Genomic DNA, 51,276 nt, shown 5'->3' on the forward strand with positions numbered 1-51,276 from the left:
GTGACCCAGTCCGCGGCGGCCAGCTTCGACGACGGGGCCAGGGCCCGGTTCGCGACCATGGAGAACAGCACCCGCTCCGTCACCGGCATGTCCCGGCGTCGGCCCCGTTTGGGCTGCCCGACCTGCCCGACGATCTTGTCGATCTGCAGCCGCCGCCACAGATGATCGAGGACGTAGGTGCCGCCGAACGGGACCGACGAGACGAACTCCAGGTCACCCGCCGCGGTCGACGCCAGGGCCTCGCCCGGTTCCAGCAGCCGCGATAGAGACGCGACCAGGCGCTTCACCGCGTCCCGGTCGAGGTCGTCCTCACGGCCGAACGAGAACAGCACCTTCGGGACCGCCCGGCCCTTCACCGGATCCCACTCGTTGTGAGCCAGGTGCAGGTACCGGACCGTGCCGGACTTGTTCTCCCGCTTCGTCGTCTTCACATACACGACTCCAGAACATACGGAGCAAGACCAGTTCAGCGCAGGTGAATCCGGAAAATCGCGTCTCTAGGCGAATCCGGCCGTGTCACCAGACTCCAGCCTGCTGACCTGCACCTTCACCTCGACAGGGACTCCAGAACCCCTGAATTGCGCGGAACGCAGGGTGCGGGGTGACGCCGAGGTGGGGCAGAACACGTGGTCGAAGCAATGGAGGTCGGGCAGGCTGCCCGGCGGTCTTCCCCGGCGACCGGCAGGCAGGTGCCGGTCAGCAGCCAGCCCGCCTCGGTGAGCTCAGGGGTTCCCTCTGCGGGTCTACACGAAAGCGCCGACAGTCTGGACGACTTCGACCTCGGCAGCAACGCCGACCAAGGCCATGTCGAGGTACATACCTGCTGTTCGCTGAACAGGTGCTCCTGCTGAGCCGCCTGCTGCCGCTGTCTGACTTCAGGCTGTAATCCGGGATGGGGGCGGATGCGTACCGTGAGTACGAGTCCGCCCCTGCCCCTGTCCGAAGGGCGCGTTCCTTGTCCTCAACGCTTTACCGACCGCGCGAGTCCTTCCCCGACGCGCCGAGTGCGCGGGCGCGGGCGCGGGAGGTCTCGCTCGAGCCGGCTGACTGGGTCTCCAAGGCCACACCCCGAATGGAGCCGGTCACCACGGCGGAGCAGTACGCGTACGCCCTCTCCGCTTTCGACACCGCCCGCATCTATGGGAATCAGGCAGAGCCCGGCGTCGGCCCCTGCTTGGACGAACTGCGGGCGCCGCACCGTTGTCCCGTTCGACAACGAAGAGCCGGAAGGGCGTCGAGTCCGCCCGCCCGTTCCGCGACGAGATCAAGACCGCATCTAGGCCCTAATCGCCGAGATCGACGCGAAGCAGGAGTCAGGACGTCCGTGACGGACACCGGCATACGCGAGGACCTGGTCCCGCTGGATACACCGCTGCCCTCTACACAGCCCGCGCCGAGCTCAAGTTGCTCGTCTTCGGCGGCGCGATCTTCGTCGGTGACTCGCTGACCACGACCACCGAAGTCGAGAACTCCCGGCTACCTCGGCGCCCGCCTCCAACCGTTCGCACCCGAAACCGCGCTCCGGATCCTGCTGGGCACCCTCGCTACCGGCGTCGGCGCGCCATGCCTCTGGGGGACCGCATCACAGCGTGAGCGACGGCGGCCCCGCGGTCGAGCCACTCATCAGAACACCTGGGCCGTTTCAGTTCGGGCAGTTTCCGTCCGTGCGCACCAGCCCCTCACGTCTTGGTGCCGGTGCGATCAGGCTCCTCGAAGCTGTGGTCGAATCCGGTAGGCAGTCCCGGCCGGAGGCCTTCTGGACGCCGAACGAAGAGCCTGCGGACGGGGGCCGACCGACCCCATTGAAACCCCGCGTCCCCAACACGTCCCCACGATCATGAAAATGAGGTCGAGGAGATGTTGCCGGCTCGTCGACTCAAGCTCCGCTCGTCAGCATTGTCGCAGGTCAGCGCGACGCCTGCCCGGCGAGAAAGCAGGATCCTCACCCCGCTCCAAACTCGCGAGCAGCGGATTCAGTCCGTTCAGGCAAAGTTGACGATCCGACAGGACAAAATGAAGGTTTCCGCAGGTCAGAAGCCTGCACAGGTGAGGCGGGTGGGACTCGAACCCACGGCCGACGGATTATGAGTCCGCTGCCCTGGTATACGCCGAAACTCGCCCCTTCCAGGCTTCCCGGTCTCCGACATGCAGCCAGCCGGCCAAGAAGCTGCTGACAGACCTCATACGGGATTCAGCAGGCGTGCCAAGCCCGGGCGGAACAGCTCCCAGCCCGCCCCTTGCCCCATTCGGTGCGGCCGGACTTTGCACCCGCAGTCCCACCAGGGCACCTAACCGAGGAAGCTCAATCGCACCTGACGGTTGGGGTTGTCCCTGTTCGTGTCCACCAGGCATACCGACTGCCAGGTCCCCAGTTCCAGTCTGCCGGCCAGGACCGGCAGGGTCGCGTGGGGTGGGACGAAGGCGGGGAGGACGTGGTCGCGGCCGTGGCCGGGGGTGCCGTGGCGGTGCTGCCAGCGGTCGTCGGCGGGCAGGAGCGTGTGCAGGGCGGCGAGGAGGTCGTCGTCGCTGCCGGAGCCCGTCTCGATGACCGCGATGCCGGCCGTGGCGTGCGGGACGAAGACGTTGAGGAGGCCGTCGCGGCCGGCGGCCACTTCTCGGAGGAACGCCTCGCAGTCTCCGGTGAGGTCGACGACTCGCTCCCGGGAGCCGGACGCCACGTGCAGAACTCGGGTGGTGAACGCATCTGACATGCCTCCATCCTGGCCCATACGCCGCGTTCCACGCCCGACCGGCTGCCCGCAGCGTGATATCGGTGGTCCGATCCGCGAGACGCCCGTTGACCGTGGGCATGCAGTCTGGCTACGTTCAGCCGCATGTTGCGTTCAGCCCTGCTCACCACGCGCGGTCACATCGACCTGCTGCGGGTGGCCTCTGCCGCGTGTTGTCGCGGCTGCTGACGCCCTTTCGGCCTCTCGCCTCACCTTTCGCACCACCCTTCACTCCTGCCTTCGCCCGCCCTACCCGCGCGCCCGGTCGTACCTGAACCGACCGTGACGCGGCGGTGCCGAGGTGCGCCTGCCCGTCCCCAACGGCCGCCGTTCCTCTCCGTGGAGCCCTTATGAGCATCAGTCACGCCCCACCTGAATCCTCCGAGGCGGATATTTCTCCTATATCCACCCAGTCTCACTTCCAGGCCCAGGGCCACGTCGAGGTTGAAATCCAGACGGACCTTGACCTTGTTCCCCTCGTCCCCCGTTCCTCCCGCCGTGCCCGCGTTCCCCGTTGGCTGCGCAGGACCACCGGCCCGGTCCTGCTTCTCCTCCTGTGGCAACTCCTCAGCGCCACAGGCGTGTTGACCTCCGACGTCCTCGCCTCACCCGGCCGCATCGCCCAGGTCGCCGGTGATCTCGTGTCCGACGGCTCCCTGTCCTCGGCCATGGGCACCTCGCTCCAGCGCGTGGCCGCGGGACTGCTCCTGGGCACCGTCATCGGCACCGGACTCGCCCTGGTGTCGGGGCTGTTCCGGATCGGCGAAGATCTCGTCGACGCCCCGGTGCAGATGTTGCGGACCGTGCCGTTCGTCGGTCTCATCCCGCTGTTCATCATCTGGTTCGGCATCGGCGAGGCCCCGAAGATCGCCATCATCACGCTCGGGGTGACCTTCCCGCTCTACCTCAACGTCTATGCCGGGATCCGGGGCGTGGACGCGCAGTTGATCGAGGCCGGGGAGTCGCTCGGGCTGTCGCGCCGGGGCCTGGTGCGGCATGTGATCCTGCCGGGCGCGCTGCCCGGCGCGATGACCGGCCTGCGCTACTCCCTCGGTATCGCCTGGCTCGCGCTGGTCTTCGCCGAGCAGATCAACGCCGACTCCGGCATCGGCTTTCTGATGGTGCAGGCGCGGGACTTCCTGCGCACTGACGTGATCGTGGTCTGCCTCATCGTCTACGCCTTCCTCGGCCTGCTCGCCGACTTCATCGTCCGTTCCCTCGAAAGGCTGCTGCTGCAATGGCGACCGACGTTCACCGGCCGGTGAGCCCCCAGGCGGAGCGGAGGTCCCACACGTCCTCGACATCCCCGTCGTCCCTGACATCCCCGGTATCCTTGAAGACCGCGCCCGGTACCTCCCCGGCGGCCCGCTCAGCCCGCGCACCGCTGGCGACCCGCACGCCGCCGACCACCCCCGCACCGCTCGCGGTTCGCGTCGAGGGGCTGACCCGCTCCTTCGACGGCCGTGCCGTCATCGACGACCTCCGACTCGACATCCGGCCGGGCGAGTTCGTGGCCCTGTTGGGCCGCAGTGGCTGTGGCAAGTCCACTCTGCTGCGCATCCTCGCCGGGCTCGACCGCGACATCGAGGGCACGGTGCTGGTGCCGCGCCGCAAGGCCGTCGCCTTCCAGTCGCCGCGGCTGATGCCGTGGAAGAAGGTGTGGCGCAACGTGCTCCTGGGGCTGCCGGGCCTGCCCGAACGCCACGTCGCCGACAAGGCCCTGGCGGAGGTGGGGCTCGGGAACCGCTCCGACGCCTGGCCGAAGACCCTCTCCGGCGGCGAGGCCCAGCGCGCCTCCCTGGCTCGGGCCCTGGTGCGCGAACCCGATCTGCTGCTGCTCGACGAGCCGTTCGGCGCACTCGACGCGCTCACCCGCATCAAGGCCCAGCAACTGGTGGGCGAGTTGTGGCAGCGCCGCGGCTGCGCCGTGCTGCTCGTCACGCACGACGTCGAGGAGGCGGTGCTGCTCGCCGACCGCGTCCTGGTGATGGACGACGGGGTCATCGCGCACGAGCAGGAGATCGGCCTCGACCGCCCCCGCGACATCGCCGACCCCCGGTTCGCGGAACTGCGCGCCGGCCTGCTGCGCCGCCTCGGCGTGGACCCCACGGCCCCCGAAGCCGCCTGAAACCCCCTCAGCACCACCCACTCCCTCTCCCCTCTCCTCCCCCGCTGCTCTCCCTCGTCCCTCACGATCCCTCCCGCCCCTCACCTGGCACTTCCCTCAGAACGGACTCCCATGCGACGACGCCTCGCCCCCGCCGCCCTGCTTCTCCCGCTCGCCCTCCTGCTCACCGCCTGCGGCGGGAGCTCGTCCGCCAGCACGGGCATCGGCGGCGGCGCCGACACCGACGGCAAGGGCTCTCTCACACTCAACGTCGGAGACCAGAAGGGTGGTTCCGAAGCCATCCTGCGAGCTTCCGGAGAACTGAAGAACCTCGACTACAAGATCAAGTGGTCCACGTTCACCTCCGGACCGCCGCTACTGGAGGCAGTCAACGCCGGGGCTGTCGACATCGGCGGCGTCGGCAACACCCCGCCGGTCTTCGCGGCCGGCGCCGGCTCGAAGATCACGGTCGTGTCCGCCTTCCACGGCACGTCCAAGGGCGACGCCGTCCTCGTACCGAACGACTCCAAGCTGACGAAGCCCGAGCAGCTCAAGGGCAAGTCCGTCGCCGTGGCGCAGGGCTCCTCCGCGCACTACCAACTGGTGGCCTCCCTCAAGGCGGCTGGCCTGAGTCTGAACGACGTGAAGGTCAAGTACCTCCAGCCGGCCGACGCGCTCGCCGCGTTCACCTCCGGCAAGGTCGACGCATGGGCGGTGTGGGACCCGTACACCTCGCAGGTGCTCCAGGCGAAGCAGGGCCGGGTGCTGACCACCGGCGAGGGCGTCACCAACGGGCTCACCTTCCAGGTGGCCGCGCCCGCCGCGCTGAAGGACACGAAGAAGGCCGCCGCCGTCAAGGACTACCTGGACCGGCTGCGGCGCGCCACGACCTGGGTGTTCGGCCATCAGGAGGAGTGGGCCAAGGTGTGGGCGAAGGCCACCGGGCTGCCGTACGAGGTGGCGCTGGCCGCGGTGAAGCAGACCTACGCCTCCCGGATCTCGGTCGCGGTCGACAAGCCGCTGATCGCCTCCGAGCAGCGGATCGCCGACACGTTCACCGGTCTGAAGCTCATCCCCGGCAAGGTGGACTTCGCCGCCTTCGTCGACCCGCGCTACAACGGCGACCTGCCGCCCTCCACCACTCCCGCGCGCGTGTCCTCGTCATCACAGTGATCACAGCCAGCAGGACAGCCAGCACGACAGCCACCCGGGAAGATCCGCGCCCTTCCTTCCGTTGGTAGAGGCGTGAAGAACTTGCGTGAGGTCGAGGTGGTCGTCATAGGCGCCGGTCAGGCAGGTCTGGCCGGCGCCTACCACCTGCGGCGCACCGGTTTCGAGCCGGAGCGCGACTTCGTGGTGCTCGACCACGCTCCCGCTCCGGGCGGCGCCTGGCAGTTCCGGTGGCCGTCGCTGACGTACGGCAAGGTGCACGGGATGCACGCGCTGCCGGGCATGGAGCTGACGGGCGCGGATCCCGCGCGGCCTTCGTCCGAGGTCGTCGCCGAGTACTTCGACGCCTACGAGCGCAGGTTCGACCTGCGCGTACGGCGGCCGGTCGACGTGACGGCCGTACGGGAGGGGGCCGGCGGGCGGCTGCTCGTCGAGACGTCGGACGGTACGTGGTCGGCGCGGGCCGTGATCAATGCCACCGGTACCTGGGACCGGCCGTTCTGGCCGCGTTATCCCGGCCAGGAGACCTTCCGTGGGCGGCAGTTGCACACCGCGCGGTACCCGGGCCCCGAGGCGTTCGCCGGGCTGCGGGTGGTCGTGGTGGGCGGCGGTGCGTCCGGCACGCAGCACCTGCTGGAGATCGCGCCGTACGCGGCCGGCACCACGTGGGTGACGCGGCGGCCTCCCGTCTTCCGCGAGGGGCCCTTCGACGAGGGCGTGGGCCGCGCGGCGGTCGCGCTCGTGGAGGAACGGGTGCGGCAGGGTCTGCCGCCGAAGAGCGTCGTGTCCGTGACGGGGCTGAGCCTCAACGACGCGATCCGGCAGGGGCTGGCCGACGGGGTGCTGCACCGGCTGCCCATGTTCGACCGGATCACTCCGGACGGCGTGGAGTGGGCCGACGGGCGGCGGGTCGACGCCGACGTCATCCTCTGGGCGACCGGTTTCCGGGCCGCCATCGACCATCTCGCGCCGCTGCGGCTGCGGGAGCCGGGCGGCGGGATCCGGATCGAGGGCACGCGCGCGGTCGCCGATCCGCGCATCCACCTCGTCGGCTACGGGCCGTCGGCCAGCACCATCGGCGCCAACCGGGCCGCACGCGCGGCCGTACGGGACATCAAGCGGCTGCTCACGGAAGAGCCGGTCGCCGCCTGACGCCCCGCCAGGTCACTTCGCCGCCGCCGACGTGCTCTTCGGGGTCTTACGGTCCTTCTGGTTCCGGTTGAACTCGGCGACGTTGCGCTGGTGCTCCGCGTAGCTCGCCGTGAAGCGGGTGTCACCGGGCTTGACGGTGACGAAGTACAGCCAGTCGCCCGGGGCGGGGCTGATCACGGCGCGCATCGCCTCCTCGCCGGGGTTGTCGATCGGCGTCGGCGGCAGGCCCATGCGCTGGTAGGAGTTGTAGGGGCTCTGGATGCGGGTGTCGTCCTGCGTCGTCCTCAGGGTGGAACGGTTCATCGCGTAGTTGATGGTGGAGTCCATCTGCAACGGCATTCCGCGCTCCAGGCGGTTGAACACGACCCGGGCCACCTTGCCCATGTCCGCCTTGGTGGTGGCCTCGGCCTGGACGAGGCTGGCGACGGTGACCGCCTGATAGACGTTCATGGCGTTGCGCTGGGCGCCGGCCGCGATGGGCGCCCCGTTGAACCTCTTGTTCGCCGTGTCGACCATGTACGACAGCAGCGTCTGCGGCGTCGCCTTCTTGTGCAGCGGATACGTCGCCGGGAAGAGGTAGCCCTCCGGGTTGCCGTCGGCGTCGTTCGGCAGCTTCAGACCGGCCTTCGGCAATGTCTTGGCGGTGGTGCCGGGCGGCAGGGCGAGCGCCTTGTCGACGGCCTCGTAGATCTGGCTCGCGCGCCAGCCCTCCGGGATGACCAGGGCCGTCGGCTTCGACTCCTCCTTCTTCGGGCTATCCAGGCGCTCCACGCTCAGCAGCGGCACCGCCACGGCGGTGCCAGCCACGACGGCTCCGGTCGCGATGAGGACGAGACGGCCCCGGCGCGTCAGTCGAATCGTGCTCCGTGGCGGAGTGTTCATCTGCATGCGGGCACGGTAACCCTCACATCGTCACAAACCCGGCATAACCTGCCATACTTTCATCTTGTCGGCTCCAGGCGTGCGTCTCGTCGCACCAGGGCCGCGTACCGCCCGTTGCGCTTCAACAGCTCGTCGTGCGTGCCCCGTTCGGCCACCTGGCCGGAGTCGAGGACCACGATCTGGTCGGCACCCCGAATGGTGGACAGCCGATGGGCGATGGTGAGGGTGGTGCGGTTGGCCGAGAGCGCGTCGATGGCCTCCTGGACGGCCTGTTCCGTACGGGTGTCCAGGGCGCTGGTCGCCTCGTCGAGGATCAGCACCGGTGGGTCGCGCAGGATGGTGCGGGCGATGGCCAGCCGCTGCTTCTCACCGCCGGAGAACCGGTGGCCGCGCTCGCCGACGACCGTGTCGTAGCCGTCGGGCAGGCCGGCTATGTGGTCGTGGATCTGTGCCGCCCGTGCCGCCGCATGCAGTTCCTCGTCGGTGGCGTCCGGTTTGGCGAAGCGCAGGTTGTCGGCGACCGTGGCGTGGAAGAGGTACGTCTCCTGCGAGACGACGCCGACCGCGCGGGCCAGGGTGTCGAAGTCGAGGTCGCGGACGTCGACGCCGTCGAGGGTGACCCGGCCGCCCGTCACGTCGTACAGGCGCGGCACCAGGTAGCCCAGCGTGGATTTGCCAGCGCCGGTCGGGCCGACCACCGCGAGACTGGCACCGGCGGGGACGGTGATGTCGATGCCGTCGAGGACGGGCCCGCCCTTGCCGTCGTACCGGAAGGCCACCCCCTCGAAGCGGACCTCGCCCTTGATCTCGTCGAGGTGGACCGGGTCGGTGCGCTCGGTGATGTCGATGGGGAGGTCGAGGTACTCGAAGATGCGCTGGAAGAGCGCGAGGGAGGACTGTATCTGCACGCCGGTCGACAGGAGGCCGACGGCGGGGCGGAACAGGCCCTGTTGGAGCGAGACGAAGGCGACGATCGTGCCGAGGGAGACGTCGGGGCCGCCGAACTGGAGGGCCATGCCCGCGGCCCAGTAGATGACGGCCGGCATGGCGGACATGACGATCCCGATCACGGACATCCGCCAGCGGCCGGCCATGTTCGACCGCACCTCGAGGTCGACCAGTTGCTCGGACTCCTCGGCGAAGGACCGGGTGAGGGACTCGGAGCGGCCCATGGTGCGGCCGAGCAGGATGCCGCTGACCGACAGCGACTCGGTGACGGTGGCGGCCATCTCGGCCATCTGCTTCTGACGCTGGGTGGTGATTTTCTTGCGTTCGTTGCCCACGCGGCGGCTGATCCACACGAAGACCGGCAGCAGGAGCAGCGAGACGACGGTCAGCCGCCAGTCGAGGGCGACCATCGCGATGATCGTGGCCACGACGCTGGTGAAGTTGGAGACCAGGGAGGTGGCGGTGGAGGTGACGGTGGCCTGCATGCCGCCGATGTCATTGGCGATGCGGGACTGCACCTCGCCGGTACGCGTGCGCGTGAAGAAGGCGAGGGACATGCGCTGGAGGCGGCCGTAGACAGCCGTGCGCAGGTCGTGCATGACGCGCTGGCCGACCGTGGTGGAGATCAGCGTCTGCAGGACGCCGAAGACGCCGCCGAGGACGGCGCTGAGGATCATGCCGAGGGCGAGGAGGCTCAGCAGGCCGGTGCGCCCCTGGGGGATCGCGACGTCCAGCGTCTCCTTCAGCAGGAACGGGGTGGCCACCGTGACCAGCGACGAGGCGGCGACCAGTAGGCCGACGACCGCGAGCCGGGCACGGTAGGGCTTGAAGAGGGTGAGGATGCGGCGCACCTGCCGGGGCTGGTCGGTCGAGGTGCCGGACGAAGGGGTCCATTCGATGTGGTCTCGGGGCATGGCTCCTACGGAGGGTGTGACAGTGCGGACAGACGGAGCATAGCTCATTGTTACCTATACTCACAATGAACGGCGTCCTGATATTGTTCCCACATGACCACCCCAGATTCCGACGGCCTGCTCGCCGAGCAACTGCTGCGGCTCACCCGGCGGGTGCTCCGCATCCAGAAGCGTCATCTGGAGCAGCGCGGGCTGGGCGTCACCCCAGCACAGGCCCGGCTGCTGCGCACGCTGGCGCATTGCGACTCACCGCCGCGCATGGCCGACCTCGCCGAGCGGCTGGAAGTGGTGCCCCGGGCCGTGACGACCCTGGTCGACGGCCTGGAGGCGAGCGGCAAGGTGCGCCGGATGCCCGACCCCACCAACCGGCGGGTGATCCGGATCGAGCTCACGGAGGACGGCGGCAAGGCCCTGCGGGAGCTGCGCGGCGCGCGGCTGTCCGCCGCGCGGGAGATCCTGGACCCGCTGACGGACCTGGAGCGCGGGGTGCTCAGCGAGTTGCTGAACGCACTGGTGGACGGGACCCCGGAGCGGGAGCAGGGGCAGGGGCAGCAGCGGGAGCGGAAGCCAGGGCATGGGGACAGGCATGGGCATGCGCACGGGCGGGAGCCGGGGGCGGAGCACGGGCGGGTCTGCTGAACGACGTAAAAAACGGGCCGTGGCCGCCCCTCCGTACTGCTGGAGGGGCGGCCACGGCCCGTTGCGTTGTCGCCGTCCGTCAACTCGACTCGGGGGCGGTCTCCTTGGTGAGCTGAGCGGGAACCGCCACCCGGCCCCCGGCGGCTTCCGCGCTCTCGGTACCTTCCGGCTGCCCGGCGCCCTCCGACTTCGCGGACGCTTCCGGCTCGGCGGGATCCTCGGTCGCGGCGACGTCCTCGCCGTTCAGGACCTTCTTGGCCCGCTCCAGGTCCAGCGCGCCCTCCCAGCGGGAGACGGCGAAGACCGCGACACAGTTGCCGAGGAGGTTGGTGACGACGCGCATCGAGTCCATGATGCGGTCCACGCCCAGCAGCAGGGCGACTGCGCCGGCGGGGATGGCCCCCAGCGAGGAGGCCGTCGCGGACAGGGCGAGGAAGGCCGAGCCGGGGATGCCGGCCATGCCCTTGCTGGTGAGCATGAGTACCAGGATCACGGTGATCTGCTGGCCCAGGCTGAGGTCCACGCCGACCGCCTGGGCGATGAACAGGGTGCCGATGGACAGGTACAGCGAGGCGCCGTCCAGGTTGAAGGAGTACCCCGTCGGCAGCACCAGGCCCACGGCGTCGTCGCGGGCGCCGGCCTTGCGCAGCTTCTGCATGACGCGCGGCATGACGGCCTCGGTGGAGGCGGTGCCGAGCGCGAGCAGCATCTCCTCGCGGATGTAGCGCAGGAACTTCCACAGGCTCAGCCCGGTGACCAGCTTCAGGGCGACGGCGAGCAGCGCGACGAACAGGGCCGCGGCCGCGTAGCACAGGATGATCAGCTTGCCGTAGGTCTCGATCACGCCGAGCCCGTAGTTGCCGATCAGGACGGCCATCGCGCCGAACACCGCGATCGGCGCCAGCCGCATGACGAAGCCGACGATCGCGAAGATGATCTCCTGGGCCTGCTCGATGGCGGGCAGTACCTTCGGCACCTTCGTGTGGCCGAGGTGCAGCAGCGCAGCGCCCACCAGGCAGGCCAGGATGAGCACCTGGAGCAGGGAGTTCTCCGCGAAGGCGCCGACGAAACTGGTGGGCAGCGCGTTCACGATGAACTCGGTCGTCGAGGGCAGCGAACCGCCGCCCGTCTTCGCGTCGACCGCCGAGGCGTCGAGCGTGGCCGGGTCGACGTTCATCCCCGAGCCGGGGTGGACGAGGTTGGCGGCGACGAGCCCGATGAGCAGGGCGAGCGTGCTCGCGATCTCGAACCAGATCAGCGCCTTGAGCCCGATCCGGCCGAAGGCCTTCAGATCGCCGGCCTTGGCGATGCCAACGACGACCACGCAGAACACCAGGGGCGAGATGATCGTCTTGATGAGCCGGGTGAACCCGTCACCGAGCGGCTTGAGATCCGTGGCCACGTCGGGCCACAGCTTTCCGACGAGTATGCCGAGGACGAGCGCGCAGGCGACCTGCGCGAACAGTGAGGTACGCAGTATGCGTGCGACGCGTCGCGGCAGGGACGGGGCGGACGGCGGCACGGGCACTCCTTGGGGACGGGTGGGACACAGAGGTCAAGGACGGGGACTTCTGCGATACGGAAAGCGGCTTCCGTGGCGATCACTTTGGAGGTGCCGTTGATCGCACACAAGACCGTCGCGTTTCCGCCAGGTAAATCCCGTCACGAGTGACGTATCGCACGCAACCCCGTCTCAGCAGCCGTCGCGGTCCTGGGTCAGCACCCCCTGAACGGTGGTCAGCCGGCGGTCGTGGCAGCCGTCCGGGCCGACCAGTCGGTAGCGCTCGCTTGTCGTGGCGACGGCGTGGCGCTGGTCGCGGGGCACGTTGACGGTGAAGGTCGCGTCGCCCGTGTAGGTGTCGTCGAGCCGCGACCACCCCGTGCGCCGGCCGCCCCGTACCGTCACGGCGTCGGCCCGGTCGCCGAGGGTCAGCACGGTGCGCAGCCGGTCGTACGCGCCGAGGGTGGTGGTGCCGTTCATCGAGTACGCCCGGTGGGTGCGCGTCGTACGGGCCGGTCCGCGGCCGTCGACGGTGACCGACTCGTCGTCCGTCCAGGCGGCGTCGAGGCCGTCGACGGTCTCGCCGTCGGTCCAGCGGTGCGCGGAGGTGGTCGCGAGGGTGCGGGTGACGGTGGTCCGCACGCGTCCGTGCGAGGTGTCGAGGTAGCCGGCGACGGTCAGACGGTGCCCGCCCTCGGTGTCGACGCGGTGCTCCGTGCCGGGCGTGTAGACGGTGGAGTCGGTGAGCCCTCCCGCCTCGTGCGTGACGAGTCCCCCGCCGACGACGGCCTTCCCCGGGTCCTGCCAGACGAGCACGTTGACCGGCGTGCTCCAGCCGCTCTGCCCTGCGGGGACACCGACGACGGACACCTCGACGCGGTGCGGCCGGCCGTCGTTGAGGATCGCGGCGAAGGGGGTCAGGTCGTATTCGATCGGCTTGATGTCGAAAGCGCGGGGGCCCGGAATCACGTACCAGAGAAAGGGGTTGGACCAGCCGCCGGTCCAGACGGTCGGGAAGGGAGTGGCGATTCCGGCCACCTGTCCGTCCACCTTGAGCTGCACCTCCCGGTAGGGGCCGTCGTCGGCGTGGCAGGAGTAGGGGGCCGCGGCGGGCACGGTCAGGTACCAGTACTCCTCGCATCCACCGCCGGAACCGGTGGCGTACACCTCGGCGACGACGCGTTCGCTGTTGCGGGGCGTGGTGAGGGTGGTGCCAGCGGGGCCGTCGGCCAGGGTGAGGACGCGGTCGGGGGCGGCGGCCGGTTTCCCGTCGTGGGACTCGTAGAAGGTGAGGGTCACCTTGACGTCGATCACGCCCGTGTAGGTGTCGTCGACGACGTTGCCGATGAGCATCTCCACGTCCTGGGCCTCGCGGAACGTGTCGCTGTAGCGGGTGACGTCCTTCTCCACGGACCACTCGATCCCGTCGGGCGACGGCTCGGGCGTCGAGGTACGGAAGACCTCCACCCCGCCGACGTGCAGATACCCGAGCCGGTCGAACTGCCGCCCCGCGACCTTGCCGTCGAGCCGCAGCACCACCTTGCTCCAGCGGTCGCCACAGCCGTCCGGCGGGGTGTACGAACCCCGATACGGCGTGAAGTCGCGGAACCGCGCCTCGGCGAGGGTGACCTGGCAGGACGTACCGTCGGGCCGGGTCACGGGCGGGGCGGCGGTGAGGGGGTCGTGCCAGTCGCTGCCGAACTCGGCGGGGACATCGCCCGACGCGGAGGCGGCGGACGTCGCGGAGGCAGCGGAGGCAGTGGATGTCTCGGACATCGCGGAAGCGGCGGACGTGGAGGCGGCCGCCTGTGCCGTGCCGCCCCAGAGGACGGTGCTCGCCAGGAGGGTCGCTCCGGTGAGCATGGACATGATGATCCGACTTCTCATGGCCGGTGTTCTACGGCGAGTCGCCCCTTCCCCGCAATGAGGCCTCCGGACTCCTGACGCCTGGCACCTCCGCCGGAAGGGCTAGCCCTTCAGCGCGACCCTGTCTCCCATGAGCACCACGGGATGCTGATCCGGGTCGAGCGTGCGCAGCAGGTATTCCATCGCCGTCTTGGACAGGCTGACGCAGGCCGACGTACCGCTGCCGTGGTCCATGTGCAGCCAGATCCCGCCACCCTTCTCCTCGCCCTCGGGTTGGGTCGGATCGTCGGGCGGCGTGCCCTTGACGCGGTTGTAGTCGATGGCGATGACGTAGTCGAAGTCGTGCCAGTGCGACCGATCCCACCAGTGCGGCGCCCCGAAATCCTCGGACTGCGTGTACGGCAGCCTGGCGCCGGGGTCGTCCAGGACGCCGCCCGCGGCGGTGAGCGTGAACACGCCGACCGGGCTGCGGTTGTCGCCGAGGTGGTGGTCGGCGGTCCAGCCCTTCTTGCCGTTGTGCCCCGGCCAGCTTTGGACCGGCTCCCAGGTCGGGCCACGCTTGGCGTAGAAGACGACGGTGGCGTCCGCCGAGTCCTTTCCTTCGCCGTACACCGCCACGACCTGGCGCGATTCAGCGGGAATCCGCCCTTGCAACCGCTTCCCGACGCCCGGGAGATCGGTCGCCGCGGCCGTACTCATCGACGGGACGACGCCGCCTTCTGCACCCGCCCCCGCCGAACCGCCCCGCCCGTGTTCCGCGCCCGAACCACCGCACGCGGCCAGGGCCGCGAGCAGAAGACCACAGGTCACCGTCGCGGCCCCGACGCGCCGCACCTCGCCATGTCGCATCGGGCCATGCTCGCATCACTTTCCGGTCGTTTGCGGCAGGTTCCGGACATCCGGGCCGCGTCGGACGGCTGCCGGATCCGTTCGCCGCAACGGAAAACAGGTTGATTTCCACCACGCTGCGACGCGAACCTTGCACGGTTTGTTGCCGCTCCCCGCGGCCGTTCCCGCGCGTCAACTCCCTTGCCTCCCCCACCCCGTCTTCCCCTCCCTCCGCCCTTTCCGCCTATCCCCCTCCCCTGACTCGAGCCACTGGGACGTCATGCAGATCCAAGACCTTCCGTACCCCGACCCGGGTGTGCCGGACGCCCGCTCGGGCCCCCGCTTCCTGTGGTGGCTCGGCCGCAATCAGTTGGGCGGCCAGCTCAAGTCCCTGGCCTGGGGGCTGCTGCACTTCGTCGCCGTCTCGGCGCAGCCGTTCTGCGTCGGGTTCGCCGTCGAGGCCGTCGTAAACCGCTCCGGTACCCGGCTCGCCCTCGCCGGCGGGCTGATGGCCCTGTTCGGTGCCGCCACCGCGATCGGCGACACCTTCCTGCACCGGGCCGCCGTCACCAACTGGATCACCGCCGCCGCCCGGGTCCAGCAACTGCTGGCCCGCAAGGCCTCGCAGCTCGGCTCCGCGCTGACCCGGCGGGTCGCGGCCGGTGAGGTGGTGGCCGTGTCCACGGGCGACGTCGAGAAGATCGGCTGGTTCGTGGAGGCCGTGTCCCGCTTCACCGCCGCGGCCGCCACGGTCGTGCTGGTCTGCGTCGGCCTGGTCGTCTACCAGCCGGCCCTCGGCGTGGTCGTCGCCGTCGGCCTGCCCGTCGTCGCGCTCGCGGCGCTGCCCCTGCTGCCCGCGGCGACACGACGGGCCGACGTCCAGCGCGAGAAGGCCGGACGCGCCACCGAGCTCGCCTCGGACACCGTGGCCGGCCTGCGGGTGCTGCGCGGGATCGGCGGCGAGGAACTGTTCCTCGACCGCTACCGCAGCGCCTCCCAGGAGGTCCGGCACGCCGCCGTGCGCAGCGCGCGCATGTGGTCCCTGATCAGCGCCATCCAGGTGCTGCTGCCCGGCCTGCTGCTGATCGCGGTCGTCTGCTACGGCGTCCGCCTGGCCCGCGAGGGCCGCATCACCGTCGGCGAACTGGTCACGGTCTACAGCTCCGTCATGGTCCTGGCCTATCCCCTCAGGCACTTCGAGGAGATCGCGATGGCCTACTCCTTCTCGCGTCCGTCGGCCAAACGGGCCGCACGCGTGCTGTCCCTGGAACGGGTCACCGACATCGGCGGATCACGGACGGCCGACACACCCTCGGGCGACCTGTACGACCCCGCCACCGGCCTGCTCGCCCCGGCCGCCCGGCTCACCGCCGTGGTGTGCGGCGACCCGGACGCGGCCGGACAACTGGCGGAACGGCTGGGCGGACACCCCCCGGAAGACGGTCCGTCGGTGCTGCTCGGCGGCGTCCCGCTGGACGAACTGCCGCTGGACCGCGCGCGCACGGCCGTCCTCGTCCAGGACAAGGACCCGGTGCTGCTGTCCGGCAGGCTGCGCGACCTGCTCGACGTGCCCGCCTCGGGCAAGGTCGACGCCGGTGCGGCGCTCGCCGCCGCCCAGTGCGGGGACGTCCTCGAAGCGCTCGTACAGGGCTCGTTGGACGCCGACGACCCGCTGGACGCACGTATCACCGAACGCGGCCGGTCCCTCTCCGGTGGCCAGCGGCAACGGCTCGCGCTGGCCCGCTCCCTGTACACGGACCCCGAGGTGCTCGTCCTGGACGAGCCCACCTCGGCCGTCGACTCGCACACCGAGGCACGGATCGCCGAAGGACTGCGCGAACTGCGCGCGGGGCGCACGACGGTCGTGTTCACCTCGTCCCCGCTGCTGCTGGACCGGGCCGACCGGGTCGTGCTCGTGCACGAGGGCGAGGCCGTCACGGTCGGCCTGCACCGCGAACTGCTGCACACCGAGCCCCGGTACCGGGCCGTGGTCACCAGGGAGACCGACGAAGAGGCCACCCTGAACGGCGTGTTGAAGCACTTGGACGACGGCGAACTCGAAGTCGACGGCCTCAAAGCCAACGGACTCGAAACCGCCGAACTAACCAACGAAGTAACCGACGAACTGACCGACGGACTGACCGACGGTCTAGAAGACATCGACCGCGAAGAGATCATCGAGGAGACCGCATGATCGGCGTGGCGCCGCCCGCGTTCGACCCGGCGGCACCGACGACGGCGAACACCCTGCCCGTCGGCGCCCCCGCGACCGTACGCGCCTACGTGGCCGAACTCCTGCGCCGGCACCGCCGCGCCTTCCTGCTGCTCCTGTTCGTCAACACGGTCGCCACGGTCGCCTCGATGGTGGGTCCTTGGCTGCTCGGCGATCTCGTGGAGCGGCTGTCGGACGGAGCGCGCGAGCTCCATCTCGGCTTCACCGCCTCGCTGTTCGTGCTCGCCCTGGTCGTCCATGCCGCCTTCACACGGCAGGTACGGCTGCGCGGCGCGATGCTCGGCGAACGGATGTTGGCCGACCTGCGCGAGGACTTCCTCGTACGGTCGGTCCGGCTGCCGCCGGGCGTGCTGGAGCGGGCCGGGACGGGCGACCTGCTGTCCCGGATCACGACGGACATCGACCGGCTGGCCAACGCGATGCGGGAGGCCGTGCCCCAGCTCACGATCGGCGTGATGTGGGCGCTGCTGCTGCTCGGCGGGCTCGTCGTCACGGCACCGCCGCTGGCGCCTGCCGTACTGCTCGCGGTGCCGCTCCTGGTGGTCGGGTGCCGCTGGTACTTCAAACGGGCGCCCGTCGGCTACCGCTCGGAGGCCGCCGGGTACGCCGCCGTGGCCGCCGCCCTCGCCGAGACCGTGGACGCCGGCCGCACCGTCGAGGCCCACCGGCTGGGCGATCGTCGCGTCGCGCTCTCGGAGCAGCGCATCCAGCAGTGGACCGCGTGGGAGCGGTACACGCTGTGGCTGCGGTCGGTGCTCTTCCCCGTCATCAACCTCGTGCACGTCACGGTGCTCGGCTCGGTCCTCATGCTCGGCGGTGTGTTCGTCCTTCAGGGCTGGATAGGGGTCGGTCAACTGACGACGGGCGCGCTCCTGGCGCAGATGCTCGTCGACCCGGTCAATCTCATCCTCCGCTGGTACGACGAACTTCAAGTTGCTCAGGTGTCGCTGGCCCGCCTCGTCGGAGTGCGCGACATCGAGCCGGACGGCGGGGACTCCGGGCTTGCGCCGGACGGCCGCGACGTGCTCGCCGACCGGGTGCACTTCGGCTACCGCGAGGGCGTCGACGTGCTGCGCAAGGTGTCCCTGGAGGTCTCCCCCGGGACCCGGCTGGCCCTGGTCGGCCCTTCGGGCGCGGGCAAGTCCACGCTGGGGCGGCTGCTCGCCGGGATCTACGCGCCGCGCGACGGCCGGATCACCCTCGGCGGTGCCGAGCTGTCGCGGATGACCGCCGAACGGGTCCGTTCCCACGTGGCGCTCGTCAACCAGGAGCATCACGTCTTCGTCGGCTCCCTGCGCGACAACCTCCGGCTCGCCCGGACGGGTGCGGCGGACGCCGAGCTGTGGGCGGCGCTGGGCGCGGTCGACGCGGACGGCTGGGCCCGGGCGCTGGACGACGGCCTCGACACCGATGTCGGCTCCGGCGGCGCTGCGCTCACCCCGGCGCAGGCCCAGCAGATCGCGCTGGCCCGCCTGGTGCTGGCCGACCCCCACACGCTGGTCCTGGACGAGGCGACCTCGCTGCTCGACCCGCGTGCCGCCCGCCATCTGGAGCGGTCCCTCGCCCGCGTCCTGGACGGCCGCACCGTCGTCGCCATCGCCCACCGCCTGCACACCGCCCACGACGCCGACGTCATCGCCGTCGTCGAGAACGGCCGCATCAGCGAGCTGGGCAGCCATGCCGAGCTGGTCGCGGCGGACGGAGCGTACGCGGCACTCTGGCGGTCGTGGCACGGGTGAGGAGGCCTCGTGCCAGTGCCGGAGGTCGGCGCCGGCACGAGGGCTGGGGGCCTCGGTGCGAGTCCGGAACCGGGGCCGGAGCCGAGGCCGGGGCCGGAGCCGGAGCCGGAGCCGGAGCCGGGGCCGGGGCCGGGGCCGGAGCCGGAGCCGGAGCCGGGTGTCGCGGCCGGTACTGGTGCCGGTAGGGCGGCCGGCACCGGAGGTGGTGGTGCTGGCCCTGGTGACGGCACCCTCTGCGGAGCCTCCGGGAGGAGAGCAAGCATCCGTGTCCGGGGCGGCACGCAGGGGCATGTGGGCAGCCCCAGGTCGCGGGCCCGACGCTCGGGCCGAGGCGACCCGGGCCCGCCCCGGTGCGTGCTTTGGCGTTGCGCGGTCCCGAAGCGGGGTGGAACGCTGGATAGCGGCACCCGCGCGCGACGCACTCGGAAACCCTCCCGAACACGCCGCGCCCGGCCGGTGCTCCGTACGGCGGTATCCCACCGCCGACTGCGGAGAGTACGGGCCCGTCACCCCCTGGAGGTACCCGTGAACAGCGCCGACGGATGGGGAGACGACGTCTACCAGCCCGACGCGTCCGACATCCAGGAGGACGCGGGACTGCTCGACGTGGAGGACACCCTGGAGAACGACGGCGTCGGGGACCCCCTCGACCGCGGCTGGTCGCCTCCGGACCGCCCCTGGGCCGTGGAACACACCGGTGTGACCGCCGCGGAGCGCCGACAGGGGGAGAGCCTGGACCAGCGGCTTGCGGAAGAGCTCCCGGACCTCGACGTGCCCGACGGCGACGGCCTCGGCGACTGCGACGGCACCGACGGGGAACTCCTCGACAACGAGGTCGGCGCCGCCCGCTCCGGCCGGCTCGTGGCACCGGACGAAGGCGTCCACGAGGACGAGGAGAGCGCGCTGATCGCCACGGACGTGGGCATCGACGGCGCTGCCGCCTCCGCCGAGGAGGCCGCGATGCACATCGTCGACGAGGACGCCCTGTCCGGTTGACCCGCCCGCGGCCGGCCCGGCCGTTCCCGGCCCGTCGCCGCCGCCTGCACCCCACGAGGAGCACGCATGCAGCAGGACAAACAGCCCGACTACCACCCGGTCGTCTTCCGCGACCGCACGGCCGGTTACGCCTTCCTCACCCGGTCCACGGCGGCCAGCGACCAGACGATCGAGTGGGACGACGGCGAGACCTACCCGGTCGTGGACGTGGAGATCTCCTCGGAGAGCCACCCCTTCTACACCGGCACGGCACGCACTGTGGACACGGAGGGCCGCCTGGCCCGCTTCGAGCGGCGCTACGGCGACGGCGGGGCGATGACCTGAACCAGTGCCGACGCCACCGCTGACACCACCGCCGACGCCGCCGCTGACACCACCGCCGACACCTCCGTGATCGCCGCCGTCACCGCGGCTGCCGCACCGGCCGGCAGCACCCATCGCACCGTCCGTCAGATGTAGTTGAGGGCGGCGGCCCCGCCCACTCCGCCGAGCAGCATGAACACGGGCATCAGCACCTTCAGCTCGACCCAACTGCCCGCCCGGAACCGCATCGCCTTGGGCGGACCGATCGGGTACCAGCGCTTGCGCCCGATCGGGATGGGCCACAGGACCGGGCAGCCGGAGACGGTCAGCGCGTCCCCGATGTCGTGCACCAGCGCGCCCAGCACGATCGGCAGCCCCAGCCACAGGTACTCCTGGCCCGGGTCCGTGAACAGCCAGCCCGCGCCGTTGCCCGGCTTGTCGAGCACACCGGCGAGGATCCACGCACTGGTCGCGGCGAGCAGCCACACCAGCACGTCGCTGCTGGAACCCCGGGCGGCCCGCCACAGCAGGCCCTCGATCGCCAGCACCATGTGCACGAAGAGGATCGCCAGCACCGCCCAGCGGCCCCCGGTGATCGCCAACGCCGAAGCGCCCGCGCCGATCATGACCGCCCACAGCCAGGTGTGGGTGAGCGTGCGGTGCCCTCCGGAGCGACGCGGGTCGCCCTGCTTCCTCGTGGACTTGTAGACGGCGTAGGAGAGCTTGTCGACGATCTCGCAGAGCCAGCGCGAGACGGGGCCGAAGGCCCGGGAGATGGTGGCGGCCTTGTGGTCGAGATCCGGGGCGAGTGCCGCGCCTGCGCAGATCAGCGCACCGACGAGCAGGACCGGCCAGGGCATCGTGTGCCCGGCCGCCGCGGCGGCCGCACCGACGCCGAGCCAGGCGGCGGCGCCCGACAGTGAGTGTGCTGGTCCCATCATGGCCGTTGCCCGCCCTATTCCTCGTGTACCGCTGTCCAGTTGACCGGGTGCGATAACGCTCCGTCGGCGACACAGCGTAGCGGTCGTGATCTTCGGGCCGGCAGCCGATTCCCCCATCAAGGGCGCGGACAGGCAAGATGGGGTCGTGACCCTCATCGATCAGTTGCCGCCGACCGCAGATCCCGACGCCCTGTACGAAGCCTTCGAGTCCTGGGCGCAGGAGCGCGGTCTGACGCTCTACTCCCATCAGGAGGAGGCGCTGATCGAGGTGGTCTCCGGGGCGAACGTGATCGTGTCGACGCCCACCGGCTCCGGCAAGAGCATGATCGCGGCGGCCGCGCACTTCGCGGCCCTCGCCCGCGACGAGGTCACCTTCTACACGGCCCCGATCAAGGCGCTGGTGTCGGAGAAGTTCTTCGAACTGTGCAAGATCTTCGGCACGGAGAACGTCGGCATGCTGACCGGCGACGCGTCCGTGAACTCCGACGCCCCGGTCATCTGCTGCACCGCCGAGGTGCTCGCGTCGATCGCGCTGCGCGACGGCAAGAACGCGGACGTCGGCCAGGTCGTCATGGACGAGTTCCACTTCTACGCGGAGGGCGACCGCGGCTGGGCGTGGCAGATCCCCATCCTGGAGCTGCCGCAGGCGCAGTTCGTCCTCATGTCGGCCACGCTGGGCGACGTGTCCTTCTTCGAGCAGGACCTCAAGCGGCGCACCGGCCGCCCCACGTCGGTGGTCCGCTCGGCGACCCGGCCCGTACCGCTCTCCTACGAGTACCAGTACACGCCGATGACGGAGACGCTCACCGACCTGCTGGCCACGAAGCAGGCGCCCGTCTACATCGTGCACTTCACGCAGGCGCAGGCGGTGGAGCGGGCGCAGGCGCTGATGAGCATCAACATGTGCTCGCGCGAGGAGAAGGAGCAGATCGCCGACCTGATCGGCAAGTTCCGCTTCACCACGAAGTTCGGCAGCAACCTCTCGCGCTACGTGCGGCACGGCATCGGCGTCCACCACGCCGGCATGCTGCCCAAGTACCGACGGCTGGTGGAGAAGCTCGCCCAGGCCGGCCTGCTGAAGGTGATCTGCGGTACGGACACGCTGGGCGTGGGCGTCAACGTGCCCATCCGCACCGTGCTGTTCACGGCGCTGACCAAGTACGACGGCAACCGGGTGCGCACCCTGCGGGCCCGTGAGTTCCACCAGATCGCCGGCCGGGCCGGGCGGGCCGGTTTCGACACGGCGGGCTACGTGGTCGCCCAAGCGCCCGAGCACGTCATCGAGAACGAGAAGGCGCTGACGAAGGCCGGCGACGACCCGAAGAAGCGTCGCAAGGTGGTGCGCAAGAAAGCGCCGGAAGGCTTTGTCGGCTGGACGGAGAACACCTTCGACAAGCTCATCGAGTCGGAACCGGAACCGCTGACGTCGCGTTTCCGGGTGACGCACACGATGCTGCTGTCGGTTATCGCCCGGCCCGGCAACGCCTTCGAGGCGATGCGACACCTGCTGGAGGACAACCACGAGCCGCGCAAGCAGCAACTGCGGCACATCCGGCGCGCGATCGCGATCTACCGCTCGCTGCTGGACGGCGGAATCGTCGAGAAGCTCGACGAACCCGACGGCACGGGCCGTATCGTCCGCCTCACCGTGGACCTCCAGCAGGACTTCGCGCTGAACCAGCCGCTGTCCACCTTCGCGCTGGCCGCGTTCGAACTGCTCGACCCGGAGTCGCCGTCCTACGCACTCGACATGGTCTCCGTCGTCGAGTCCACGTTGGACGATCCGCGGCAGATCCTGGCCGCCCAGCAGAACAAGGCGCGCGGCGAGGCGGTGGCCGCGATGAAGGCGGACGGCGTCGAGTACGAGGAGCGCATGGAGCGCCTCCAGGACGTCACGTACCCGAAGCCGCTGGAGGAGCTGCTCTTCCACGCGTACAACACCTACCGCAAGAGCCACCCGTGGGTCGGCGACCACCCGTTGTCGCCGAAGTCCGTCATCCGTGACATGTACGAACGGGCCATGTCCTTCACCGAGTTGGTGTCGCACTACGAGCTGGCCCGCACCGAGGGCATCGTGCTGCGCTACCTGGCCAGCGCCTACAAGGCCCTCGACCACACCGTCCCCGACGACCTCAAGTCCGAGGATCTGCAGGACCTGATCGAGTGGCTGGGCGAGATGGTGCGCCAGGTCGACTCGAGCCTGCTGGACGAGTGGGAGCAACTCGCCAACCCGGAGGAGATGACCGCCGAGGAAGCCCAGGAGAAGGCCGACGAGGTCAAGCCGGTCACCGCCAACGCCCGTGCCTTCCGTGTCCTGGTCCGCAACGCGATGTTCCGCCGTGTCGAGCTCGCCGCCCTCGACCACGTCGACGCGCTGGGCGAGTTGGACGCCGAGTCCGGCTGGGACGCCGACGCGTGGGGCGAGGCGATGGACAAGTACTGGGACGAGTACGACGACCTCGGTACCGGTCCGGACGCCCGGGGTCCCAAGCTGCTCGTCATCCAGGAGGAGCCGCAGAACGCCCTGTGGCGGGTCCGCCAGATCTTCGACGACCCGAACGACGATCACGACTGGGGCATCAGTGCGGAGGTCGACCTCACGGCCTCCGACGCCGAGAGCCGCGCGGTCCTGCGCGTCACCGCCGTCGGCCAGTTGTGACCAGCGAGGCAGACGGCGAAGCAGGCGGCCGAGTACGTACAGAACAAGGCATGGCAGAGGGCACAGGAGGAGCGCACCGATGACGAATCCGGCCGAGAGACTCGTCGACCTGCTCGACCTGGAGCAGATCGAGGTCAACATCTTCCGCGGCCGCAGCCCGCTGGAGTCCCTGCAGCGGGTGTTCGGCGGCCAGGTCGCGGGCCAGGCGCTGGTGGCGGCCGGCCGGACCACCGAAGGCGACCGGCCCGTGCATTCGTTGCACGCGTACTTCCTGCGCCCGGGCCGGCCGGGCGTGCCCATCGTGTACCAGGTCGAACGGGTACGGGACGGGCGGTCCTTCACCACCCGCCGGGTCACCGCCGTGCAGCAGGGGCGCACGATCTTCAATCTCACCGCCTCCTTTCACAAGCCTGAGGAAGGTCCCTTCGAGCACCAACTGCCGCCGGCCCGCGATGTCCCGGACCCGGACTCCCTGCCGACGGTCATGGACGAGGTCCGGGAGCATCTGGGCGCGTTGCCCGAGCAGTTGGAGCGCATGGCGCGCCGACAGCCCTTCGACATCCGGTACGCGGACCGGCTGCGCTGGAGCGCGGAGGACATCAAGGGTGCCGAGCCGCGCAGCGCGGTGTGGATGCGCGCGGTCGGGCCGCTCGGCGACGATCCGCTCGTCCACACCTGCGCCCTCACATACGCCAGCGACATGACGCTCCTGGACGCCGTCCGCCTCCCGGTCGAACCCCTGTGGGGTCCGCGGAACTTCGACATGGCGTCGCTGGATCACGCGATGTGGTTCCATCGGCCGTTCCGCGCGGACGAGTGGTTCCTGTACGACCAGGAGTCGCCGATCGCCACCGGCGGACGGGGGCTGGCTCGCGGGCGCATCTACGACCTGGAAGGGCGCCTGCTGGTGTCCGTCGTCCAGGAGGGGCTCTTCCGGGCGCTGTAGCCGCCGGTCCCGCGCATCACACGAACGTCACGGACGTCACGTGCATCACGGACGTCTGCGCGTCACGTGCTTCGGCGGCGGCGCAGCCGGCTCAGCAGGCCACGTGTCGGCCGATCAGGCTCGTCGGGCGTGTCCGGTTGCGGTGCCGGGTGCGTGAGGGCCAGGTGTGTGGGAGCCGAGTGCGTGGGAGCCGGGTGTGTGGGAGCCGGGTGTGTGGGAGCCGGTTCGGGCAGGGAACTCGATGCGACCGGCTTCGGCGGGGCAGGTGTCGACCGGAACGGTTGGGGCGAGGGGCGCGGCGCGGGTTGGTCGGCACGGGCTTCGTCCAGGGTGCGTTCCAGGTCGAACCTCAGCCAGGCGATCTCGTCGGGGTGGTCCGCCGTCATGATCTTCTCGGCGAGGTGCGCACCCGGCGTGCCCGGGGTGCCGTGGGCCGGGGGTCCGGGCCGGAACCTGTTGAGGTGGGCGCGTTCGTAGGGGTCCTTGACGATCTCCGCGACATGGAGCGGGTCGAGGAACCCGGCCAGGGCTCCGGCGCGCTGCCAGGGGCCATCCGTCTGGCGGAGCAGGAAGCCCAGATGGCGGCCCCGCCAGTTCCGGGCCCGCAGGTCGACGCCTGCGGCCAGTTGGCTCCGCAACGTCTCGGGCGTCCGACCGGTGAGCAGGAACGAGTTGGTCTTGTCGGCGGCGAACTGCCGCAGCTCGTCGGCGAGATACATCCACACGACGGCCCGGTATCGGTTGAGATAGAACCTGACGGGCACCACCAGTCCCACCCGTGCGAGGCGGGTGAACCGGGTGGGCGGGACCTCCATGAGGGCGGCGCCGTCGCCCGTGCCGACGGCGAGCACGCTCTCGCGCAGTGTCTCGGGGAATCCGGGTTCCGAGCGCAGCCGGTCGATCTCCGTGCGGGGCACCCGACGGCCCCCTCCGCCTTCGTCGGGCGTGGTCCTGATGCGCCCGAGGTGCACGGCGAGTTCGAACTCGCTTCGCTTCAGGTCCAGTTCCCGCGCCGCCCGACTCGGCGTGCAGGAAACGGAGTGTGGTTGCGTGACGATGTTGTCGGACATGGCCGATCTCCCCCGTGGAGTGAAGTGGAGTGAAGCAGGCCCGCGCTGTCCGCGGTGGCCTCGGAAAAAACCGTAGCCGGAATTGCGGATCTCGTGGCGAGCCTGTGGATAACTCCACGGAGGAGAACAAAGATGCAGGTCAGAGGTCTGTCAGTGGGGCGCGTTCGGGCAGTCGGGGATCCACGGTGAGGTGTTCGCCGACCCGGTTGACGAGCAGGGTCATCTCGTAGGCGATCTGACCCATGTCGGCTTCCGCCGCGCTGAGCACGCACAGGCAACTGTCGGTGCCCGCGGCGGTGACGAACAGCACCGCGTCGTCGAACTCGATCATCGTCTGGCGGACTCGGCCCGCGCTGAAGTGGCGTCCTGATCCCTTGGCGAGACTCTGCAGTCCGGACGAGACGGCGGCGAGGTGCTCCGCGTCCTCCCGGCGCAGTCCCGTGCTCGCGCCCGCCACCAGCCCGTCGTTGGACAGCACGAGTGCGTGCCGCACGTGGTCGACGCGCTCGGTCAGGTCGTCCAACAACCAGCCCAGATCCTGGTCCTGCGCCATGTCCCGCTCCCCGCTGACGTTCCTCGTGTGACGTTCCCCGTGTGATGCTCCGCCTCGCCGGAGAACTTGTCCGCCACCCTTCCCCAGGACCGACCGCCGGAGCAAGGAAGATGGCGCCATGGCACAGAAGATGACCGATGAGGAATGGCGGGCTTTCGTCATGTACGGAACCCGCACCGGAAAACTGTCGACCGTGCGGGCCGACGGAAGTCCGCACGTGGCGCCGATCTGGTTCCTGCTCGACGGGGACGACGTGGTGTTCAACACCGGCAAGGACACGGTGAAGGGGCGCAATCTGGCGCGGGACGGCCGGATCGCCCTGTGCGTGGACGACGACCGGCCGCCGTTCGACTTCGTGGTGTTGCAGGGCCGGGCCCGGATCTCGGAGGACCTCGACGAGGTCCGGCACTGGGCCGCTCGGATCGCGGCCCGGTACATGGGTGAGGAGCGTGCCGAGGAGTTCGGCGCCCGCAACGGGGTTCCGGGGGAACTGCTCGTCCGCGTCGGGATCGACAAGGTCCTGGCGCAGCAGGGCATCGCCGACTGACCTGGGCCTACGACGGCACGTTCAGCTCACGGAGTCGAGCAGCCGGGCGGTGTGCATCCGCCCGGCATACTCGACCAGCCGGATCAGTACTTCCTTCCCCGAGTCGCGGTCACGGGCGTCGCACAGGACGACGGGGGTGCCCGGGTCGAGGTCGAGGGCGCGCGAGACGTCCTGGGCGCCGTATGTCCGCGTGCCCGTGAAGCAGTTGACGGCCACCACGAACGGGATGTGCCGGTGCTCGAAGTAGTCGACCGCGGGAAAGCAGTCCTCCAGGCGTCGCGTGTCGGCCAGGACCACCGCGCCGAGAGCCCCCTGCGACAGTTCGTCCCACAGGAACCAGAAGCGGTCCTGCCCCGGCGTCCCGAACAGGTAGAGGGAGAGACCGGAACGGATGGTGATCCGGCCGAAGTCCATGGCGACGGTCGTGGTGACCTTCTGGTCCACGCCGTCGGTGTCGTCCACCAACTGACCGGCTTCGCTGAGCAGTTCCTCGGTGCGCAGCGGCTTGATCTCGCTGACCGCGCCCACCATGGTGGTCTTGCCCACGCCGAACCCGCCGGCGACCAGAATCTTCAGCGCCAGCGGGGCCGTCTCGCCGTCCGTGGCGTCGGAGTGCTCGGAGACCATGGATCACTTCTCTCGGGAGAGTTCGGGCGTACGGCTTCGGCATGTGCACGAAGCCGACAGCATGACAACGGGGGCCGTTTTCCGATGAGTTAGACCGAGTTCGACTGAGTCCGGTCGACTTCGACTGGGTTCGACCGTGATCTGACCGATGGAACGTTCGTCTACAGCGCTCGCAGCCCCTCGATCACTTCGCGCAGAATCCGTTCGTCGGGCAACTGCGCCGGCGGGACCGGACGGCTGACGGTGACGCAGCCGAGCTCCAGCAGGTCGCCGAGGAGCACTCTGACGACGCCCACGGGCAGGTCCGCGCCCGCCGCGAGTTCGGCGACGGACTGGGTCTCGGTACGGCAGAGGTCGATGAGGGTGCGGTGTTCCGGCCCGAGCGCCATGCCGTCCGTGCCGGGCGCGCCCGGGTCCAGGGTGACCAGGGCGATCAGGTCGAAGCGCACTCCGGTGGGGCCGCCTGGTCTTGTGCGTCCGCCCGTCATGGCGTAGGGGCGGACGAGCGGGCCGGCCTCGTTGTCGTACCACTGGCTGCCGAGCTCGCGCGGGGCGCCGGTCCTGTCCTCGGTCATGTCGTCGGTCATCTGCCCGGGTCGCTCTCTCGGCTCATCCGGCGGCGGGCGGCCGAGCGGCGAGCCGGGTCGGCGTGTAGAGGTGCTCGCCGACCCGCTTGACCAGCCGCGCCATCTCGTAGGCGACCAGGCCGATGTCGGCGGTCACGGCGGTGAGGACGGCCAGGCAGGAGCCGTCGCCCGCGGCGGCCACGAACAGGAAGCCGTCGTCCATCTCCACCATGGTCTGGCGCACACCGCCGGCGCCGAAGTGCCGGCCGGCGCCCTTGGCGAGGCTGTGGAAGCCGGAGGCGACGGCGGCGAGGTGTTCGGCGTCCTCACGCCTGAGGTCGCTCGACGCGCCGACGGCGAGGCCGTCGTTGGACAGCACCACGGCGTGCCGTACCTCGCTCACGCGCATCACCAAGTCGTCCAGCAGCCAGTCGAGTTCGCCGGACCGCTGGGCCGACCTCGTGCTCGGGTCCTGGATCATGCGGGGTCTCCTTCGCTGCTGTCGCCGCCCGGTGGATCCGGGGTGGCTCCGCGGCCGGGTTGCCTGCCGCCGCCCCGGGACCAACCGTCCCGGTACGCGGCCATCCGGTCCCGTACGACTTCGGGGGTACGTCCTTCGTCGCCGCGCGGCCCGGGCTCCCGGGCCGGTGCTTCCTGGAGCGGGCGGCGCAGTTGCGGGGCGAGATTGGCCTGCCGCACCCGGCGCGGGAGGCCGTCCGAGCCTTCGGAGTCGTCCGGGGGGCGGTGCAGGCGCAAGGCGGTGACTCCGGGAGGCGGTGGGTCGGCGAATGCCGGTTCGGCGACGGCCGCCCGTACGGGGGCCACCAGCGCGGGGCGGCCGGCGGGCGCGGGGACGGCTTCCTGATGCCGTTCGGGGGCGTGGCGGTCACGCCAGTCATGACGGTCGGAGGCAGGTCGGTCGGCTGCGGCCACGCGCGCGTACTCGCGTTGCACGGGCCGCTGCGCCTGATCCTGCGCCTGAGCCACCTCGCGGGCGGAACGTTCCGGCTTGCCGCTGTGCAGCAGGGGCGTCGGCAGCAGGACGACCGCTGTGGTGCCGCCGTAGGGCGAGGTCCGCAGGTGGACCTTGATGTCGTGGCGGGCGGCGAGCCTGCTGACCACGAACAGACCGAGCCGGTCGCTGTCGAAGAGGTCGAGCGCCTCGGACTGCGCGATGCGCCGGTTGGCCTCGGCTAGGGTCTCCTTGCCCATGCCGAGGCCCCGGTCCTCGACCTCGACGGCGTATCCGTTGCCGACGGGTTCGCCGGTGACGCGCACACGCGTGTGCGGGGGCGAGAACTGGGCGGCGTTCTCGACGAGTTCGGCGAGCAGGTGGGTGAGGTCGGCGACGGCGGTGCCGATGACGGCCGCCTCAGGGAGCTGCCGTACCTCCACGCGCGCGTAGTCCTCGACTTCGGAGACGGCGGCGCGGATCACGTTGGTGAGGGACACCGGCATGCGCCAGGCCCGGCCCGGCGCCGCTCCGGAGAGGATGATCAGGCTCTCCGCGTGGCGCCGCATACGGGTGGTGAGGTGGTCGAGCCGGAAGAGGTCGCTCAGCTCGTTCGGGTCGTCGGAGCGGCGCTCCATGCTGTCCAGGAGGCTCAACTGGCGGTGCACGAGGACCTGGCTGCGGCGGGCGAGGTTGACGAACACCCAGGAGATGCCGCTGGCGAGTTCGGCGCGCTCCACGGCGGCGCGCAACGCGGCGCGGTGCACGGTGCCCAGCGCCTCGGCGACCTGGCCGGTCTCGTCCTCGGCGGGAGGTCCGGGCGGGGCCTCCGCGCGGACGTCGATCTCCTCCCCGGCGCGCAGCTTCCGCATGGCGTCCGGGAGTTTGCGCCGGGCGATCTCCAGGGCACTGTTGCGCAGGCTGACCAGCTCGACGACCAGTCCGCGGCCGATGCGCACGGAGATGACGAGCGAGGCGACGACGGCTGCGAGGCCCAGCAGGACCGCGGCGCCTGCCGGGGTGAGCAGGCCGCGGGTGAACGGGTCGGCGCGGTCGGCGACATCGCGTCCGGCGTCCGCCTCGATGGTCCGCATCGCGTTCTGCACGCGCGCGTGGGCCTTGTCCCAGGTGCCGGCCGGAGCGGCGGCGATCGCCTTCGCGCCGGGCCCGTCGGCCAGCGCCTTGTCCTCCGCGGCGGCCAGGGCGGCGTAGGCGCTGTCGGCGGCGAGGCGCTGCCAGGCGGTGCGTTCGGGGCCGCGCAGGTCCGCGACGGCCGACTCCGTCAGGGTGCGACGCGTGGCGACGGCGCCGGTGAACCGGCGCAGGCGCTCTCCGTCGAGGCGTCCGGCCTGACGGGCGCCGACGAGCACGGCGTCCTCCTGGGACAGGGCCTCCCCCGCGCGGGAGAACTCGAGCAGCACGCGCGCGTCGGAGCCGAGTTCGGCGTCCTGGATCCCGGAGAGGGCGCCGCCGACCGAGAAGGCCGCGGAGATCGTGTTCGTGTACCGGCCGTAGGTGCCCTCCCAGCCGGCCTTGCCGTCGAGCACCGCGGTGCGCAGCGAGGTGAGTCCCTCGGCCCCGGAAACGAACCTCTCGAGCCGCTGGGCCACTCCCGTGGGCAGTTCCTGGCAGTCGGCGACGGTGCTGTGGTCGCCGAGCCGCAGCTTGGCCACCGCGAAGTCCGTGCGTTCCGCGAGCGCCTTCAGGTCATCGTCCTGCCCGGGGGCGGGGGCGGTCGCGTACTGCACGGCGGCCGCCCGCTCGGTCTGCAGGGCGGTCACCGCCGCGGCGACGGGGGCGCGGACCTGGGAGTCCACGCGCTGCAACTGGCGCAGTCGGGAGACGTCCTGGGCGGTACTGACGGTGGCGTACCCCCACAGCGCCAGCAGGGACACGACCGGCACCATCAGCAGGCAGACGATCTTGGCGCGCACGGTGCGCGGCCGGATGCGCCAGCCTCCCGCGCGCGGGGGTATCGCGTCCGCCGGTCTGTCCGTCTGTTCGTCCGGCCCTTCGTCGGCAGGGGGTCCGGCGTGGGCGCGTCGCCCGCGCGCGGGGGGCGGCGCGTCGGCGCCTGCCGTGTGGGTCCTACGGGGTGTACGCATGGCCTCCTCGCTCGGAAGTAGTCGGAAGTAGCCAGAAGAAGTCGGAAGTATCAGAAGGTGGTCGGGGCGGGTCGGGGCATGCCGTGTGGCGGTCGCGTCAGACGGGCCGGGCCTGCTGTCGGCCGACGAGGTTCTCCACCGGTTGTTGTGCCGAGGCGGACGCTTCGCGCTCCCCTGTGGTGGGTGACAGCGCGACGAAGGCCGAGGTCAGGAAGAGGTAGGACCCGAGGCCGACGGCGAGGGGGAAGATGAACTGCATCGCCGTGGCCCCGGGCAGCGCTTCCCCGGAGGGCGTGACGTGGACGCTCACCGCGAACATCGCGGTGTAATGCATGCTGCTCACCGCCGCGCCCATGACGAGGGAGGCGACGGCGACCGCGACCGGCGACTTGATGTTGAGTCCCGCCCAGAGGGCCGCGGTGGCCGCAACGACGGCGATCAGGACGGAGACTCCGACGCGCACCGGGTCGTAGGTCACGTCGCCGTGCAGCCGGACGGCGGCCATGCCCAGGTAGTGCATGCTCGCCACCCCCAGGCCGGTGGTGAGCCCGCCGATCAGCAACGCGCGCGTGCGGTCGCGGCTGTAGCCGACGGCGAAGACGCCGGCACAGACGACGACCATGGCGACGAGGAGGCTGAGCACGGTCAGCGGAACGTCGTAGCGAATGTCGGTGCCGCTGACGCCGAAACCGAGCATGGCCACGAAGTGCATGGTCCAGATGCCGGTGCCGATCGCCGACGCCGCGGTGACGAGCCAGTTGCGGCGCGAGCGTCCGGTGGCACCGAGGGCGCGCACGGTGCAGCGCAGCCCAAGGGCGGCGCCGATGCAGGCCATCACGTACGACAGCACGGGGGTCAGCCAGCCGAAGGCGGCGTGGTCCAGGTGTCCCATGGCCACGGGACGCTAGCCGGGGCACGGGAGCACAAAGGGGGCGCATTTCGAAAGGTGTTGCAATATGACGCGGAAGTGCGCCGGATCGATCGGGTCGCGCTCGAACATGTACACCGAGGCGTCATCCGTGTCAGTGAGGGATCAGAGGGATCATGCGGAACATGAGCGACGACCACACACACGTTCAGGAGTTCTTCACCGCCCGCGCCGCCGACTGGGACCGCAAGTTCCCCGACGACGGTCCCGCCTACGCGGCCGCGGTCGGCGAACTCGGTCTGCGCGAAGGGGACCGCGTGCTGGACGCGGGCTGCGGCACCGGACGGGCCCTGACGCCCCTGCGTGCGGCCGTGGGGCCCTCAGGAGTGGTCATCGGGGCCGATCTGACCCCGGCCATGCTGAAGGCCGCTGTACGGGCCGGACGCGACCGCGACGGGCGGCTGATGCTCGCCGACGTCGCCGCGCTCCCCCTGCGCTCCGAGTCCCTGGACGCCGTGTTCGGGGCGGGCCTCATCGCCCACCTGCCCCGTCCTCAGGAGAACCTGCGGGAGTTGGCGCGGGTGGTGCGCCCTGGTGGCACGCTGGCGCTGTTCCACCCGATCGGCAGGGCGGCACTCGCGGCCCGGCAGGGCCGGCAGATCACCCCGGAGGACCTGCGCGCGGAGCCCAGCCTCCGCCCGCTGCTGGCCGGTTCGGGGTGGCGCATGACGTCGTACGTCGACGAGGACGACCGTTTCCTGGCCCTGGCCGTCCGCGAGGCCTGAGGGCTCACACTCCTCCGGCGACCGCCCGCACGAACGCGTCGAGCCCGGTCAGGTCTCGCGCATGACCAGGTCGGATCCCCGCCCGAGTCCGACCGCGGTGCGGTGCAGGGCACGCGGGCCGGCCAGCCTCCAGGGCGCGGGTGACAGGGCCCGGAGAGGCATAGCGGGAGTACGCCCCCTCTCGCTGTCGGTAGATCTCGAACGCGTCCTCGTACGGGGGGCCATCCGCCGGATCTGTTCGAGCCGTTCGAAGCGCTTCACCGTTTCGTCCCGCTTCTGTCGCGGAAACTCCAACTTTAGGTTGAACAGCAGGAGACGCACGATCAGTTGGGGCAACCACGCAGGGGGAAGGCGGTCGGCATGTCTGGCAGGTTCCGCAGAGCTTACGAGGGATTCCTTGACGCGACGCGCGCACGGTCGCGTCCGGATCCGGATGGGGAGGGACGTCCGGGCGGGGCACCGCGTGCGCGCGGGAAACGCCCGCACAATCTGTTCGAGGCGGCCGCGGCGTACGTCTCGGCCTGTGCGGAGGACGATCAGGACGGGATCGACGAGGCAGCGGGCTGGGTGTCGCCGGAAGCGTTGTCCTTCGGGGTCAACGAACTGGCCTGTCGCGCCGTCATCGCCCTCGCGCGGGAGCGCGACGAGTCGCCGCAGGCCGTGGCCCGTGCGCTCCTTGGACTGCCCACGGCGTGACGCATCCAATGGTCCGAGGTGGTCGATTCGCCCCGTCCGGCCGGAAAGCTGCAGCTCCGGGTGTGTCGGGGAGTCGTGACAAGCACCTTCCCGCCGCACTAGGGTGCGCGCCGTTGGACAAACCGATGGGGAGGCTGGGATGGCCGGGACGGACGAGGACGCCGTCGCCGCCGCGGACGACGCGCTCTATGTGCTCACGGCGGTGCTGCTGATGCCGGCGAAGTTCCCGAGCGCGCTGGGCGACGACTACCCGGAGGCCTGTGCGACGCTCGGCCTCCCGCCGCTCGCCGACGGGTACGGGCTGGTGCTGGGGCAGGACGGCGAGGGCGCGCGCTGGACTGTCGTCATCGACGACGTGTCGCTGGTGGCCGTCGCCATCGCGTCGTGGGACTGCGGCATGGAGTACGACCTGTCGCCGAGCGAGCGGACGGTCGTCGCCGCGCTGCCCGGCTGGCCGCTGGCGGTCGCCGTCGCGGCTCCGGGTGTGCCCGCGCCGCACGACCCCGCCCCCGAGGTCGCGGACGGCCCTGCGCTGTCCCCTCCGGACACGGCCACCTGGGGCCCGGCCCAGCGACGGCTCGGAGCCGACGAGATCGCCCTCCAGTGGGCCCTGTGGCGCGAGCAGATCGACGACACCGAGTTCGCGCCTCCACGGGACGCGACCGGGGCGGACTCGGGCACCGACGAGGGAGACCGAGCCGGAGAGGCAGACGAGGCCGGCGGGGCCCACAAGGCCGACGCGCCCCATGGAGCCGACAGGGCGGAAGACGCCAACGCGGCCAACGGGTCCGACAGGTCCGGCAGGTCCGGCAGGTCCGAGAAGGCTGCGCCGAAGGGGCACAGCGGTATCCGACGCGTCTTGGCCGAGGTGCGCGCCTACGTGGACGCCCCGCCTCCCCTAGGCCGCGTGCGCTCCTCGTTCGCTCCCGGTGACGCGCGCACCCTGCGCGCCGACGGCCCCGGCTGGTCGCTGGTGGCCAGGACCGACGACATCGCCTTCGTGCTGCTCGACGAACAGCCCGGCGTGGTGCTGCCCGTCGGCCGCGGACCCGAACTGCCCGGCCTCCTGGAGGCGCTCGACAAGATGGCCGTACGACCTTTCTGACCTCTTGGGGTGGTGTCGACCTCCTGGGGTGGTTTCGCTCCTCTCTCCGGCGGTACGGAGCCTTCAGGTCACGTGACGTCCGCGCGCCCGACGGCTCGGGTCTGCCGAACGGCCTGGGTGTGCCGAACAGCTTGGGTGTGCCGGACGGCGGGGACCGCGGCGCGGTCCCCGTCACTCAGCGGCCGAGCTCCTTGCGTGTGGCACGGCGCAGCCTGCGCCGTTGCGCGGGATCCAGCGTGAGGTAGGCCGCCGCCGGAACTCCCAGCATGATCAGCAGAGCCGCCCACCAGGGCAGCCAGATCAGCAAGAGGAGCCCAACCGCCACACCTCCTGCGGCGATCTTCGCGTTTCTCGACATGTGCGTCGCCTCCTTCGCGGCCACTGCCGCTCTCTGTCATGAAAACGGGTCCGCGCCGCCCGCGGTTCCGGACGCGACCCTGAGACGTCCCTGAGGTACACCCCCGAGACACCCCTGAGGCCCACGGCCCAGGTTCGCAGACAACCGGCTCCGATGACGGCGCGCGTTCCTCGCCGAAAGTGCTGTACCCTCGGCGACCCCGCACCCAGTAGTCAAATTTGAGGAGAAGACTCATCGCCGTGCAGAGGGTTCCCGTGGAAGCATTGCCCGAGATCTCCGAACTGGCCCGTTGCTGCGCCGTGTTCGTGCCCGGCACCCCGGCCCGTACCGGCAGCGTCGCCTTCTGGCGCCCCGACGGTGACGCACCTCCCGTCGTGTCGAGCACCGTGCGGGACCTGCCGGTCGTCCTGCCCGCCGGCGCCGGTGTGGCGATGGCGCGCGTACCCGCCGTACTGCTGCCTGTGCGGGACGCCCTGCCCGTACTCGCACACGCGCGTGTCACGCCCGACGCACACCGGGCCGCCGCCTTCTGGGATGCGGCCGCCCTGCTGGCCCTGCACTGCGTGGCACGGGGGCTGCTGTTGCCCGGCCTGTCCCAGGAGGACCACGACGCCTGGCGGATCGGCCCCCTGAGCCCGGCGGACGTCGAGCAGGTGAGCCGACTGGCCGCCTCGATGCCGCCCGAGGCACACGCCGTACCGGTGGACGAAACGCCGTCCCTACGGCTCCCCGCCCCCGAACGACTGCTGCGCGCCTTCTTGGACGCCGTCGCGGACACGCTCCCCCGCACGCCCGCAGCGCCCCTCGTGACGGGTGAGCCGGCCTACGCGGCACCGCAGCCCCAGCACGTCCCCGAGCTGCGCGCGTGGGCGACCGACGTCGCCGCTGGCCACGACGCCGGCGTACGGATCTCGCTGCGGATCGAGGTGTCGGGGATCAACGACATGTCAGGGCTCGACACGCCCGCAGACGGTGAGTCCGGGGCCGATGGGTACGGGGCGGACTGCTACGCCCCCGGTGCCGTCGGGAGCGCCGGCTCTTCGGTCGGACAAGCGGCACCGCGGTTCCGGGCCGTCCTACAGGTGCACAGTGTGAGCGATCCCGCGCTCCTCGCGGACGCCGCCGAGATCTGGGGAGACTCCGGTGTCACGCGCGGGGCGTTCGGCCCGCGCGCGCGGATGGACGCCCTGCTCGCCCTGCGCCGTGCGGCCCCGGTCTGGCCCGCGCTCGCCCCTCTGTTGTCGGCGACCGTCCCGGACGCCGTCGATCTCCTGGACGAGGAGGTCACCGAGCTGCTGGGCGAGGGTTCGCGCGCGCTCGCGAGTGCGGGGGTCGAGGTGCACTGGCCGAGGGAGCTGGCCCGCACCCTGACCGCCCGCGCGGTCGTGGGGCCGCCGGAGGAGGGAGCGGGACCGGACCGCACCGCCTCGGACACGCCGTCGTTCCTGTCCGCGGACGCGCTGCTGACCCTCAACTGGTGGTTCGGGCTGGGCGACCAGCAGCTCACGCGCGAGGAGCTGGATCGTCTGGCCGAGTCCAACCGGCCCCTGGTGCGGCTGCGCGACCAGTGGGTCCTGATCGACCCACGGGAACTGCGCAGTGCGCGTGCTCAGCAGGACCGCAAGATGACGCCCGTGGAGGCGCTGGGCGCCGCTCTGACGGGCTCCGCGGAGGTGGACGGCCGCCGGGTCGACGTGCGGCCCACCGGGTGGCTGGCGGGCCTGCGGGAGCGGCTGACGCGGCCCGAGGAGCAGGAGCCGGTGGAGCAGCCTGCCGCACTCGACGCCACGCTGCGCGACTATCAGCGGCGCGGCTTGGACTGGCTTGCCCGGACCACGTCGCTGGGGCTGGGCTGTTGTCTGGCGGACGACATGGGGCTCGGCAAGACCGTCACACTGATCGCCCTGCACCTGCACCGCCAGACCGACGCCTCGGCGGCCGGACCGACCCTCGTGGTGTGTCCGACGTCCCTGATGGGCAACTGGCAGCGGGAGATCGAGCGGTTCGCGCCGGGTACGCCGGTGCGCCGCTTCCACGGGCCGCGTCGTGACCTGGACGCGCTGGCCGACGGGGAGTTCGTGCTCACCACCTATGGCACGCTGCGGCTCGACCCGGGCCGGCTCCGCGAGGTGCCGTGGGGCCTGGTCGTGGCGGACGAGGCGCAGCACGTGAAGAACCCGTACTCGGCGACCGCGCGGGCGCTGCGCACCATCGGCGCACGCGCGCGGGTGGCGCTCACGGGTACTCCGGTGGAGAACAACCTGTCGGAGTTGTGGGCGATCCTCGACTGGACGACGCCGGGGCTGCTGGGCGCGCTCGGCGCCTTCCGTACCCGGTACGCGCGAGCCGTCGAAGGCGGCGGGGATCCGACCGCCGCGGAGCGGCTCGCGCGGCTCGTGGCACCGTTCCTGCTCCGCCGCCGCAAGTCGGACCCGGGGATCGCCCCCGAGCTGCCGCCCAAGACCGAGACCGATCACGCCGTGACCCTCACCAAGGAGCAGGCGGGCCTGTACGAGGCCGTGGTGCGCGAGACGCTCGCGGCGATCGCCGAGGCGGACGACATGGCGCGACGCGGGCTGATCGTGAAGCTCCTGACCGGCCTCAAACAGATCTGCAACCATCCGGCGCAGTACCTGAAGGAGGAACGGCCGACGACCGCCGGACGCTCCGGGAAACTGGACCTTCTGGACGAGCTGCTCGACGCCCTTCTTGCCGAGGGGGCGAGCGTGCTCATCTTCACGCAGTACGTGCGCTTGGCGCGTCTCCTGGAACAGCACCTGGCAGTGCGTGGGGTGCCCACGCAGTTCCTGCACGGCGGCACACCCGTCGCCGAGCGCGAGGCCATGGTCCGGCGCTTCCAGGACGGCGAGGTGCCCGTGTTCCTGCTGTCGCTCAGGGCGGCCGGCACCGGTCTCAACCTCACGCGCGCGGAGCACGTCGTGCACTACGACCGCTGGTGGAACCCGGCCGTCGAAGCGCAGGCGACCGACCGCGCGTACCGCATCGGCCAGACCCGGCCCGTACAGGTGCACCGGTTGATCGCCGAGGGCACGATCGAGGATCGCATCGCGGACATGCTGCGCCGCAAACGAGACCTCGCCGACGCCGTTCTCGGGGTCGGCGAGGCTGCGCTCACAGAACTGACAGAACTGACGGACGCCGAGTTGGCCGACCTGGTGGAACTGCGAGGGGACACGCGATGAACCGGTACGACAGCGTCGAGGAAGGTGTCAAGGAACCTCAGGAACGGACCTTTTCCGCGTTGCCTCCCGCGCGCGGGAGAGGGTTCGCGCAGACGTGGTGGGGCCGGGCGTGGCTGGCGGCGCTGGAGGACGGAGCGCTGGACAAGGAGCAGGTGCGGTCGGGCCACCGGCTCGCGCGCGTGGGCGCCGTGGGCGCGGTGTCGGTGCGGCCGGGGCGGATCACAGCCGTCGTCGAGGACGACGATCGCACCCCGCACCGGGCCGACGTACTGCTCGAGCGGCTTTCGGACGCGCAGTGGGACCGTTTCCTGGATCTGGCGGTCGAGCGGGCCGGACACGTCGCCGCGCTGCTCGACCGCGAGATGCCGCCGCATCTGGTCGAGGACGCCGAGACGGCCGGCATCGACCTGTTGCCGGGGCTCGGCGACCTGGAGGCGGAGTGCGACTGCGGTGCCTGGGACCACTGTGGTCACACGGCGGCGGTCTGCTACCAGGTGGCGAGGCTGCTCGACCAGGATCCGTTCGTCCTGTTGCTGCTTCGGGGACGGGCCGAACAGGCCCTGCTGGACGGCCTCCAGGCGCGCGCCACCGCCCCTGAGGGCGGATCGGAGCCACCCAGGGCAGAGGGTGTGGACGCGGCGGAGGCGTACGCGGCCGGAAGCATCCTGCCCCCGCTACCCGCCGCGCCCGAACTCCCGGAGGAACCAGGCGTTCCGCCCTCGTTGGACACGGAGGCCCCTCCCCCGCCAGGGGTGGATCCCGCGGCCCTGGAGGTCCTGGCCGCCCGGACGGCCGCCATGGCCCACCTGTTGCTCGCGGAGGCGCTCCACGAGCGGTCCGGACGGTCAGCGTCCATGGCCGAGTTGACGGTCGGCCAGGACGCGGCACGGCTGGCGGCAGGCGTTCTCGAAGGCCCTCAGGCAGCGGATGGATCCGCCATGGCAGCCGCCGACCGACTCGCCGCCGGGTCGGGGCGTAGCCGGGAACAACTGGCGTCGGCCGCACGCGCCTGGCGACACGGAGGAGCGGCCGCCCTGTCGGTGTGCGAGGAGGAGTGGACCGTAGCGGGCGGGGAGCTCGCACGCGCGCGTGCCGCGCTGGACGCAGCCTGGGAGGAGGACGAGCGGCCGGTCCTGCGGGCGCGGGGGAACCGGTGGACGGTCGTCGGAGCGGGCTGCCAACTGCGGTTGGGGCGGGATGGTCGTTGGTGGCCGTACCGCGAGGAGGGCGACCGCTGGATGCCGGCCGGGGACGCGGCCCACGATCCGGCGACGGCCCTGGCCGTTGCCCGACCCGACGGCGAGGAAGCGCTTCCCTAGACGCGAGTTCGTTTCCGTGGCGCGGGGCGTCGGCCTGTCGGGCGGCCGCCGCCCCGTGTTCACCCGGGAGTCGCGCGGCGTTCGGCGCGTGCCCCAACTCTGGCCGCTGTCGCCGAAGTTGCCGAGCCGCCCCTCAGGAGGCCCCATGTTCTCGCACACCAACGGTCGACGCCGCGTCCGCCGTTCCGTCGCCGTGGGCGTGCCGCTCGCCGTCCTGGCCGCGCTCGCCACTGCCGGACCGGCCGCCGCAGGTACACCGTCCCAGGCGGACAGGGAGGCCCGGGAGGCGCGTGTCACCAGGACCGCGACGCTCGGTGACATACCGCTCGGGGCGTTCAGTGACGCGCTGCTGCCCCGAACGGTGGACGACGACCGCGGCGTGGACCTCGGGGGCATCGGCAGCGACGTCTATCCCACGGGCCGCAAGGGCGAGTTCTGGACGGTCACCGACCGTGGGCCCAACGGCCAGATCAAGGTGGGCGGCACCAAACGCCGCACGTTCGCCGTGCCCGGCTTCGACCCGGCGATCGTACGGATCCGGGTGTCCGGGGACACCGTGAAGGTGCTGCGGGCGATCCCGGTCACCACGTCGTCGGGGAAGCCCGTGACGGGGCTGCCCAACCAGGCGGGACGCGACGAGGCGCCGTACTCCTACAACGCGCTGAGGCCCCTGCCCTACAACCCGAACGGGCTGGACACGGAAGGCATCGTGCGGGCGGCTGACGGGACTTTCTGGCTCGTCGATGAGTACGGGCCTTCGTTGGTGCACGTCTCCGCGCGCGGGAGGGTGCTGACGCGCTATGTGCCTCAGGGGCTGAACCTCACGGGCGCGGACTACCCGGTGGTGGAGGCGCTGCCCGCGGTCCTGCTGCACCGGAAGATCAACCGCGGCTTCGAGGGGCTCGCCCAACTGCCGGGCGGCGACCTCGTGCTGGCGATGCAGAGCCCACTGTCGCTCCCGGACACGGCTGCGGGAGAGGGCTCGCGGACCGCGCGTCTGCTGCGTTTCTCGCCGAAGAAGGCCGTCACCGCCGAGTACGCGTACCGCTTCGACCCGGTCAACGTGGTCGACCCGAGCGAGGACGACACTTCCGAGCTGAAGATCTCCTCGGTGGTCGCGGTGGGCGGCGACCGGCTGCTGGTAGAGGAGCGCACGGACAAGGCCGCACGGCTGCACCTGGTACGGCTGAGCCGGGAGGCGGACATCCTGGGCGGCCCTTGGGACGACGATGCGACGTCGCCGTCCCTGGAGCAGCTCGACGACCCCGCCGCCTCGGGGGTCCCGGTGCTGTCCAAGCGGCTGGTCGTCGACCTGGGCACGGTCGCCGGGGTGCCCGGGAAGATCGAGGGCGTCGCGCGTGTCGACCACGACACGCTGGCCCTCGTCAACGACAACGACTTCGGGATGACGGACGGCGCCGGCGCGTTCGACGCACAGGGCCGACTGGTCGACAGCGGCATCGAGACGACGGTCACGTACGTCCGGCTGCCGAGGAGTGTTTGAGAGACACGGTGTCGGGGGCACGCGCGCGTGGCTGCTGTGGTGGTGCCCACGCGCGCGAACCGGGCGTACCGGCTAGGGCAGCAGCTCGGTCAAGGACGGCAGCAGTGACTCGAGGCCGCTCGGGATCTCGGTCGGCAGCTCCGTGGGGAACTGGGACGGCAGCTCGGTCGGCAGGCCGCTGGGCAGTTCCACCGGAAGACTGAAGGACGGGGCCGGGGTGGAATTGCTGCCGGTGCTGCTCCCGCCGGTCGGCTCGCCGTCCGGCGAGCCGCCGCCTCGGGAGGCCATCAGCACGACGGTGAGGACGGCTCCGGCGACGACGAGCAGCACGAGGACGACGAAGAGAGGGTTCCTGCGCCTTCCGGAGCCGCCTTGCGGCTGCGACGGCGGAGGGGGCGGCCAGCCGCCCCCTCCCGTCCCGTCATCGGGTCCGAAGCCGCTGTGGGGCGGTCCGAAGCCGCCCGGAGGCGGCGTGTCACCCGGCGGTCCGGGCGGGTGGGGCGGTACGGGCGGCATGGCCATACGGTCCAGGGTCGCGGCGGACCGCCCACCGCGCGACCCTCACAGGGAAGTTGATACGGACCCATGTCATGGACCGCATCATTCCGACGTACTCCGTCTCCGTACGGAGACCGCGGGAACATCGACCACTCGGCGGCACGCGCGCGCGTGGGGCGCGTGCATGCGCTGCGTGTGTGCACACTCATCGGTGCACACACACACGCGCGCGTGCGGCGTCAGCCCCGGGCGCCCAGCAGGTGGTCCATGGCGAGCTGGTCGAGCTGTTCGAATGCCATACCGCGCGCGGCGGCCGCCTCGGCGTCGAAGTCCTCGAACGCGGTGCGGTCGGCGAGCAGGCTCTGCAGGCCGTCGGCTGCGGTGGCCTGGGCGAGCTCGTCCAGGCGGGAGGCGCGCAGGGCCTCCTGGACCTCCGGGTCGCCCCGGAACGCGGCCGCACGCTCCTTGAGGATCAGGTAGTTGCGCATGCAGCCCGCGGCCGACGCCCACACACCGTCGAGGTCCTCGGTGCGCGGCGGCTTGAAGTCGAAGTGCTTCGGGCCCGCGTAGCCGGCGCTCTCCAGCAGGTCGACCAGCCAGAACGCGGAGCGCAGGTCGCCGGCGCCGAAGCGCAGGTCCTGGTCGTACTTGATGCCGGACTGACCGTTGAGGTCGATGTGGAAGAGCTTGCCCGCCCACAGCGCCTGCGCGATGCCGTGCGGGAAGTTCAGCCCGGCCATCTGCTCGTGGCCGACCTCGGGGTTCACGCCGTACATCTCCGGGCGCTCCAGGCGCTCGATGAAGGCCAGGGCGTGGCCGACGGTGGGCAGCAGGATGTCGCCGCGCGGCTCGTTCGGCTTGGGCTCGATGGCGAACTTCAGGTCGTAGCCCTGGGAGGTCACGTACTCGCCGAGGAGGTCGAAGCCCTCCTTCATGCGGTCGAGGGCCACCCGTACGTCCTTGGCGGCGCCGGACTCCGCGCCCTCGCGCCCGCCCCAGGCGACGTAGATCTTCGCGCCGAGCTCGACGGCCAGGTCGATGTTGCGGATCGTCTTGCGCAGGGCGTAACGGCGCACGTCACGGTCGTTCGCGGTGAACGCGCCGTCCTTGAAGACGGGGTGCGTGAAGAGGTTGGTGGTGGCCATCGGCACGGTCATGCCAGTGGTGTCCAGGGCCTGGCGGAAGCGCTTGATGTGCGACTCACGCTCGCTGTCGGAGGACCCGAAGGGGATCAGGTCGTCGTCGTGGAAGGTCACACCGTAGGCGCCCAGCTCGGCCAAGCGCTGCACCGTCTCGACCGGGTCCAGGGCACGCCGCGTGGCGTCGCCGAACGGGTCCCTTCCCTGCCAGCCGACGGTCCACAGGCCGAAGGTGAACCTGTCATCGGGGGTGGGCTGGTAGCTCATGCCGCGGCTCCTTGCGTTGCTGACTGTTGTGCGGGCGGTGGCGAACTATTTCGTCATGGCCGTTTACAAATTAGTATGCGAACGCATCTCTGGGAAGACAGATCCCGCGGAGCCGCGGAAAAACTTGAGGGAGAACCCGATGTCAGCAGCCGAGGGTCCGCTCGTCGTCGGCGTGGACACGTCCACCCAGTCCACCAAGGCGCTGGTCGTCGACGCGGCCACCGGCGAGGTCGTCGCGAGCGGCCAGGCGCCGCACACCGTCTCCTCCGGGGCCGGCCGCGAGAGCGACCCGCGCCAGTGGTGGGACGCCCTGCGCGAGGCGCTGCACCAGTGCGGTGACGCGGCGCGCGAGGCCGCCGCGGTGTCGATCGGCGGGCAGCAGCACGGGCTCGTCACGCTGGACGAGCGCGGTGAGCCGGTGCGCCCGGCGCTGCTGTGGAACGACGTGCGCTCGGCTCCGCAGGCCCGCCGGCTGACCGAGGAACTGGGCGGCGCGAAGTTCTGGGCGGAGCGCACCGGGTCCGTCCCGGCCGCGTCCTTCACGGTCACGAAGTGGGCGTGGCTGGCCGAGCACGAGCCGGAGGCCCTGCGCGCGACGAAGGCCGTGCGCCTCCCCCACGACTACCTCACCGAACGCCTCACGGGCGAGGGCACCACCGACCGCGGCGACGTGTCCGGCACCGGCTGGTGGGCGTCCGGGACGGAGACGTACGACCAGGAAATCCTCGCCCATGTCGGGCTAGACCCCGCGCTGCTGCCCCGCGTGGTGCGGCCCGGGGAGGTGGCGGGCACCGTGCGCGACAGCCACGGCCTGCCCTTCGCCAAGGGCACCCTGGTCGCCCCGGGCACCGGGGACAACGCCGCGGCGGCGCTGGGGCTCGGGCTGCGGCCCGGCACGCCCGTGCTGAGCCTCGGCACTTCGGGCACGGTGTACGCGGTGGCGAAGCACCGCCCCACCGACCCCACCGGCACCGTGGCCGGCTTCGCCGACGCCCATGGCGACTGGCTGCCGCTGGCCTGCACCCTGAACTGCACGCTCGCCGTCGACCGCATCGCCGCCCTGCTGGGCCTGGACCGTGAGGCCGTGGAACCCACCACGGAGCTCACGCTCCTGCCCTACCTGGACGGCGAGCGCACCCCGAACCTGCCGAACGCCTCGGGCCTGCTGCACGGCCTGCGCCACGACACGACCGCCGGTCAACTGCTGCAGGCCGCCTACGACGGTGCCGTGCACTCGCTGCTCGGCGCGCTCGACCTGGTCCTCGACGAGGACGCGGACCGCTCGGCTCCGCTGCTGCTGATCGGCGGCGGCGCCCGGGGCACGGCCTGGCAGCAGACCGTGCGCCGACTGTCCGGGCGGCCGGTCCAGGTGCCCGAGGCCAAGGAACTCGTCGCGCTGGGCGCCGCGGCACAGGCGGCGGGCCTGCTGACCGGGGAGGACCCGGCCGCCGTCGCCCGCCGCTGGAACACCACGCGGGGTCCGGTACTCGACGCCGTCGAGCGGGACGACAGGACGCTGACCAGGATCGCCGGGGTACTCTCCGACGCGGCCCCGCTGCTCGAACGGAGCACGGACGCCCACTGAGCATCGACTGCGCAACAACGAACTGAGCGTCAACGAATCGACGGAGGCATGACCGCACCGCTGCACGAGGCCCGGCCGACCGGCCCGGGGCGTGCGCTGCCCGACACCCAGCAGGGCATGCGCCGCCGCAACCTGGCCCGGGTGATGCACGCCGTCAGCGCCGAGGGACCCCTCTCGCGGGCGGCGGTCGCCTCACGTATCGGCCTGACCCGGGCAGCGGTGTCGACCCTCGTCGACGAACTCATACGCACCGGACTGCTCCAGGAGCTGGGCCCCGAGCGGCCCGGCCGGGTGGGCCGGCCCGGCTCGGCACTCGCGGTCAGCGGGCGCGGCCCGGCCGGGATAGGCGCCGAGATCGGCGTCGACCACCTCGCGGTGTGCGCCGTCGACCTGCGCGGCGAGGTACGCGCGCGTGCCATGCGGCACGGCACGAACCGGGGCCGCTCCCCCGGGCCGGTGGTCGAGGAGCTGACCGATCTCGTACGCCAGGTCGTCGCCGAGGCGGAACGCGAGGGGCTGTGGCCGGCCGGGCTCGCCGTGGCCGTCCCCGGCCTGATCGCCCGGGACGCCCGTACGGTGGTCCGCGCGCCGAACCTCGACTGGCAGGACGTCGACCTCGGCGCGCTGCTGCCCGCAGAGTTCCCGCTGACCGTGGACAACGAGGCCAACTTCGGCGGACTGGCCGAACTCTGGCTCGGCGCGGACACCCCGGGGGACTTCCTGCACGTGTCGGCCGAGATCGGCATCGGCGCCGCGCTCGTCGTGAACGGCAGCCTGCTGCGCGGCACCCGCGGTTTCGCGGGCGAGCTGGGCCATGTGCCGGTCCACCCCGACGGGCCGGAGTGCGTGTGCGGCGGGCGCGGATGCCTGGAGCAGTACGCCGGTGAGGAGGCGGTCCTGCGGGCGGCCGGGCTGGAACCGGGCGAGGACCGCGTCGGACTCCTCGCGGGACGCGCCGCGGACGGCGATCCGGACGTACGGCGCGCTCTGCGCGAGGCGGGAACGGCCCTCGGCATCGCCCTGACCGGGGCGCTCAATCTGCTGGACCCCGAGGGTGTGGTGCTCGGCGGCGCCCTGGCCGGGCTCGCGCCGTGGCTGCTGCCGTCGCTCGAGACCGAACTCTCCCGGCGTACGGCGGGCCCGGCCTGCCCGGTGTCCGTCTCGCGGCTGGGTCCCGAGGGGCCGCTGCTCGGGGCCGCGCACTCGGTGGTGCGGGCCGTGCTGGACGATCCGGCAGCGGTGGCGGAACACGCCTGAACGGCGGTCATACACAGCCCGATCAAGCCGGAACTCCCCGTTCGGGTGAGCGAGTTATCCACAATTCCGCGCTCGTCCACCGAACCCCGGCATGTCCTCCTGCCGGACCGATCTGCGTCGTAACGTGATGTATGCGAGGCCGCCCGACCGTCGAGGTCGTGACGGCTGACGCATCGACACGTGCGAGGCGCGAGAGGGTTAGTGGGCTAGAGAACAAGGGGGATTCGGAATGCCGGGGGAAGAGGTTGAGAGGCGGCGGCGTGAGGCCGTGGGGCTGTGCAAGGTGCTGGTCCTCGCGGTGTCCGCGGTGTCCGCAGTGGTTGCGGTGGTCGCGGTGGTCGCGGTGCGGCTCGTCGGGTTCGTGAGCGGGCTGAGCGCCGCCGACTCGCACGCCGGTCTGGTCGTCGGCATATGGACGGCTGCGGGGGTAGCGGTGCTGGTGGTGGTACTGGTGCTGATGCTGCTAGCGGTTGTGGTGCCGGCGACTGTGCGGGGAGATCCCGGCCGCGCGGCCGAGACCGCCCGGGTCCAACTCGACGATCCCCTGCGCATATCCAGCGTGGTCCGCCCGTGGCACCCATCGCTCCCGGCACGGGCGAGCCTGCCGAGGCGCGCCCGAACGAACCGGGCCGGTGCCGCTTCAACACGTCAGACACCACTCAAACACCATTCAGACACCCCTCAGTCATCACTTGAAAGGCAGCACTCCGTGGAACGAGCAAGACACCTCCCCGGACGACGGCGCATCCTGAAGGGCGCCGCCCTCGCCGCCGTTCCGTACGCGCTGCTCCCCGACACACGGGCGGGCGCGCAGCCCCGGACCGTCGACTATCCGCTCGCCGAGTGGCAGCCCGCGACCGCTGCCAACTGCACGGCGTCGAACCGCCCACCCGCCTACGTCGTCGACCGCGTCGTCATCCACGTCACGCAGACCGAGTACACCAAGACCCTGTCCGTCTTCCAGAACCCGCGAAAGAAAGTGTCCGCCCACTACGTCGTGCGCTCGGTGGACGGTCATGTGGCGCAGTGCGTGCGCGAGTCCGACGTCGCCTGGCACGCGTGGAACTGGGACTACAACACACGCAGCGTCGGAATCGAACACGAAGGGTGGGTGGACCAACCGGGTTACTTCACCGACGCGCTGTACGAGCGGTCCGCTCGGCTGACGGCATCGGTCTGCGACCGGTACGGCATCCCGAGGGACCGGGCGCACATCATCGGCCACCACGAGGTGCCCGGCACCGACCACACCGATCCCGCCGAACTGGGACTGGAGCCGTTACCTGCGGCTCGTCAACTCCGCCTGACCGGAAGGGGACCGCAAGGGGATGGTCGGCTTTCGGGCCACCGCCGTCCAAACGGTTGTCGGTCCGCGTACCCGGAGTGACGATGTCCCCAGCCGTACCGAGCCGTATCGCCTTCCGGGAGGACGAGTTGACCGATCCCTGGGTGGCCCTGGAGCCAGGGGCCGACCCTGCCGAGCGGGTGCGGATCCTGCGGCGGGCGCACGAGACGTTCACGGAGGCGGGCACCGTGCCGCGGCCGGTGCGTGCCGTCGTGGCCGACTCGTGGCGGCGTTCCGCGCAGGCCGGCGTCGGTCCCGACGGCACGGCGAGCGTGGAGTTGACCGACGGCGATCTCGGCGCCTACCGGGCCGAACATCCGCTGGCGCGGGTGATGCCGCTGATCCGCGAGCTGATGGGCACGTTCGCCGCCGACGGGGAGCATCTGCTGGCGGTGTGCGACGCGCGCGGCAGGCTGCTGTGGGTCGAGGGCCACGCGGCGACACGGCGGCGCGCGGGGCGGATGAACTTCGTGCCGGGCGCTCACTGGGCGGAGAGCGCGGTCGGGACGAACGCACCGGGCACGGCGGTCGCCCTGGACCGGCCGGTGCAGGTGTTCGCGGCCGAACACTTCATCCGGCGGGTGCAGCCGTGGACGTGCGCGGCCGCCCCGGTGCACGATCCGCGGACCGGTCGGGTACTGGGTGCCGTGGACATCACGGGCGGGGACGGGCTGGCGCATCCGCACAGCCTGGGCTTCGTACAGGCGGTCGCGCGGGCGGCCGAAGCCCATCTGGCGCTGCTCACCCCCGCGCAGCCTGCCGCCGAGCCGCCGCGGCTGACGGTGCTGGGCCGGGACGAAGCACATCTGGTCGTCGGCGGCCGGGGGATCAGGCTGAGCCGCCGGCACAGCGAGATCCTGGTGTTGTTGGCCCGTCACCCCGAGGGCCTGACGGGCGACGAGTTGCTGTGCGCGCTGTACAGGGACGAGTCGGTGACGCCGGTGACACTGCGGGCCGAACTCGCCCGGCTGCGCGGGGTGCTCGGTCCCGGGCTGCTGGTCTCGCGCCCCTACCGGCTCACCGTTCCCTTCGAGTCGGACGTTGCGGTCGTCGAAAGGCGGCTGGCGGCCGGCGCGGTCACGGCGGCCGTGACGGCGTACACCGGGCCGCTGTTACCCGCGTCTCAGGCACCGGCCGTGGTGCTGCTCCGGCGCCGTCTGGCCGACGGACTGCGCGCCGCGCTGATCGCCTGCGGCGACCCCGATCTGCTGGCGGACTGGGCACATGCGCCGTGGGGCGAGGACGACCTCGACGTGTGGCGAGCGCTCGCGGCAGCCCACCCGACGGCCGCGATACGAGCACGCCTCACCTCACTGGAAACGGAACTGACGGCCCCGGCCGGGTGGCCCCACCCATAAGCCCCCTCACCCTCCCCGCTCCTCATGGGCGCTGGCACCGGGACCACCTGCCGCGGCACCGCACGTACAGGCCGGGCGACGCAACTGCCGACCGGGGCACCGGAGATGCCGAGCGGTGGGACGCTCCCATGGCCCGGGCGGCGGACCGAGGCGTGCGTGGCGGGCGCATGGCCGCGGTGGCCGCAGTGGCCGCAGTCATCGGCCCCGGCGGCCCCAGCAACCCGGCGGGCACCCGGGGCCTGGGCGAGGCACCTGTGGCCCAGGCCCCGGGTGTGCCTTCGTCGGCCCTGCGCACTCACCCGAGGGTCGGGGCTGGCGGACGCCCCCGCCAGCCCAATATCGCCCCCGCCTTCGGCCCCTCCTTCCCTCTCCCCTCCCACCCCGCCTTCCGCCCTTCCCTCCCCCGACCAGCACCGCAACGTGACTGCAACGTCCGGTTGCCTAGTTTCGCCGGGAGCTGTCCAACGGCGGGCAGTGATGCTGAGGGAGGCAGAACAGGATGACTCGTTATGCGGCGCCCGGGACCGAGGGCGCGATCGTCTCCTACCAGGCGCGTTACGACCACTACATCGGCGGCGAGTACGTGCCCCCGGCGCGGGGGCAGTACTTCGAGAACGCGTCGCCGGTGAACGGGGAGACGTTCACCGAGGTGGCGCGCGGCACGGCGGAGGACGTGGAGCGGGCGCTCGACGCGGCGCACGCGGCCGCGCCGAGTTGGGGCCGCACCTCGGCGACCGAGCGCTCCGACATCCTCCTAAAGATCGCCGACCGCATGGAGGCGTACCTGGAGCCCCTCGCCGTCGCGGAGAGCTGGGAGAACGGCAAGCCGGTCCGCGAGACGCTGGCGGCGGACATCCCGCTGGCGATCGACCACTTCCGTTACTTCGCCGGCGCGGTCCGCGCGCAGGAGGGTTCGCTCAGCGAGGTCGACGACGACACGGTGGCGTACCACTTCCACGAGCCGCTCGGTGTCGTCGCGCAGATCATCCCGTGGAACTTCCCGATCCTGATGGCCACTTGGAAGCTCGCACCGGCTCTCGCCGCGGGCAACACGGTGGTGATCAAGCCCGCCGAGCAGACCCCGGTCTCGCTGCACTACTGGATGAGCCTGGTCTCGGACCTGCTGCCGCCGGGCGTGCTGAACATCGTCAACGGCTTCGGTGAGGAGGCGGGCAAACCGCTGGCGTCCAGTCCGCGGGTGGCGAAGGTGGCGTTCACGGGTGAGACGGCGACCGGGCGGCTGATCATGCAGTACGCCGCGGAGAACCTGAAGCCGGTCACGCTCGAACTGGGCGGCAAGTCCCCGAACCTCTTCTTCGACGACGTGTGGGACAAGGACGACGAACTCCGCGACAAGGCCCTCGAAGGCTTCACCATGTTCGCGCTGAACCAGGGCGAGGTGTGCACCTGCCCGTCGCGCGGTCTGATCCAGCGCGGCAACTACGGCGAGTTCCTTGAGGCGGCCGTCGCCCGCACCGAGCTCATCAAGCCCGGCCACCCCCTCGACACGGACACGATGATCGGCGCGCAGGCCTCCGGCGAGCAGCTCGCGAAGATCCTCTCCTACATCGACATCGGCCGGAAGGAGGGCGCCAAGATCCTCACGGGCGGCGAACGTGCCGAGTACGACGGTGAGTTGAAGGGCGGTTACTACGTCCGGCCGACGATCTTCGAGGGTAACAACCGGATGCGGATCTTCCAGGAGGAGATCTTCGGTCCGGTCGTCTCGGTGGCCTCGTTCGACGACTTCGACGACGCGATCAAGATCGCCAACGACACGTCGTACGGTCTCGGGGCCGGGGTGTGGACCCGGGACATCAACACGGCGTACCGGGCCGGACGGGCGATCCAGGCGGGCCGTGTCTGGACGAACTGCTACCACGCGTACCCGGCGCATGCCGCCTTCGGCGGTTACAAGCAGTCCGGGATCGGGCGCGAGACGCACAAGATGATGCTGGAGCACTACCAGCAGACCAAGAACCTTCTCGTGTCGTACTCGCCGAAGAAACTGGGCTTCTTCTAGACGCCAAAAAAAGGGCGCCTGACCAGGCATTTCACCTGACAGGCGCCCTTCCCGGCATGCCTCTCAGCCACGGGGTGAAGTGCAGAGTAACTCCTGATATGTCCCACTGCTATCCCACCTCTGACCAGCTGTTCCGGGGCATTTCCGGGCCAAGTCCCGGTTCATGCGTCCTCTGCAGTGCCGTCCTGCCCCTCCCACCTTCGCATCGACTCCTCGATCAGGCTGTTGGCATGGTTCCGTGCCTCGGCCAGAAACTTGGCGTAGTAGCGGAAGAGAACCTGGATGCTTTGTCCGGCGCGGCGCCAGGGCTTCGGCGTAGTCGGGCCTCGTCTTTTTTGATCACGTGAGGCCGAGAAGGGTGAGGGCGCGAGTTTGGTCCCGGGCTGTCCGGCGGAGGCTGGCGGCGATGTTGCGGACGCCGGCGAGGCGGAGGGCTCCGATCGCGAGGTTTCTGCAGGTCGCCATCGCCCGGGGTGCGTTCCCGGTCCGCAGCTGGGAGGCGTCCTCGGTGAAGGTGACGTCTCTGACGTGGTGCAGGGCCTCGACCGTCCAGTGCCCGCGGACCAGTTGGGCCAGCCGGGCGGGTGGGGCCTGCTCCGCGGCGAGGCTGGTGACCGCGTAGACGGTCTTGAGGCTGATCTTCCCAGTCGTGCGATGGACACGGCGCCGGACGATCTGGACAGCCTGACGGGCGCCGGGGAAGAGCAGGCTGTTGACCGTGCAGACCTTCAGCCTGCGGATCTCGGAGCGTCCGTGACCAGTCGTGCGTGTCCGGTCCTGGAGCGGTATCTGCTTCCAGGGAAGGACCTTCAACTGCTGGCGGAGCCTGTTCGTGTTGCGCTTGACGATCACGATGTAGTGGGCGTCCCGCCCACGCAGATAGGTGGCGTGGTCGTACTGGGTGTGCATGGCATCGCTGGTCACGACGATGCCGGACAGGTCGGGCAGCGTGTCCAGGAGGGGCTGGAAACGCGTGATCTCGTTGGTCTTCTC

At 71.0% G+C, this 51,276-nt stretch carries 41 protein-coding genes, 1 tRNA gene and 3 pseudogenes; 25 read left to right on the top strand and 20 right to left on the bottom strand.

Annotated elements, in window-relative coordinates:
• Positions 1-431, bottom strand: a pseudogene (locus tag BMZ82_RS34845) (transposase); the annotation flags it as partial.
• Positions 432-1,347: 916 nt separating this feature from the next.
• Between BMZ82_RS34845 and BMZ82_RS42310 the strand changes: the two are divergent.
• Positions 1,348-1,470, top strand: a pseudogene (locus tag BMZ82_RS42310) (thioredoxin-disulfide reductase); the annotation flags it as partial.
• 577 nt (positions 1,471-2,047) lie between these two features.
• On the opposite strand, the gene BMZ82_RS41070 reads toward BMZ82_RS42310, so the two are convergent.
• Together BMZ82_RS41070 and BMZ82_RS34855 are read right to left on the bottom strand one after the other, a co-directional pair.
• Positions 2,048-2,122, bottom strand: a tRNA-OTHER gene (locus BMZ82_RS41070).
• A 166-nt stretch (positions 2,123-2,288) separates the two neighbouring features.
• Entirely contained in the window at positions 2,289-2,711 is a 423-nt protein-coding gene (locus BMZ82_RS34855) for a YjbQ family protein (RefSeq protein WP_093781409.1), read from the bottom strand.
• A gap of 123 nt (positions 2,712-2,834) precedes the next feature.
• Here BMZ82_RS34855 and BMZ82_RS42890 point away from each other — a divergent pair, with 123 nt between their 5' ends.
• The 5 genes from BMZ82_RS42890 to BMZ82_RS34875 all read left to right on the top strand — a co-directional run bounded on the left by BMZ82_RS42890 (position 2,835) and on the right by BMZ82_RS34875 (position 7,158).
• Positions 2,835-2,918 carry a putative leader peptide gene (locus tag BMZ82_RS42890; RefSeq protein ID WP_343234701.1) on the top strand — a complete coding sequence of 28 codons (84 nt, stop codon included), beginning with the start codon at positions 2,835-2,837 and terminating at the stop codon, positions 2,916-2,918.
• 161 nt (positions 2,919-3,079) lie between these two features.
• Positions 3,080-3,994, top strand: a complete 915-nt coding sequence (locus tag BMZ82_RS34860; RefSeq protein WP_093781410.1) for an ABC transporter permease — start codon at positions 3,080-3,082, stop codon at positions 3,992-3,994.
• Positions 3,967-4,857: an ABC transporter ATP-binding protein gene (locus BMZ82_RS34865; protein ID WP_256252273.1), complete on the top strand. Its 891-nt coding sequence runs from the start codon at positions 3,967-3,969 to the stop codon at positions 4,855-4,857. The genes BMZ82_RS34860 and BMZ82_RS34865 overlap by 28 nt, the downstream gene beginning before the upstream one ends.
• 111 nt (positions 4,858-4,968) lie before the next feature.
• Positions 4,969-6,009, top strand: a complete 1,041-nt coding sequence (locus BMZ82_RS34870; protein ID WP_093781411.1) for an ABC transporter substrate-binding protein — start codon at positions 4,969-4,971, stop codon at positions 6,007-6,009.
• Positions 6,010-6,081: 72 nt separating this feature from the next.
• Complete coding sequence (locus BMZ82_RS34875; protein WP_093781412.1) at positions 6,082-7,158, top strand: NAD(P)-binding domain-containing protein; 1,077 nt, start codon at positions 6,082-6,084, stop codon at positions 7,156-7,158.
• Between the two features lie 12 nt (positions 7,159-7,170).
• Here the strand turns inward: BMZ82_RS34875 and mltG are convergent, their stop codons facing one another.
• Both mltG and BMZ82_RS34885 read right to left on the bottom strand, forming a co-directional pair.
• A complete protein-coding gene (gene mltG, locus BMZ82_RS34880; RefSeq protein ID WP_093781413.1) occupies positions 7,171-8,046 on the bottom strand; it encodes an endolytic transglycosylase MltG in 876 nt (291 codons plus the stop codon).
• 53 nt (positions 8,047-8,099) lie between these two features.
• The gene (locus tag BMZ82_RS34885) at positions 8,100-9,902 is read right to left on the bottom strand and encodes an ABC transporter ATP-binding protein (RefSeq protein ID WP_093781414.1); all 1,803 of its coding nucleotides are present in this window, start codon (positions 9,900-9,902) and stop codon (positions 8,100-8,102) included.
• Between the two features lie 93 nt (positions 9,903-9,995).
• Here BMZ82_RS34885 and BMZ82_RS34890 point away from each other — a divergent pair, with 93 nt between their 5' ends.
• Complete coding sequence (locus tag BMZ82_RS34890; protein ID WP_093781415.1) at positions 9,996-10,541, top strand: MarR family winged helix-turn-helix transcriptional regulator; 546 nt, start codon at positions 9,996-9,998, stop codon at positions 10,539-10,541.
• Between the two features lie 79 nt (positions 10,542-10,620).
• Here the strand turns inward: BMZ82_RS34890 and BMZ82_RS34895 are convergent, their stop codons facing one another.
• From BMZ82_RS34895 to BMZ82_RS34905, 3 genes are all read right to left on the bottom strand, one after another.
• A complete protein-coding gene (locus tag BMZ82_RS34895) occupies positions 10,621-12,063 on the bottom strand; it encodes a cation:dicarboxylate symporter family transporter (RefSeq protein ID WP_093781416.1) in 1,443 nt (480 codons plus the stop codon).
• Positions 12,064-12,234: 171 nt separating this feature from the next.
• Positions 12,235-13,929 carry a peptide-N4-asparagine amidase gene (locus tag BMZ82_RS34900; RefSeq protein WP_256252274.1) on the bottom strand — a complete coding sequence of 565 codons (1,695 nt, stop codon included), beginning with the start codon at positions 13,927-13,929 and terminating at the stop codon, positions 12,235-12,237.
• 81 nt (positions 13,930-14,010) lie between these two features.
• Positions 14,011-14,757: a L,D-transpeptidase family protein gene (locus BMZ82_RS34905; protein WP_177244810.1), complete on the bottom strand. Its 747-nt coding sequence runs from the start codon at positions 14,755-14,757 to the stop codon at positions 14,011-14,013.
• Between the two features lie 259 nt (positions 14,758-15,016).
• Here BMZ82_RS34905 and BMZ82_RS34910 point away from each other — a divergent pair, with 259 nt between their 5' ends.
• From BMZ82_RS34910 to BMZ82_RS34925, 4 genes are all read left to right on the top strand, one after another.
• Positions 15,017-16,930 carry an ABC transporter transmembrane domain-containing protein gene (locus tag BMZ82_RS34910; protein ID WP_093781418.1) on the top strand — a complete coding sequence of 638 codons (1,914 nt, stop codon included), beginning with the start codon at positions 15,017-15,019 and terminating at the stop codon, positions 16,928-16,930.
• Positions 16,927-18,708, top strand: coding sequence for an ABC transporter ATP-binding protein (locus BMZ82_RS34915; RefSeq protein ID WP_093781419.1), 1,782 nt, complete (start codon positions 16,927-16,929; stop codon positions 18,706-18,708). Before BMZ82_RS34910 ends, BMZ82_RS34915 begins: the two co-directional genes overlap by 4 nt.
• A gap of 525 nt (positions 18,709-19,233) precedes the next feature.
• Complete coding sequence (locus BMZ82_RS34920; RefSeq protein WP_093781420.1) at positions 19,234-19,704, top strand: DUF5709 domain-containing protein; 471 nt, start codon at positions 19,234-19,236, stop codon at positions 19,702-19,704.
• Positions 19,705-19,770: 66 nt separating this feature from the next.
• Positions 19,771-20,028: a type B 50S ribosomal protein L31 gene (locus tag BMZ82_RS34925; protein WP_093781421.1), complete on the top strand. Its 258-nt coding sequence runs from the start codon at positions 19,771-19,773 to the stop codon at positions 20,026-20,028.
• Between the two features lie 125 nt (positions 20,029-20,153).
• Here the strand turns inward: BMZ82_RS34925 and BMZ82_RS34930 are convergent, their stop codons facing one another.
• Positions 20,154-20,948: a metal-dependent hydrolase gene (locus BMZ82_RS34930; RefSeq protein WP_093781422.1), complete on the bottom strand. Its 795-nt coding sequence runs from the start codon at positions 20,946-20,948 to the stop codon at positions 20,154-20,156.
• Positions 20,949-21,093: 145 nt separating this feature from the next.
• Between BMZ82_RS34930 and BMZ82_RS34935 the strand changes: the two genes are divergently transcribed.
• Both BMZ82_RS34935 and BMZ82_RS34940 read left to right on the top strand, forming a co-directional pair.
• On the top strand, positions 21,094-23,607 hold the full coding sequence (locus tag BMZ82_RS34935) for a DEAD/DEAH box helicase (protein ID WP_177244811.1): 2,514 nt from the start codon (positions 21,094-21,096) through the stop codon (positions 23,605-23,607).
• 79 nt (positions 23,608-23,686) lie between these two features.
• Positions 23,687-24,553 carry an acyl-CoA thioesterase gene (locus BMZ82_RS34940; RefSeq protein WP_093781423.1) on the top strand — a complete coding sequence of 289 codons (867 nt, stop codon included), beginning with the start codon at positions 23,687-23,689 and terminating at the stop codon, positions 24,551-24,553.
• A 62-nt stretch (positions 24,554-24,615) separates the two neighbouring features.
• On the opposite strand, the gene BMZ82_RS34945 is transcribed toward BMZ82_RS34940, so the two are convergent.
• Both BMZ82_RS34945 and BMZ82_RS34950 read right to left on the bottom strand, forming a co-directional pair.
• On the bottom strand, positions 24,616-25,623 hold the full coding sequence (locus BMZ82_RS34945; RefSeq protein WP_093781424.1) for a DUF6397 family protein: 1,008 nt from the start codon (positions 25,621-25,623) through the stop codon (positions 24,616-24,618).
• Between the two features lie 139 nt (positions 25,624-25,762).
• Positions 25,763-26,176, bottom strand: a complete 414-nt coding sequence (locus BMZ82_RS34950) for a roadblock/LC7 domain-containing protein (protein ID WP_093781425.1) — start codon at positions 26,174-26,176, stop codon at positions 25,763-25,765.
• 118 nt (positions 26,177-26,294) lie between these two features.
• On the opposite strand from BMZ82_RS34950, the gene BMZ82_RS34955 reads away from it, so the two are divergent.
• On the top strand, positions 26,295-26,723 hold the full coding sequence (locus BMZ82_RS34955) for a PPOX class F420-dependent oxidoreductase (RefSeq protein WP_093781426.1): 429 nt from the start codon (positions 26,295-26,297) through the stop codon (positions 26,721-26,723).
• A gap of 21 nt (positions 26,724-26,744) precedes the next feature.
• On the opposite strand, the gene BMZ82_RS34960 is transcribed toward BMZ82_RS34955, so the two are convergent.
• The 5 genes from BMZ82_RS34960 to BMZ82_RS34980 form a co-directional block, all read right to left on the bottom strand.
• The gene (locus tag BMZ82_RS34960; RefSeq protein ID WP_093781427.1) at positions 26,745-27,350 is read right to left on the bottom strand and encodes a GTP-binding protein; all 606 of its coding nucleotides are present in this window, start codon (positions 27,348-27,350) and stop codon (positions 26,745-26,747) included.
• Positions 27,351-27,511: 161 nt separating this feature from the next.
• Positions 27,512-27,925, bottom strand: coding sequence for a DUF742 domain-containing protein (locus BMZ82_RS34965; protein WP_093781444.1), 414 nt, complete (start codon positions 27,923-27,925; stop codon positions 27,512-27,514).
• Positions 27,926-27,959: 34 nt separating this feature from the next.
• Positions 27,960-28,397, bottom strand: coding sequence for a roadblock/LC7 domain-containing protein (locus BMZ82_RS34970; RefSeq protein WP_093781428.1), 438 nt, complete (start codon positions 28,395-28,397; stop codon positions 27,960-27,962).
• Positions 28,394-30,973, bottom strand: a complete 2,580-nt coding sequence (locus BMZ82_RS34975; RefSeq protein WP_093781429.1) for a sensor histidine kinase — start codon at positions 30,971-30,973, stop codon at positions 28,394-28,396. The genes BMZ82_RS34970 and BMZ82_RS34975 overlap by 4 nt, the downstream gene beginning before the upstream one ends.
• Before the next feature lie 97 nt (positions 30,974-31,070).
• Positions 31,071-31,865 (bottom strand): MHYT domain-containing protein, encoded by a 795-nt coding sequence (locus BMZ82_RS34980; RefSeq protein ID WP_093781430.1) that lies wholly within the window; start codon positions 31,863-31,865, stop codon positions 31,071-31,073.
• A 161-nt stretch (positions 31,866-32,026) separates the two neighbouring features.
• Between BMZ82_RS34980 and BMZ82_RS34985 the strand changes: the two genes are divergently transcribed.
• From BMZ82_RS34985 to BMZ82_RS34995, 3 genes are all read left to right on the top strand, one after another.
• A complete protein-coding gene (locus BMZ82_RS34985) occupies positions 32,027-32,626 on the top strand; it encodes a class I SAM-dependent methyltransferase (protein WP_093781445.1) in 600 nt (199 codons plus the stop codon).
• Positions 32,627-32,986: 360 nt separating this feature from the next.
• Complete coding sequence (locus tag BMZ82_RS34990) at positions 32,987-33,322, top strand: hypothetical protein (protein ID WP_093781431.1); 336 nt, start codon at positions 32,987-32,989, stop codon at positions 33,320-33,322.
• A 139-nt stretch (positions 33,323-33,461) separates the two neighbouring features.
• Complete coding sequence (locus BMZ82_RS34995) at positions 33,462-34,427, top strand: hypothetical protein (RefSeq protein ID WP_093781432.1); 966 nt, start codon at positions 33,462-33,464, stop codon at positions 34,425-34,427.
• A 175-nt stretch (positions 34,428-34,602) separates the two neighbouring features.
• Here the strand turns inward: BMZ82_RS34995 and BMZ82_RS35000 are convergent, their stop codons facing one another.
• Positions 34,603-34,785, bottom strand: a complete 183-nt coding sequence (locus tag BMZ82_RS35000; protein ID WP_093781446.1) for a hypothetical protein — start codon at positions 34,783-34,785, stop codon at positions 34,603-34,605.
• A 239-nt stretch (positions 34,786-35,024) separates the two neighbouring features.
• Between BMZ82_RS35000 and BMZ82_RS35005 the strand changes: the two genes are divergently transcribed.
• From BMZ82_RS35005 to BMZ82_RS35015, 3 genes are all read left to right on the top strand, one after another.
• Positions 35,025-37,988: a DEAD/DEAH box helicase gene (locus BMZ82_RS35005; protein WP_093781433.1), complete on the top strand. Its 2,964-nt coding sequence runs from the start codon at positions 35,025-35,027 to the stop codon at positions 37,986-37,988.
• Positions 37,985-39,307, top strand: a complete 1,323-nt coding sequence (locus BMZ82_RS35010) for an SWF or SNF family helicase (protein WP_093781434.1) — start codon at positions 37,985-37,987, stop codon at positions 39,305-39,307. Before BMZ82_RS35005 ends, BMZ82_RS35010 begins: the two co-directional genes overlap by 4 nt.
• A 145-nt stretch (positions 39,308-39,452) precedes the next feature.
• Complete coding sequence (locus BMZ82_RS35015; protein WP_093781435.1) at positions 39,453-40,811, top strand: esterase-like activity of phytase family protein; 1,359 nt, start codon at positions 39,453-39,455, stop codon at positions 40,809-40,811.
• A gap of 72 nt (positions 40,812-40,883) precedes the next feature.
• On the opposite strand, the gene BMZ82_RS42320 is transcribed toward BMZ82_RS35015, so the two are convergent.
• Positions 40,884-41,141 carry a hypothetical protein gene (locus BMZ82_RS42320; RefSeq protein WP_256252275.1) on the bottom strand — a complete coding sequence of 86 codons (258 nt, stop codon included), beginning with the start codon at positions 41,139-41,141 and terminating at the stop codon, positions 40,884-40,886.
• Positions 41,142-41,548: 407 nt separating this feature from the next.
• Entirely contained in the window at positions 41,549-42,715 is a 1,167-nt protein-coding gene (gene xylA / locus BMZ82_RS35025; RefSeq protein ID WP_093781437.1) for a xylose isomerase, read from the bottom strand.
• A 139-nt stretch (positions 42,716-42,854) separates the two neighbouring features.
• On the opposite strand from xylA, the gene xylB reads away from it, so the two are divergent.
• The 5 genes and pseudogenes from xylB to BMZ82_RS35050 all read left to right on the top strand — a co-directional run bounded on the left by xylB (position 42,855) and on the right by BMZ82_RS35050 (position 50,283).
• Entirely contained in the window at positions 42,855-44,300 is a 1,446-nt protein-coding gene (gene xylB / locus BMZ82_RS35030) for a xylulokinase (protein WP_093781438.1), read from the top strand.
• Positions 44,301-44,348: 48 nt separating this feature from the next.
• Positions 44,349-45,557, top strand: a complete 1,209-nt coding sequence (locus BMZ82_RS35035; RefSeq protein WP_093781439.1) for an ROK family transcriptional regulator — start codon at positions 44,349-44,351, stop codon at positions 45,555-45,557.
• Between the two features lie 709 nt (positions 45,558-46,266).
• Positions 46,267-46,864: pseudogene (locus BMZ82_RS35040) on the top strand (N-acetylmuramoyl-L-alanine amidase).
• 127 nt (positions 46,865-46,991) lie between these two features.
• Positions 46,992-48,260: a GAF domain-containing protein gene (locus BMZ82_RS35045; RefSeq protein ID WP_093781447.1), complete on the top strand. Its 1,269-nt coding sequence runs from the start codon at positions 46,992-46,994 to the stop codon at positions 48,258-48,260.
• Between the two features lie 499 nt (positions 48,261-48,759).
• On the top strand, positions 48,760-50,283 hold the full coding sequence (locus BMZ82_RS35050) for an acetaldehyde dehydrogenase ExaC (protein WP_093781440.1): 1,524 nt from the start codon (positions 48,760-48,762) through the stop codon (positions 50,281-50,283).
• Positions 50,284-50,622: 339 nt separating this feature from the next.
• Here BMZ82_RS35050 and BMZ82_RS35055 read toward each other — a convergent pair.
• Positions 50,623-51,276 (bottom strand): ISAs1 family transposase (locus BMZ82_RS35055; protein WP_107487716.1); only part of this gene is annotated, 654 nt, incomplete at its 5' end.

The sequence above is a fragment of the Streptomyces sp. yr375 genome (genome assembly GCF_900110755.1).
In the GTDB taxonomy this organism is placed as follows: domain Bacteria; phylum Actinomycetota; class Actinomycetes; order Streptomycetales; family Streptomycetaceae; genus Streptomyces.

Bases quoted from the DNA above. Each gene is read 5' to 3' on its own strand.
- BMZ82_RS34855 (WP_093781409.1), bottom strand. From the start codon at position 2,711: ATGTCAGATGCGTTCACCACCCGAGTTCTGCACGTGGCGTCCGGCTCC.
- BMZ82_RS42890 (WP_343234701.1), top strand. From the start codon at position 2,835: ATGTTGCGTTCAGCCCTGCTCACCACGCGCGGTCACATCGACCTGCTG.
- BMZ82_RS34860 (WP_093781410.1), top strand. From the start codon at position 3,080: ATGAGCATCAGTCACGCCCCACCTGAATCCTCCGAGGCGGATATTTCT.
- BMZ82_RS34865 (WP_256252273.1), top strand. From the start codon at position 3,967: ATGGCGACCGACGTTCACCGGCCGGTGAGCCCCCAGGCGGAGCGGAGG.
- BMZ82_RS34870 (WP_093781411.1), top strand. From the start codon at position 4,969: ATGCGACGACGCCTCGCCCCCGCCGCCCTGCTTCTCCCGCTCGCCCTC.
- mltG (WP_093781413.1), bottom strand. From the start codon at position 8,046: ATGCAGATGAACACTCCGCCACGGAGCACGATTCGACTGACGCGCCGG.
- BMZ82_RS34885 (WP_093781414.1), bottom strand. From the start codon at position 9,902: ATGCCCCGAGACCACATCGAATGGACCCCTTCGTCCGGCACCTCGACC.
- BMZ82_RS34890 (WP_093781415.1), top strand. From the start codon at position 9,996: ATGACCACCCCAGATTCCGACGGCCTGCTCGCCGAGCAACTGCTGCGG.
- BMZ82_RS34900 (WP_256252274.1), bottom strand. From the start codon at position 13,929: ATGAGAAGTCGGATCATCATGTCCATGCTCACCGGAGCGACCCTCCTG.
- BMZ82_RS34905 (WP_177244810.1), bottom strand. From the start codon at position 14,757: ATGCGACATGGCGAGGTGCGGCGCGTCGGGGCCGCGACGGTGACCTGT.
- BMZ82_RS34910 (WP_093781418.1), top strand. From the start codon at position 15,017: ATGCAGATCCAAGACCTTCCGTACCCCGACCCGGGTGTGCCGGACGCC.
- BMZ82_RS34915 (WP_093781419.1), top strand. From the start codon at position 16,927: ATGATCGGCGTGGCGCCGCCCGCGTTCGACCCGGCGGCACCGACGACG.
- BMZ82_RS34925 (WP_093781421.1), top strand. From the start codon at position 19,771: ATGCAGCAGGACAAACAGCCCGACTACCACCCGGTCGTCTTCCGCGAC.
- BMZ82_RS34930 (WP_093781422.1), bottom strand. From the start codon at position 20,948: ATGATGGGACCAGCACACTCACTGTCGGGCGCCGCCGCCTGGCTCGGC.
- BMZ82_RS34940 (WP_093781423.1), top strand. From the start codon at position 23,687: ATGACGAATCCGGCCGAGAGACTCGTCGACCTGCTCGACCTGGAGCAG.
- BMZ82_RS34945 (WP_093781424.1), bottom strand. From the start codon at position 25,623: ATGTCCGACAACATCGTCACGCAACCACACTCCGTTTCCTGCACGCCG.
- BMZ82_RS34950 (WP_093781425.1), bottom strand. From the start codon at position 26,176: ATGGCGCAGGACCAGGATCTGGGCTGGTTGTTGGACGACCTGACCGAG.
- BMZ82_RS34955 (WP_093781426.1), top strand. From the start codon at position 26,295: ATGGCACAGAAGATGACCGATGAGGAATGGCGGGCTTTCGTCATGTAC.
- BMZ82_RS34960 (WP_093781427.1), bottom strand. From the start codon at position 27,350: ATGGTCTCCGAGCACTCCGACGCCACGGACGGCGAGACGGCCCCGCTG.
- BMZ82_RS34965 (WP_093781444.1), bottom strand. From the start codon at position 27,925: ATGACCGAGGACAGGACCGGCGCCCCGCGCGAGCTCGGCAGCCAGTGG.
- BMZ82_RS34970 (WP_093781428.1), bottom strand. From the start codon at position 28,397: ATGATCCAGGACCCGAGCACGAGGTCGGCCCAGCGGTCCGGCGAACTC.
- BMZ82_RS34975 (WP_093781429.1), bottom strand. From the start codon at position 30,973: ATGCGTACACCCCGTAGGACCCACACGGCAGGCGCCGACGCGCCGCCC.
- BMZ82_RS34980 (WP_093781430.1), bottom strand. From the start codon at position 31,865: ATGGGACACCTGGACCACGCCGCCTTCGGCTGGCTGACCCCCGTGCTG.
- BMZ82_RS34985 (WP_093781445.1), top strand. From the start codon at position 32,027: ATGAGCGACGACCACACACACGTTCAGGAGTTCTTCACCGCCCGCGCC.
- BMZ82_RS34990 (WP_093781431.1), top strand. From the start codon at position 32,987: ATGTCTGGCAGGTTCCGCAGAGCTTACGAGGGATTCCTTGACGCGACG.
- BMZ82_RS34995 (WP_093781432.1), top strand. From the start codon at position 33,462: ATGGCCGGGACGGACGAGGACGCCGTCGCCGCCGCGGACGACGCGCTC.
- BMZ82_RS35000 (WP_093781446.1), bottom strand. From the start codon at position 34,785: ATGTCGAGAAACGCGAAGATCGCCGCAGGAGGTGTGGCGGTTGGGCTC.
- BMZ82_RS35010 (WP_093781434.1), top strand. From the start codon at position 37,985: ATGAACCGGTACGACAGCGTCGAGGAAGGTGTCAAGGAACCTCAGGAA.
- BMZ82_RS35015 (WP_093781435.1), top strand. From the start codon at position 39,453: ATGTTCTCGCACACCAACGGTCGACGCCGCGTCCGCCGTTCCGTCGCC.
- xylA (WP_093781437.1), bottom strand. From the start codon at position 42,715: ATGAGCTACCAGCCCACCCCCGATGACAGGTTCACCTTCGGCCTGTGG.
- xylB (WP_093781438.1), top strand. From the start codon at position 42,855: ATGTCAGCAGCCGAGGGTCCGCTCGTCGTCGGCGTGGACACGTCCACC.
- BMZ82_RS35035 (WP_093781439.1), top strand. From the start codon at position 44,349: ATGACCGCACCGCTGCACGAGGCCCGGCCGACCGGCCCGGGGCGTGCG.
- BMZ82_RS35050 (WP_093781440.1), top strand. From the start codon at position 48,760: ATGACTCGTTATGCGGCGCCCGGGACCGAGGGCGCGATCGTCTCCTAC.